General features: G+C 29.3%; 56 protein-coding genes (2 of these 56 cut by a window edge). 38 read left to right on the top strand and 18 right to left on the bottom strand.

The annotated features are described in order from the left end of the window. The 6 genes from GAN53_RS08600 to tnpA form a co-directional block, all read left to right on the top strand. Positions 1-679, top strand: the 3' portion of a protein-coding gene (locus tag GAN53_RS08600; RefSeq protein WP_151410684.1) for a valine--tRNA ligase. It extends 1,961 nt beyond the left edge of the window; 679 of the gene's 2,640 nt are visible here — the last part of the coding sequence; the start codon falls outside the window, past its left edge; it ends in the stop codon at positions 677-679. Beyond that, a complete protein-coding gene (locus tag GAN53_RS08595) occupies positions 679-1,407 on the top strand; it encodes a class I SAM-dependent DNA methyltransferase (protein ID WP_151410683.1) in 729 nt (242 codons plus the stop codon). The genes GAN53_RS08600 and GAN53_RS08595 overlap by 1 nt, the downstream gene beginning before the upstream one ends. Before the next feature lie 2 nt (positions 1,408-1,409). Beyond that, positions 1,410-1,619, top strand: a complete 210-nt coding sequence (locus tag GAN53_RS08590; RefSeq protein WP_151410682.1) for a cold-shock protein — start codon at positions 1,410-1,412, stop codon at positions 1,617-1,619. A 1-nt stretch (position 1,620) separates the two neighbouring features. Then, on the top strand, positions 1,621-2,628 hold the full coding sequence (locus GAN53_RS08585; RefSeq protein WP_151410681.1) for an alpha/beta fold hydrolase: 1,008 nt from the start codon (positions 1,621-1,623) through the stop codon (positions 2,626-2,628). A gap of 11 nt (positions 2,629-2,639) precedes the next feature. Beyond that, positions 2,640-3,281, top strand: coding sequence for a pyroglutamyl-peptidase I (gene pcp / locus GAN53_RS08580; protein ID WP_151410680.1), 642 nt, complete (start codon positions 2,640-2,642; stop codon positions 3,279-3,281). 207 nt (positions 3,282-3,488) lie between these two features. Next, complete coding sequence (tnpA, locus tag GAN53_RS08575) at positions 3,489-3,959, top strand: IS200/IS605 family transposase (RefSeq protein WP_151409439.1); 471 nt, start codon at positions 3,489-3,491, stop codon at positions 3,957-3,959. A 137-nt stretch (positions 3,960-4,096) separates the two neighbouring features. On the opposite strand, the gene GAN53_RS08570 is transcribed toward tnpA, so the two are convergent. Further along, entirely contained in the window at positions 4,097-4,354 is a 258-nt protein-coding gene (locus tag GAN53_RS08570; protein WP_151410679.1) for a hypothetical protein, read from the bottom strand. A gap of 334 nt (positions 4,355-4,688) precedes the next feature. On the opposite strand from GAN53_RS08570, the gene GAN53_RS08565 reads away from it, so the two are divergent. The 8 genes from GAN53_RS08565 (at position 4,689) to GAN53_RS08530 (ending at position 15,004) form a co-directional block, all read left to right on the top strand. Then, positions 4,689-6,437: a hypothetical protein gene (locus tag GAN53_RS08565; RefSeq protein ID WP_151410678.1), complete on the top strand. Its 1,749-nt coding sequence runs from the start codon at positions 4,689-4,691 to the stop codon at positions 6,435-6,437. Then, positions 6,427-7,752 (top strand): ATP-binding protein, encoded by a 1,326-nt coding sequence (locus GAN53_RS08560; protein WP_225791853.1) that lies wholly within the window; start codon positions 6,427-6,429, stop codon positions 7,750-7,752. Before GAN53_RS08565 ends, GAN53_RS08560 begins: the two co-directional genes overlap by 11 nt. Further along, the gene (locus GAN53_RS08555; protein ID WP_151410677.1) at positions 7,749-9,845 is read left to right on the top strand and encodes a DEAD/DEAH box helicase; all 2,097 of its coding nucleotides are present in this window, start codon (positions 7,749-7,751) and stop codon (positions 9,843-9,845) included. Before GAN53_RS08560 ends, GAN53_RS08555 begins: the two co-directional genes overlap by 4 nt. Positions 9,846-9,937: 92 nt before the next feature. Further along, a complete protein-coding gene (locus GAN53_RS08550) occupies positions 9,938-10,675 on the top strand; it encodes a hypothetical protein (protein ID WP_151410676.1) in 738 nt (245 codons plus the stop codon). A 30-nt stretch (positions 10,676-10,705) separates the two neighbouring features. Continuing rightward, the gene (locus GAN53_RS08545; protein ID WP_151410675.1) at positions 10,706-11,458 is read left to right on the top strand and encodes an ABC transporter ATP-binding protein; all 753 of its coding nucleotides are present in this window, start codon (positions 10,706-10,708) and stop codon (positions 11,456-11,458) included. Then, positions 11,455-13,353 carry an FtsX-like permease family protein gene (locus GAN53_RS08540; RefSeq protein ID WP_151410674.1) on the top strand — a complete coding sequence of 633 codons (1,899 nt, stop codon included), beginning with the start codon at positions 11,455-11,457 and terminating at the stop codon, positions 13,351-13,353. The genes GAN53_RS08545 and GAN53_RS08540 overlap by 4 nt, the downstream gene beginning before the upstream one ends. Before the next feature lie 2 nt (positions 13,354-13,355). Beyond that, the gene (locus GAN53_RS08535; protein WP_151410673.1) at positions 13,356-14,027 is read left to right on the top strand and encodes a response regulator transcription factor; all 672 of its coding nucleotides are present in this window, start codon (positions 13,356-13,358) and stop codon (positions 14,025-14,027) included. Beyond that, complete coding sequence (locus tag GAN53_RS08530) at positions 14,024-15,004, top strand: sensor histidine kinase (protein ID WP_151410672.1); 981 nt, start codon at positions 14,024-14,026, stop codon at positions 15,002-15,004. The genes GAN53_RS08535 and GAN53_RS08530 overlap by 4 nt, the downstream gene beginning before the upstream one ends. 53 nt (positions 15,005-15,057) lie before the next feature. On the opposite strand, the gene GAN53_RS08525 is transcribed toward GAN53_RS08530, so the two are convergent. Next, entirely contained in the window at positions 15,058-15,981 is a 924-nt protein-coding gene (locus GAN53_RS08525; RefSeq protein WP_151409469.1) for an IS3 family transposase, read from the bottom strand. After that, positions 15,915-16,454 carry a helix-turn-helix domain-containing protein gene (locus GAN53_RS08520; RefSeq protein ID WP_151409470.1) on the bottom strand — a complete coding sequence of 180 codons (540 nt, stop codon included), beginning with the start codon at positions 16,452-16,454 and terminating at the stop codon, positions 15,915-15,917. Before GAN53_RS08520 ends, GAN53_RS08525 begins: the two co-directional genes overlap by 67 nt. A 141-nt stretch (positions 16,455-16,595) precedes the next feature. Here GAN53_RS08520 and GAN53_RS08515 point away from each other — a divergent pair, with 141 nt between their 5' ends. From GAN53_RS08515 to thyX, 4 genes are all read left to right on the top strand, one after another. Continuing rightward, on the top strand, positions 16,596-17,609 hold the full coding sequence (locus GAN53_RS08515) for a transglutaminase domain-containing protein (protein ID WP_151410671.1): 1,014 nt from the start codon (positions 16,596-16,598) through the stop codon (positions 17,607-17,609). Positions 17,610-17,628: 19 nt separating this feature from the next. After that, positions 17,629-18,555 carry a hypothetical protein gene (locus GAN53_RS08510; protein ID WP_151410670.1) on the top strand — a complete coding sequence of 309 codons (927 nt, stop codon included), beginning with the start codon at positions 17,629-17,631 and terminating at the stop codon, positions 18,553-18,555. A 94-nt stretch (positions 18,556-18,649) separates the two neighbouring features. Then, positions 18,650-19,813 carry a YrzE family protein gene (locus GAN53_RS08505; RefSeq protein WP_225791852.1) on the top strand — a complete coding sequence of 388 codons (1,164 nt, stop codon included), beginning with the start codon at positions 18,650-18,652 and terminating at the stop codon, positions 19,811-19,813. 92 nt (positions 19,814-19,905) lie between these two features. After that, the gene (thyX, locus tag GAN53_RS08500) at positions 19,906-20,664 is read left to right on the top strand and encodes an FAD-dependent thymidylate synthase (RefSeq protein ID WP_151410669.1); all 759 of its coding nucleotides are present in this window, start codon (positions 19,906-19,908) and stop codon (positions 20,662-20,664) included. Positions 20,665-20,745: 81 nt separating this feature from the next. On the opposite strand, the gene GAN53_RS08495 is transcribed toward thyX, so the two are convergent. Both GAN53_RS08495 and GAN53_RS08490 read right to left on the bottom strand, forming a co-directional pair. Further along, positions 20,746-22,599: an acyltransferase family protein gene (locus tag GAN53_RS08495; protein ID WP_151410668.1), complete on the bottom strand. Its 1,854-nt coding sequence runs from the start codon at positions 22,597-22,599 to the stop codon at positions 20,746-20,748. A 67-nt stretch (positions 22,600-22,666) separates the two neighbouring features. Then, positions 22,667-23,356, bottom strand: a complete 690-nt coding sequence (locus tag GAN53_RS08490; RefSeq protein ID WP_151410667.1) for an aspartate/glutamate racemase family protein — start codon at positions 23,354-23,356, stop codon at positions 22,667-22,669. Between the two features lie 82 nt (positions 23,357-23,438). On the opposite strand from GAN53_RS08490, the gene GAN53_RS08485 reads away from it, so the two are divergent. Then, complete coding sequence (locus GAN53_RS08485) at positions 23,439-24,629, top strand: ATP-grasp domain-containing protein (protein ID WP_192574105.1); 1,191 nt, start codon at positions 23,439-23,441, stop codon at positions 24,627-24,629. A gap of 25 nt (positions 24,630-24,654) precedes the next feature. Here the strand turns inward: GAN53_RS08485 and GAN53_RS08480 are convergent, their stop codons facing one another. From GAN53_RS08480 to GAN53_RS08470, 3 genes are read right to left on the bottom strand one after another with little or no spacing between them, the layout of a single operon-like run. Beyond that, the gene (locus GAN53_RS08480; protein WP_151410665.1) at positions 24,655-25,515 is read right to left on the bottom strand and encodes a DUF4300 family protein; all 861 of its coding nucleotides are present in this window, start codon (positions 25,513-25,515) and stop codon (positions 24,655-24,657) included. 43 nt (positions 25,516-25,558) lie between these two features. Next, positions 25,559-27,103 (bottom strand): 5-formyltetrahydrofolate cyclo-ligase, encoded by a 1,545-nt coding sequence (locus tag GAN53_RS08475; RefSeq protein ID WP_151410664.1) that lies wholly within the window; start codon positions 27,101-27,103, stop codon positions 25,559-25,561. After that, on the bottom strand, positions 27,103-29,013 hold the full coding sequence (locus tag GAN53_RS08470) for an alpha/beta hydrolase family protein (protein WP_151410663.1): 1,911 nt from the start codon (positions 29,011-29,013) through the stop codon (positions 27,103-27,105). Before GAN53_RS08470 ends, GAN53_RS08475 begins: the two co-directional genes overlap by 1 nt. A 134-nt stretch (positions 29,014-29,147) precedes the next feature. On the opposite strand from GAN53_RS08470, the gene hpf reads away from it, so the two are divergent. The 7 genes from hpf to GAN53_RS08435 all read left to right on the top strand — a co-directional run bounded on the left by hpf (position 29,148) and on the right by GAN53_RS08435 (position 37,695). Continuing rightward, positions 29,148-29,684, top strand: coding sequence for a ribosome hibernation-promoting factor, HPF/YfiA family (hpf, locus tag GAN53_RS08465; RefSeq protein WP_151410662.1), 537 nt, complete (start codon positions 29,148-29,150; stop codon positions 29,682-29,684). 251 nt (positions 29,685-29,935) lie between these two features. Then, entirely contained in the window at positions 29,936-32,695 is a 2,760-nt protein-coding gene (gene secA / locus GAN53_RS08460) for a preprotein translocase subunit SecA (RefSeq protein WP_151410661.1), read from the top strand. 2 nt (positions 32,696-32,697) lie between these two features. Continuing rightward, positions 32,698-33,814, top strand: a protein-coding gene (prfB, locus tag GAN53_RS08455) for a peptide chain release factor 2 (protein WP_151410660.1) whose coding sequence is annotated in 2 segments (ribosomal slippage) — positions 32,698-32,772 and positions 32,774-33,814 — 1,116 coding nt in all. Because the reading frame shifts where the segments join, the coding sequence is not laid out codon by codon here. Between the two features lie 37 nt (positions 33,815-33,851). Then, positions 33,852-34,943: a tryptophan--tRNA ligase gene (gene trpS, locus GAN53_RS08450; protein WP_151410659.1), complete on the top strand. Its 1,092-nt coding sequence runs from the start codon at positions 33,852-33,854 to the stop codon at positions 34,941-34,943. Between the two features lie 150 nt (positions 34,944-35,093). Beyond that, complete coding sequence (locus GAN53_RS08445) at positions 35,094-36,401, top strand: sodium-dependent transporter (protein ID WP_151410658.1); 1,308 nt, start codon at positions 35,094-35,096, stop codon at positions 36,399-36,401. Positions 36,402-36,414: 13 nt separating this feature from the next. Further along, entirely contained in the window at positions 36,415-37,113 is a 699-nt protein-coding gene (locus tag GAN53_RS08440; protein WP_151410657.1) for a YjjG family noncanonical pyrimidine nucleotidase, read from the top strand. A 96-nt stretch (positions 37,114-37,209) separates the two neighbouring features. Next, on the top strand, positions 37,210-37,695 hold the full coding sequence (locus tag GAN53_RS08435; RefSeq protein ID WP_151410656.1) for a hypothetical protein: 486 nt from the start codon (positions 37,210-37,212) through the stop codon (positions 37,693-37,695). A 74-nt stretch (positions 37,696-37,769) separates the two neighbouring features. On the opposite strand, the gene GAN53_RS08430 is transcribed toward GAN53_RS08435, so the two are convergent. From GAN53_RS08430 to GAN53_RS08420, 3 genes are all read right to left on the bottom strand, one after another. Beyond that, positions 37,770-38,123 carry a class II SORL domain-containing protein gene (locus tag GAN53_RS08430; protein WP_151410655.1) on the bottom strand — a complete coding sequence of 118 codons (354 nt, stop codon included), beginning with the start codon at positions 38,121-38,123 and terminating at the stop codon, positions 37,770-37,772. A 110-nt stretch (positions 38,124-38,233) separates the two neighbouring features. Continuing rightward, positions 38,234-38,494 carry a hypothetical protein gene (locus tag GAN53_RS08425; RefSeq protein WP_151410654.1) on the bottom strand — a complete coding sequence of 87 codons (261 nt, stop codon included), beginning with the start codon at positions 38,492-38,494 and terminating at the stop codon, positions 38,234-38,236. A gap of 109 nt (positions 38,495-38,603) precedes the next feature. Then, entirely contained in the window at positions 38,604-39,983 is a 1,380-nt protein-coding gene (locus tag GAN53_RS08420) for a leucyl aminopeptidase (RefSeq protein ID WP_151410653.1), read from the bottom strand. A 178-nt stretch (positions 39,984-40,161) separates the two neighbouring features. Between GAN53_RS08420 and secG the strand changes: the two genes are divergently transcribed. The 6 genes from secG to GAN53_RS08390 all read left to right on the top strand — a co-directional run bounded on the left by secG (position 40,162) and on the right by GAN53_RS08390 (position 45,571). Beyond that, a complete protein-coding gene (secG, locus tag GAN53_RS08415; protein ID WP_151410652.1) occupies positions 40,162-40,389 on the top strand; it encodes a preprotein translocase subunit SecG in 228 nt (75 codons plus the stop codon). Between the two features lie 61 nt (positions 40,390-40,450). Then, positions 40,451-42,592, top strand: coding sequence for a ribonuclease R (rnr, locus tag GAN53_RS08410; RefSeq protein WP_151410651.1), 2,142 nt, complete (start codon positions 40,451-40,453; stop codon positions 42,590-42,592). Then, positions 42,555-42,998: an SsrA-binding protein SmpB gene (gene smpB / locus GAN53_RS08405; RefSeq protein WP_099320518.1), complete on the top strand. Its 444-nt coding sequence runs from the start codon at positions 42,555-42,557 to the stop codon at positions 42,996-42,998. The genes rnr and smpB overlap by 38 nt, the downstream gene beginning before the upstream one ends. A 76-nt stretch (positions 42,999-43,074) precedes the next feature. Further along, positions 43,075-44,028: a 3-hydroxyacyl-CoA dehydrogenase gene (locus GAN53_RS08400; RefSeq protein ID WP_151410650.1), complete on the top strand. Its 954-nt coding sequence runs from the start codon at positions 43,075-43,077 to the stop codon at positions 44,026-44,028. Between the two features lie 92 nt (positions 44,029-44,120). Then, positions 44,121-44,714, top strand: coding sequence for a helix-turn-helix domain-containing protein (locus GAN53_RS08395; protein ID WP_151409095.1), 594 nt, complete (start codon positions 44,121-44,123; stop codon positions 44,712-44,714). Then, positions 44,657-45,571 (top strand): IS3 family transposase, encoded by a 915-nt coding sequence (locus GAN53_RS08390; RefSeq protein ID WP_151409096.1) that lies wholly within the window; start codon positions 44,657-44,659, stop codon positions 45,569-45,571. The genes GAN53_RS08395 and GAN53_RS08390 overlap by 58 nt, the downstream gene beginning before the upstream one ends. A 125-nt stretch (positions 45,572-45,696) precedes the next feature. On the opposite strand, the gene GAN53_RS08385 is transcribed toward GAN53_RS08390, so the two are convergent. Genes GAN53_RS08385 through GAN53_RS08375 form a run of 3 tightly spaced genes read right to left on the bottom strand, consistent with a single transcriptional unit; the run spans position 45,697 to position 47,444 of the window. Next, complete coding sequence (locus GAN53_RS08385) at positions 45,697-46,035, bottom strand: VOC family protein (RefSeq protein ID WP_151410649.1); 339 nt, start codon at positions 46,033-46,035, stop codon at positions 45,697-45,699. A gap of 43 nt (positions 46,036-46,078) precedes the next feature. Then, positions 46,079-46,966: a zf-HC2 domain-containing protein gene (locus GAN53_RS08380; RefSeq protein ID WP_151410648.1), complete on the bottom strand. Its 888-nt coding sequence runs from the start codon at positions 46,964-46,966 to the stop codon at positions 46,079-46,081. After that, positions 46,944-47,444, bottom strand: coding sequence for an RNA polymerase sigma factor (locus GAN53_RS08375; RefSeq protein ID WP_151410647.1), 501 nt, complete (start codon positions 47,442-47,444; stop codon positions 46,944-46,946). The genes GAN53_RS08380 and GAN53_RS08375 overlap by 23 nt, the downstream gene beginning before the upstream one ends. 104 nt (positions 47,445-47,548) lie before the next feature. Between GAN53_RS08375 and GAN53_RS08370 the strand changes: the two genes are divergently transcribed. Next, positions 47,549-48,706: an AI-2E family transporter gene (locus GAN53_RS08370; protein WP_151410646.1), complete on the top strand. Its 1,158-nt coding sequence runs from the start codon at positions 47,549-47,551 to the stop codon at positions 48,704-48,706. Between the two features lie 84 nt (positions 48,707-48,790). On the opposite strand, the gene GAN53_RS08365 is transcribed toward GAN53_RS08370, so the two are convergent. The 4 genes from GAN53_RS08365 to GAN53_RS08350 all read right to left on the bottom strand — a co-directional run bounded on the left by GAN53_RS08365 (position 48,791) and on the right by GAN53_RS08350 (position 52,262). After that, positions 48,791-49,684: a sensor histidine kinase gene (locus GAN53_RS08365; RefSeq protein WP_151410645.1), complete on the bottom strand. Its 894-nt coding sequence runs from the start codon at positions 49,682-49,684 to the stop codon at positions 48,791-48,793. A gap of 13 nt (positions 49,685-49,697) precedes the next feature. Continuing rightward, a complete protein-coding gene (locus GAN53_RS08360) occupies positions 49,698-50,543 on the bottom strand; it encodes a hypothetical protein (RefSeq protein WP_151410644.1) in 846 nt (281 codons plus the stop codon). A 1-nt stretch (position 50,544) separates the two neighbouring features. Further along, positions 50,545-51,456 (bottom strand): ABC transporter ATP-binding protein, encoded by a 912-nt coding sequence (locus tag GAN53_RS08355; protein ID WP_151410643.1) that lies wholly within the window; start codon positions 51,454-51,456, stop codon positions 50,545-50,547. 134 nt (positions 51,457-51,590) lie between these two features. After that, complete coding sequence (locus GAN53_RS08350) at positions 51,591-52,262, bottom strand: response regulator transcription factor (RefSeq protein ID WP_151410642.1); 672 nt, start codon at positions 52,260-52,262, stop codon at positions 51,591-51,593. A 120-nt stretch (positions 52,263-52,382) separates the two neighbouring features. Here GAN53_RS08350 and hemW point away from each other — a divergent pair, with 120 nt between their 5' ends. The 5 genes from hemW to dnaJ all read left to right on the top strand — a co-directional run. Continuing rightward, the gene (hemW, locus tag GAN53_RS08345; protein ID WP_151410641.1) at positions 52,383-53,507 is read left to right on the top strand and encodes a radical SAM family heme chaperone HemW; all 1,125 of its coding nucleotides are present in this window, start codon (positions 52,383-52,385) and stop codon (positions 53,505-53,507) included. 79 nt (positions 53,508-53,586) lie between these two features. After that, positions 53,587-54,597 carry a heat-inducible transcriptional repressor HrcA gene (gene hrcA, locus GAN53_RS08340; protein WP_151410640.1) on the top strand — a complete coding sequence of 337 codons (1,011 nt, stop codon included), beginning with the start codon at positions 53,587-53,589 and terminating at the stop codon, positions 54,595-54,597. An 11-nt stretch (positions 54,598-54,608) separates the two neighbouring features. Next, positions 54,609-55,175 (top strand): nucleotide exchange factor GrpE, encoded by a 567-nt coding sequence (grpE, locus tag GAN53_RS08335; RefSeq protein ID WP_225791851.1) that lies wholly within the window; start codon positions 54,609-54,611, stop codon positions 55,173-55,175. Between the two features lie 12 nt (positions 55,176-55,187). Next, entirely contained in the window at positions 55,188-57,005 is a 1,818-nt protein-coding gene (gene dnaK, locus GAN53_RS08330; RefSeq protein WP_151410639.1) for a molecular chaperone DnaK, read from the top strand. A 99-nt stretch (positions 57,006-57,104) separates the two neighbouring features. Further along, positions 57,105-57,671, top strand: the 5' portion of a protein-coding gene (gene dnaJ, locus GAN53_RS08325; protein ID WP_151410638.1) for a molecular chaperone DnaJ. 552 nt of this gene lie beyond the right edge of the window; only the first 567 of its 1,119 coding nucleotides appear in the window; the start codon lies at positions 57,105-57,107; its stop codon lies off the right edge, out of view.

Genomic DNA, 57,671 nt, shown 5'->3' with positions numbered 1-57,671 from the left:
CGGCGATGATGAAAATGCAAAAAGTGATGTTAAAAAAGTTTTGTTATATGTTTTAAACAAAATGATAGCCCTTCTTCATCCATTTATGCCATTTATTACCGAAGAAATCTATAATTCTTTGCCAGATAAAAAAGATATGCTAATTGTTGAAGCTTGGCCAAAATTTAGGGAAGAATTTGAATTTGATAGCGAAGAAGCTACAGTTAACTCTGCCATCAAAGCCATTACAGCGATTAGAAATCAAAGAGCCACCTTAAATGTCGGTTCAAAAACCAAGCAAGATCTAATAATTTTAGCTGAAAATAATAAGTTTAAAAACTTACTAGAAAGCTTAGAAGGACAATTTGTAAATTTAGCAAATGCTAAAAATGTAAAAATATTGCTAAAAGAAGACTACAACAATGATAAAGAAGGCTTGGTAAATCTTGTATTTAACGAATTTACAATTTTGATGAGCCTTGATGAATTAATTGATTATGATAAGGAAAGACAAAGACTTGCTGATGAAATCAAAAAGTTAGAAGCTGAAATAAAAAGAGCATCTGGCAAGTTAAAAAATGACAATTTTGTTAAAAAAGCTCCAGAAAAAGTAGTAGAAGAAGAACGCAAAAAACTTAAAGATTATGAAGACTTATTAGAAAAAACCAAGAAGTCATTAGAAGATATTAGGGAAAAATAATGTATAAAGATTTTTCCTATATCTACGATAAATTAAGTTTTGACATAGAATATGAAAAGTATGCAAAAAATATTCTAAAATTAGTAGAAAAAAACAATATAAAAAAAGAAAGTATGCTAGAGCTAGCTTGTGGCTCTGGCATGCTTACTCATTACTTTTTTGATAAATTTAAAAGAATTGATGCCCTTGATATTTCAACTGATATGCTTAGCGTTTTTAAAAGCAAATACGACAAAGAGCATGTAAATCTAATTTCTTATGATATGGTGGATTTCAAAAATCATAATAAATACGATTTGATAGTGATACTTTTAGATTCTATTAACTATGTTACAAACCCCAAAGATTTAGAAAAACTTATAAAAAATTGTTATGAAAATTTAAAAGACAGAGGACTTTTAGTTTTTGATATAAATTCAGAATATAAAATGAGAGAAATTTTTGGATCTAATTGTTATGTCTACGAATATGAAGATATTTTCTACACTTGGGATAATTTTTTAGAAGATGATTTAGTTGATATGCACCTAAATTTCTTTGTTGAAAAAGAAAATGGAGATTATAAAAGAATTTACGAATTTCAACAAGAGAGAATATATGAAATAGATTTTGTAAAAAATTTATTGCTAAAGCAAGGCTTCAAAGATATTGAAATTTACGATGAGGATACTTTTGATAAAATAAATGATAAAAGCCAAAGAATTTTGTTTAAGGCTTTAAAGGAATAATAATGGAAAATGGAATTGTAAAAGTTTTTAATGACAAAAAAGGCTATGGCTTTATAAGTACAACTGCTGGAGTGGATTATTTTGTGCATTACACAAACATTATATCAAATGATGATTACAAAAAACTCCAAATGGGCGATAAAGTTAGCTTTGATATAGAAGATGGGCCAAGGGGACAACAGGCTATAAATGTAAGAAAGGTTGTTGATTAAAATGTTTTTAAAAATATTGTTAATTATAATTTTGATAATAGGAATCCCACAAGTATATTATCGGAAAAAATCCTTTGATTATAAATCATTAAATAATGGTGTAAAATTTTTTGTTAGAACTCGCGAAATCCTGGATGATCATGAGGAAATATATCTAACAAATACTGATGGACACGATATTTTTGTAAGAATTTATGAAGTAGAAAACCCCAAAGCTATAGTTCAAATTGTCCACGGTATGGCAGAGCATTCTTCAAATTATCTTCATTTCATAAAATTTTTGCTTTCTCAAGGCTATACGGTAGTCGCTCATGACCATAGAGGCCATGGTAGAAGTATTTCCGAAAAATACAAAAATGGATATATGAGTATTTCTGATGAGTTAATTGATGATACCTACGCTGTAAATAGATATATGAAATTAAATCATGAAAATTTGAAGATTTATATGGTAGGTCATTCTATGGGATCAATGATTGCAAGAATTTATTTACAAGAACATGATGAAACAATTGATAAATTGGTCTTATCAGGAACTGTTGCTTGCAGCAATATCGCTTGGTTCGGTTATGCGCTTGCTAATATCGTTTCTTTTTACCTTGGCGAATATAGAAAAAGCATGCTGACATCTTTTCTACCAGGCAAAGACGGAGATATTTCTTGGATTTCATACGATAAAAATAATGTTTATGAGAAAGAAAATGATCCGCAAAGAGTTTATAATTTCTTGGAAAGAGGAGTGGCAGTAATAATCGACCTTAATAAAAAAATGAGCGAATATAATAAATTTGAAGGTCAAAATAAAGATTTGCCAATACTATCAGTTACTGGCGTCGATGATATTGTGACAAAATCTGATGAGGGCCTAGCTGACACGTTTGAAAGACTAAAAAAAGCAGGCTATCATAACTTTGAAAATATTGTTTATGATGGAATGAAACACGAAGTCCTAAACGAAGCTTCTAATGCTGAGGTTTATAGAGATATTATGGATTTTTTTGAAAATTAAAAGGAGTTTAAATGAAGATTTTATTAACAGCCTTTGATCCTTTTGCTGACGAAAAAATAAATCCAACTTTAGAAGTCCTAAAAAAAATAGAAGATAATATCTTAAATGTACAACTAATAAAGTTAGAATTGCCAACAGTCTTTGGAAAATCTTCAAAAATTTTAGAAGAAAAAATCAAAGAAGTAAAACCAGATGTTATTTTATCACTAGGTCAAGCAGGCGGAAGATCAAAAATTACAGTCGAAAGAATTGCGATAAATGTAGACGATGTAAACATCAAAGACAATGAAGGAAATAAGCCAATCGATCAAAAAATTAGAAATGATGGAGAAAATGCATATTTTTCAACATTACCGATAAAAGCAATTGTTGAAGAGATTAAAAAAGCAGGAATTCCAGCAGAAATTTCAAATACAGCAGGAACTTTTGTATGTAATCACATTATGTATGAAGATTTATATTTTGCAGAAAAATATGGCAATATCAAAGCAGGTTTTATTCACATCCCATTTTTGCCAGAACAAGTAATAGATAAAGATATGCCTTCTATGAATATAAGTGATATAAAAAAATCCCTGGAGATAGCAATAGCTACTATAATAAAATACTCAAATAAAGACGATTTAAAAATAAGTGGGGGTTCTACTCATTAATTTTTCTAAGCAAAAGAGGATGAACATTTGTTCACCCTCTTTTTTTGTTGTTGTTTCACTTAAGTGAGTTGAGCGAACGAAAGAGAGCGAAACAAAAAACCACCTGCTATGCAGGTGGAGGGATTTAGCTTTAGCTTCAAGCACCAAGAAAACCTCCTTAAAGTATAATTGTGATATTCACATGCACAATTAAATAAGGAGGCACTCATGGATAAAAATACTTTATCACATACAAGCTGGAGATGCAAATATCATATAGTTTTTGCGCCAAAATACAGAAGACAAGTAATATATAGACAACTAAGAAAAGATATAGGAAGCATACTTCGAGAATTATGTTCAAGAAAAGGAATAAACATAATAGAAGCAGAGCTATGTCCAGATCATGTCCATATGTTGTTAGAAATACCACCAAAATATTCAATATCACAAATAATGGGATATTTAAAAGGAAAAAGTTCGCTGATAATATTCGATAGACATGCAAACTTAAAATATAAATATGGAAACAGACACTTTTGGTGTAGAGGATACTATGTGGACACAGTCGGTAGAAATGAAAAGAAAATAAAAGAATATATACAAAATCAATTAAAGGAAGATTATTATACTGACCAAATAAGTATAAAGGAATACTATGACCCGTTTACGGGAGAGTCAGTAAATAAAAACAAATAAAAAACTGCTTAAGCAGTAGTTGGGATAGTGGTGCATGCGATGGAATACTCGACAGCCCCAATAGGGGCGTGCCGGTATTCGCGCCTTATAGGCGCTTTGCAAACTACCAGCTAAGCTGGTAGTTTTGATTTTTAAAATTATTTGTTGTCGTCAGTTTTTTCTTCTGTTGATTCATCTGTGCTTTCAGCTGAATCATCTGTTTTTTCTGCGTCATCTTTCTTTTCATCAGCTGGAGCTTCTGTTGTTTCAGCTGGTGCGTCTTTTGTTTCATCAGCTGGTGCTTCAGTTGTTGTTTCTGCTGGTTTTTCAGCATCCTTGTCAGCGTCTTTGTTATTTCCGCATCCTGCAAAAGCAAATGTTGCAGCTAGTGCTAATGCTAATAATTTCTTATTCATTATTTTCTCCTTTTCTTCAAAGAAATCTTAGTCGATTTCAGTGATGAGATAATTATAATAGCATAATAACAAAAAGTCAAATATATTTATATTTTATATATATTTAAAAAACTTAGGGAAAATATTAAAATAATTAATTGCATAATAAACTATTTTATTTAATTTTTTCCAATGGTTAGTTAATTAAGCCTTTAATATTTTCTATTTATTTTCTAATATATTAATTTTTAATTTTTTGAATTTAAAATTCAAATAAATATATAAGGAAAAATAATAGTAAAAACAGTATAATGAAAGATAGTTTAGAAAGATAAATTAGGATGGAGCTGAGATTTTGGAATTCGATGATATAAAAAAAATAGTGAACGAAATATTAGAAAGTATTTCAAAAATAAATGATAAAAAAGAAATAAAAAGAAAATTAGATAAATCTTCATTTAAAGGAGTTATTGATATTTCATTAGATGATGAGATAAGAATCCCAAAAGAAAAATTCACCTTTGAAAATAAGATTAAAGATAAGAGATATTGGTTATTAAAGTTAGATTTATATTACAAAAATCCAGCAATGAGAATTGAGCAATTAAATGAATCCACGCTTAATATGTATGTTTGTTTGTGTAAGATTTTAGAAAGTTATTTAAACGAAAAATATGAAACTATTGCAAGATTGATGTTAAAGCTTAGAAGAAAAGGAATAAATTTTGATATTTACTACACTCTTTATAATATAGCTTTAAATCAAGTTTTAAATTTTTATAATCCTCTATACAATAAAAATGCCGAAAGATCTTTTGAAATTTTAGAACGATATATTTCAAGAGAAGCAAGTCTCTTAATAGAAGAAAAGGCGAAAGAACTTGAAAAAAACTTAAAAGCACCAGATAAGGAAATCAGAGAATATTTTAATCTTACAGAAAATAATAGGGTTAGTCTTTGGTGGGACGTTGATGGGAAAAAACGAGATAAATATAATTTTTCAAAAGAAGAAGTTCTTGGCATAAATCAAACGTCAAAAAGATCAAATAATTTGTGGAAAAATAAAGAAGTATTTGAGATATTGATGGATTTATTTCTTAACACAATTAGAAAAGTTTTTGATAATGACAAGAAAGTTAGAAATTTAATAATAAATATAATAAGTCCTTATCACACCTCGAAGCTAATTTTAGATGCTATATTGCAAATAAGTGAGAGGAATCTTAGAGAAAAATTCACTTTTTTTACATCCATAAAAATAGACAAAGCGCTAGATTATATAAATTCTATTGATGATGGAAATTTGCTAAATTTTATAGAGAAATGTCAAAAAGAATATTTAGAGAAGATTCCTCAAGAAAAAACAATAGATATCTATAAAAATTATTTCCAAAAACATCCTGGAAAAATTAATGATCAAGTAAATTTTGTTGAAAAATTGCCAATAGAAGAAAAAATTTCATATATGAAAGAAATTGAAAATTTTCCATCTTTTGAGAAAATTAACCAAAAACTTTTAACTAAGGAAAATGAAAATAAAATCATAGGTCTTTACTATATTTATAATTTAAAGGAAAATACCAAGGTTTATGACAAAATTTTATTTCAAGTTATAAATGAAGACAATTACCAAGATTTCATAAAACTTGTTAAAAATTCTAAGCTTGATATAAAAACCATAGAAGAGATTAAAAAATTAAAAAATCAAAAACCTAAAGTAATTAATATAAATAAGAAAAATCTTGACAAATCAAGGGAAAATCTAAAGAAAACAGTTGATCTTATTGGTGAATTTATTAGTGAAAATGATGATTCAATTTCTTGTGAAGATAATAAAAAAGAAAATATAAAAGCAGAACCTCACGATTTAGAAGCTGAGATTAAGAGCATATTAAATACATTAGTTAGAGAAGATCATATTAATTTAGATGATTTTGACTATTTGGCAAATGAAAATGGCTTTACAAGAAATAGCTATTTAAACAAAATAAACGAAATTTTATTTGCTTATACAAGTGATCAAACATTGTTAATAGACAATGGAAAAATTATTGTAGATCCATTTTATGTTGAAATAATAAAGGAGTATGTAAGTGGAAATTAAAATTAATCCCAAGCAGGCACAAAACATAATAAAATCATTGGAAGGTGGAGTAGTTCCAGAAATTGGAGTAGAGCATCTTTTAGTTGGTAGAAACAAAGAAGTTAGTGAAGTTATCAATATCTTGGATACAATTGCTGATGGTGGATCTGATATAAGATTTTGGGTAGGAGATTTTGGATCAGGCAAAAGTTTTATGTTAAGCACTATAGAAAATTTGGCACTACAAAAAGATTTTGTCGTTTCTACCTTAGATTTGAACCCTTCGAGAAGATTTTATGCTACAGATAGAAAAGCGGTGGCCTTATATAGTGAAATAATTGATAATATAAAAACAAAAGCAATAAAAAATGGCAACGTTCTTGATGCTATAATAGAAACTTGGATAAATCAACTTTGTCAAGATCTGTCTACTTCAAAAAATATAGAAATTGATCAGCTTTTAGCTGGAAAATATCAAGATGAAATCAAAAATCAAATATATGAAACTCTTGCAAAATTTAAGGCTGTCGGTCTATCTTATGAATTTGGACAAGCTTTAGTTAAATATTACGAGGGTTTTATTAACGATAACAGAATCCTAAGAACCAACGCCATAAGATGGCTAAGAGGAGATATAAGCACAAAAACTGAGTCCAAAAAAATTCTTGGAATCAATCAAATAATTACAGACGATAATTATTTTCAGGCAGTAAAAAATATGAGTGAATTATTTCTTGAAATCGGATACAAGGGTTTTGTAATTAATTTTGATGAGGCGGTAAATCTCTACAAATTGCCATATTCTGTAAGTAGAGAAAGAAATTATGAGAGAGTTTTAAATATTTATAATGAAACTAAATCAAATCAAGCAAGAGGCTTATTTGTAAATTTTGGAGCGACGAGAAAAACAGTTTTCGATACAAATAGAGGAATGGCTTCTTATGGTGCTTTAAAAGGAAGGCTTGGAGATGAGGATAGCTTAGATAATAAGCTCATTAATACCAACAAAACAGTTTTGCCTTTAAAACCTTTGACCAATGAGGAAATCTATACCTTGCTTGAAAATTTACTAAATGTTTACAACGTAAATTACAAAGAAATGATAGAAATAAGCCATGAAGAGATAATAATGTATATGCAAGGTCAACTAAATAGGCCGGGTGCTGATGAATTTTTAACTCCAAGAGCTGTTATAAAAGATTTTATAGAAATTCTTGATCTAAAAAGACAAAATCCAAACGAAGATATTAAGGATATTATAAATATGAAATTTAAAAATCTAACAAGCGTAAACAAGGATCCAGATAATTTGGATGATGATATAGAGATAATATGACAGATTCTTATAGCTTATTAAATAGAGATTTAAGATTTTATATACACGAAAAAGGCTGGCCATCTCTAACAAAAATTCAAAATGCCTCAATAAAAGCTTTTTATACAACAAATAACAACTTGATCTTATCTGCTCCAACAGCTTCTGGAAAAACTGAAGCTTGTTTTTTGCCTGCCATAAGCAAGGTTAGCTCTTGGGATAAGGGAATAAAAATTTTATATATTTCACCTCTGATCGCCCTAATAAATGATCAATTCAAAAGAATTAGTGATATGTGTTTGGATATGGATATTCCAATAACAACTTGGCATGGAGAAGCAAGTCAAAGTAAAAAAGAAAAAATAATAGCTAATCCGAGAGGAATTGTCCTAATAACACCAGAATCCATAGAAGCAATGCTTGTCAACAAATCTGAGCTTGCAAAAACATTTTTTTTGGATGTTGAATATATAATCGTTGATGAAATCCATAGCTTCTTGTGGGGAAATAGGGGATTGCAATTAAAATCTCTCCTTGAACGAATTTTAAGATATACAAACAATACTCCAAGAATGATTGGCTTATCAGCGACAATTGGCGAAGAAAATTATAATTTAGCCAAAGAATTTTTTAAAAATGGTCTAGATACAAATATTTTGGTTGACAAAAGTAGAAACGACCTTGATTTTACAATCGATTATTTTAATACAGAAAAAGTTTCGGTGGATGTTATAAGTAAACTAAGAGAATATGCTCTTACCGGTCCTATGTTAATTTTTCCAAATTCAAGAGATAAGGTTGAAACAATTGCGGTTAAACTTAATCAGTTATTTAAAGAAAAAGGCGAAGATATTAAAGTTTTTGCCCATCATTCCGCAGTCAGTAAGCAAAAAAGATCAGAAATTGAAAATTTTGCCAAAGAAGCAAAAAAAGAAAAATTTGCCATTTGTGCAACTTCTACACTGGAGCTGGGCATAGATATCGGAGCTGTAGCAAGTGTTAGCCAATATGGTTCAGCTCATAATGTATTAACTCTAGCCCAAAGACTAGGTAGAAGTGGAAGAATTTCAAAAACATCAATCCTACATCAAATTTCAACAAATCCATGGGAATTACTAGAAGCTCTCGCAACAATAAAACTTTATCAAGATTCAATTCTGGATCCAATAGAGAAAACTACAAAAGCTTATGATGTATTTGCTCACCAAATTTTATCAAGTTTACTTGAAAATTATGGAATAGATATAGATGAATATAAATATTTAAATAAAATATTGACTAGTTTTTCTGACATTACAGATGAAGAATTTGAAAAAATCAGCGAATTTTTGCAAAAAGAAAGCTACATAGAAATTATCGAAAATCAAGTAATAGCAGGAACAGCTATAGAAAAACTTATGACAAAGGGAAATTTTTATAATCAATTTGTATTAAGTGGAGTTTATAATGTTTATAATGATAAGGGCAAAATTGGAGAATTGGAAATAAGACCAGAAGTACAAGTTGATAGCAATATATATTTGGCTGGCTCAATCTGGAGAATTACTCAAATTCTATACAAAAATAAAAAAATTTTAGTAGAAAAAGCCAATGCTGGCAAGGCACCAAAATTTTCTGGGATTGGAGATATGGATGTTTCAAAACTTGTTAGAAACAAAATGAAAGAAATTTTAAAAAATCCAGATAAAGCTTTTGATGATGATAAGATTAATCAAATAATAGATAATTTGAAAGAAGAATTTTCAGATGATGATTATTTGTTTGTAGCCGGAAAAGATCAGATCTCTCTTAGAACTTTTCAAAGCTCAAAGGTAAATAGAACCCTTGCAATCATGCTAAATATAGCTTCAAATAGCAAAAAATTTATAAATGATGAAGTTGATTCATCAATAAAAGGACCTGATATTATCAGATATTTTGATGAAATAAGAATAAAAAAGATAGAAAAAAAAGATATTTTTAAATTTTTTAAAGAAAATGAGCTATTCTTACAAACATACCTCAATGCCAATAAATACATGGTTTTAGTGCCTGATGATTTAAAAATTGATTACATAATAAGAAATAGATTAGATCTAGAAGCTTGTTACCAATATTTAGCAATAGGCAATTAAAATTAAGATATTTTATGATTTCTTACAAAACTTGTAATTAAATTTAATATTATATTGTGATATTCTTAAGATACAAAGAAAGGAAGGATATTATGAAAATATTAAAAACTTTATTGGCTATAGGTGCAATAGCTCTAACAGGTGGATTTTTATTAAGCACAAATACTAATGACAAAGAAGATGAGAATGAGCAAAAAAGGGAAGAAGTAAAAGAAATCATAGAAAATGCAGATGAAACTACAAGAGAATTTATCGATGTTTTGTTAAACAAAGAGGAAAAAAGTGAAGTTTGCTATTGGAATGTAAAATCAGATGATGGATCAATCGATTATACTTTGGTAAAAGCCTACGATAAAGACGGAAAAATTGTAATAGATGGTTCTTACAAGGATAGTAGAGGTTATATATTTATTAAAAATGGAGGAGAATCATATTCTCTCAATTTAGAAAAAAATATATACATCAAAAATAATGTCGATAATTTTAATGCTGATCAAAGTGCAGGCCAAAATTCTCTATCTTATAAGGAAAAGTGCATTTATGATGCCTTAGCCATAGAAGAATGTTTTAAGGGAAAAAGAGAAGAGATTTTGGAGAAAACTGATTATGGCTTTAAAAAAACTATAAAAGATGACTTAAACTATGGCTATTACTTATATGATGAAAATGGTGATTTATTTGAAACATATTTAGAAAATAGTGAGGGAAATATAACTACAAAATTAATCGATAAGTCAAATGACATTGAAGGAATTTACAATCAATTCTATAGCTTAATGGAAAATATGCAAGAAGCAGAAGATTTTGCAGCGGTAAAAGAAGATCATTAAATTAGAAGCCAAAGTCTATAAGAGGAAAAAATGGAAATAAAAAAAATATTAGAAGTTAAATACTTAAATAAAATATACGGCTTTGGCAAAAACTCTCAGAAAGCAGTAAATGATGTAAGTTTTGATCTGTTGGATGGTGAATTTTTGGGGATAATGGGAACTAGTGGGTCTGGGAAAACTAGTATTTTAAATATGATTTCAGCAATAACTAAAGCAAGTAATGGCGAAATTATTTACAAAGAAGAAAAGCTTTCTAGTTTTTCTAAGAAAAAATTATTAACTTATAGAGGAAATGAAGTTTCTTATATTTTTCAAGATTTTAGATTGATTGAAAGCCTTACAGCCCTAGAAAATATCATTATTCCCCAAAAAATTCACGATAAGGAAATAGATTTTGAAAATATTTATAAATTGGCAAAAGAATTAGAAATATATGAGATTTTAAATAAATATCCAAACAAATTATCTGGCGGAGAAAAACAAAGAGTTTCAGCCCTTAGAGCTTTAGCAATTAATCCTCAAATAATTTTGGCTGATGAGCCAACTGGAGCTTTAGATTCTTACAATTCAAAAAAACTTTTAGAAATACTAAAGGGATTTAATCAAACATACAAAAAAAGCATAATAATGGTAACTCACGATAGCTATGCAGCAAGCTTCTGCCAAAGAATACTTTTTCTTAAAGATGGTAGAATTTATAACGAAATTAGCAAAGATGATGATGAAAATCAAAGAGAATATTTAAATAGAATAACTCTTTCAAGCAAACAAATAATAAAATGACAAATACGGAAAAAATCAGCTTTAATAAAAATATAATAAAATCTAAAGAAAATATTATAAATATCTTAATTCTTGTAGTTTCAACTATTTCTTTTTATTCATTGCTTGCTATTTCAAACAATGAATTGTTTTTAAATATTTATGATGATAGCAAAAAATCTTTGCTTATAGAGCTACTTTCCATAAATATAATATCATTTGTACTAATTTCCACACTTATTATTTATACCAATCTAACAAATTTAAAGAGTAAGCGTTACGATATCAACGTTCTATTGCTTAATGGCATTGGCTTTAAGAAATTATTTAAAATTTTACTAAAAGATCAATTTGGGAAATTTTTCGTATCGCTTAGTCTTGGTTTGGTTTTGGGAGTTTATTTATCAGAATTTATAAACCTAGCCATGGTGAAAGTTTTTGACCTGAATATATACGCTTATAATTTCAATATTTCGCAAAGAGCAATTTTTATAACAATTATTCTTATAGCAATTTTAGAAATTGTTTCTGTTTTTATTTTTACAACGAAAGTAACAGGCAAATATCCCGGGGATAAAATTTTGAAAAATAAAAGAACTTCAAGTTTTTTGATTATTTTAATAATGGTTGTCCTTGGATCTTTAGCCACATCTGTTAATTTAATATTTAGAGAAGAAATTATATTTATCATAATTACAAATTTTATCCTATTATTTTTAACATATAATATTTTTTTACTCTTGCTAAGAAAATCCAATATTTTGTTAAAGAGTCAATTTAGATTTTTTATAAAAACAAATAAAATCCTAGCCTTTTTAATTTTAATTATGCTTAGCCTATCCATTATAATGATATTTAAAGGATGTGTAAATCTTTATAATGTAGAGACAGATGGAAAGCAAAGACCAGATTTTACCGTAGTTTCAAATGAAATAAACAAAGAGGACCTTTATAAAATCGAATCAATCAATAAATACGTCAAAGATATTTATCCTATCAAACTTACTAAAGAAGTTAGGGTAAATGAAGAAGAATTTTTATATAAATATTTTACACCCAAAAATATATATGTGGAAAGTGTAAGAAATTTAAGTGTAATAAATTTTTCAACTTACAAATCTTCCTTTAAAAATAGCAATATAGATAAACTTGATAATGATCAGGCGATTTTTTTGTATGACAAATTTTGGAAAGAATCAAATATAAAATTCGACTCGATTTTAAGCACTCAAACTAGCAAAATAACAATAGGAGCAAATCAATTTGAAATAATTCATGTGGACAAGGAAGATAATTTATTTGCTAATGACATACTTGCCCGCACAGATGTTTATGTCCTTAGTGATGAGATTTATGAAAAATTTTTTAACAATGAAATTTATGGATATAACCTAATTTTAAAAGAGAATATCTTGGGAAATCTTGATAATAACAAGATTGCAGAAATACTTAGAGAAGATTTACTTAACTTACATTTAAGATTTGAAAGTAAAGTTTGGATGCTAAAAAATAATTATACAGAGATTTTGCGATATATTTATACTTTGTTTTACATGGCTACAATATTATTTTTTGTAGGATGTTCTTTTTTGATAATTAGTATCTATAATTATATTTTAAACAATAAAAATTCTTACAAAATCCTAAAAGATTTGGGAGAAACTGCTGAATCTTTATCAGAAATGTTAAAAAAATTGATTAATTTAATATTTGTTCTTATAATTATTGTAATATTAGCGGAATTTGCCCTAAATATTTTATTTAATCAAATGACTGGAATTTGGAGTATTTATAGTTACCACTTATCTAATTTTAGGGAAATTATTACTATAATTACAATAATCAGCCTTTTAATTTTGATAATTATTAGAAAGATAATTTTTAAAATATCTGTAGTTGTGGTGGAGGATCTTTGATAATGAAAAAAATTATGATAGTAGAAGACGATCAATTTCTAAGAAAAGAACTGATTAATATTTATCAAACTAATAATTTCCTTGTGGATTATGTTGAGGATTTTACAAATCCTGTAGAATTTATTTATCAAAAATCTCCAGACTTAATAATACTGGATATAAATTTGCCAAATATTTGTGGTTATGATTTGATTACACAAATAAAAGATACTTCCAAACTACCAATTCTAGTTCTAACCAGTAGAAACACCTTAGAAGATGAATTAAATAGTTTAAATCTAGGAGCAGATGAATTTATTAATAAACCTGTATCAGCCAAAAGATTATTAGCAAGGTCTCTAAAATTATTAAAAATTTACGATGATTTTAAGGATCAGATAAAAATTAAAGATTTAAGTTTAGAAATATCTACAAATAAAGTTTCCTACAAAAATTCCTACATTATTTTAGCCCAAACTGAAGCTGATTTACTTAAATCTCTAATAAAAGCTTACCCTAAAACTTTAAGCAAAGATGAACTTCTCATGGGAACATGGAATACTATTTATATAGATGAAAATATTTTGCCTGTAAATATTGCAAGATTAAGAAAAAAATTAAAGGCCTTGGGTCTTTTTAATGTCATAGAAAATGTTAGATCTGTTGGCTACAGGATAAATGCTGAGGAAATATGAAATTAAGTTTTATAAAAAATTCTAAATTACCGATATTAATATTAACAATCCAGTCTTTGATATTTATTTTGATAATGTATCTATTAAATGGCAAACTTTTTAATAAAGTTATATTTTTTATAATATTATCTTATTTTATTGGAGTTGGGATAATTGTATTTTCTGAAATAAATAAAAGCAAAAAAATAAAAAAATTAATAAGCGATTTTGAAAAAGAACCATCATATAAAACTTTGGACAAATTGTTAAAAGAAGCTGGCGTGGACTACAGAAATATTTTAGATGATATTTATATAAAAAATAAAAAAAGAGAAGAAAAATACCAAAGACAAAGAACCGAGCTCTACGATTACAAAGATTTAATTGAAAGATGGGCTCATGAAATAAAGACTCCTATTTCAATAATAGATTTATTAATAGAAAATCACAAGGAAGAAATTTCAAGATATTTTTTGGAAAGTCTTTCATATGCTAATAGTTCGCTAAAAGATAATATTAATCGCTTGTTGTATTATGGGAGATATAATGTCAAAAAAATCGACTATAAACTCAAAGACCTAAGTCTTAAAGACGCAATAAATGAAGCTATGGAGAATTATTATTCGATAATTAACGAAAGAGAGCTGGTTGTAATAGATGAAAGCTTGGATATTAGACTAATCAGTGATTATAATTCGCTTGTTTTTATAGTTTCTCAAGTCCTTAGCAATGCTTGTAAATATGCAAAAAGTAAAATTAAAATTTATAATATAAGCAAGATGGAACTTTGCATAGAAGATGATGGTGATGGAGTTTACCAAAAAGATTTAGCTTTTATTTTTGAAAAAGCTTATACTGGCAAGAAATCATCAAATACAAGCTCAACAGGCATGGGTCTATATTTGGCAAAAGTTTATGCAAATGATCTTGGCATAGATTTATCAGTAAAAAATAACGAGAAAGGTAAATTTATTATATCCTTAAATTTCCAAAAATAAGCAGACTATAAGAGTGAGCTGCACCCATAAACACGGAATAACTTAATAATATTTTAAGCGGAATGTAATCTGTAATCAACAGGGGACATTCCGTTTAATTTTGCCTTTATCCTGTCTTCATTGTACCATTTGATGTATGATTCTATTTCTTTTCTTAATTGTTCATAATTCTTAAATTCTACACCGTAGTACATTTCTTGTTTGAGTAGACCAAAGAAGTTTTCCATTGGTGAATTGTCTAGACAATTCCCTTTTCTTGACATACTTTGTCGTATGTTTAGTTTTCTTAGCTTGCTAGACCATGAGCTATGTTGGTAATGGAATCCCTGGTCTGAGTGTATTACTAAGTTGTCTTTAGTACTAATACCTTTTATTGCTTTGTCTAACATTGAGTTGGTCAGTTTAATAGTTGGGTGATGGCTTAGTGTATAGCTAATTATCTCACTGTTGTAAACATCTAGTATTGGTGATAGGTATAGTCTTTCTTCACGTCCCTTGATTCTAAATTCTGTTACATCTGTTAGCCATAGTTGATTTGGTCTGCTGGCTTTAAAATTACGATTTACAACATTAGGAGCTACTTTGCCTACCTGTCCCTTGTAGGATGAGTATTTTCTTGATCTAGTTTTAAATTTAGTGCATAGGAGTCCTTCTTGTTTCATGATTCTTAGAACTCTTTTATGGTTTACTATTAGACCCTTGTTTCTTAGGGCGGTATTTACTCTCCTGTATCCATATCTTCCTTTGCTGGCTTTAACTATTAACTTGATTTCTTCTTTGATTTCTTTGTCTTTGTCTATTGGATTTTCTAATTTGCTCTTCCGCTCATAGTATGATGATTTAGGAAGTTTTGCTACTGTTATCCATTCACTTATCTTTGTACCAGGGTGTTCTTCTAGAAGACTTAGTATTATCTTTGTTTTTTCCTTGCTTCTGCTTCTTCTTCCAGTAGCAAGGCTTGAAACTTTTTTTCGAATAGTATTTGCATTTTTAGAAGTCTATTTTCTTCTCTAAGTCTGATTAGTTCTTCTCTTTCAGTCTCTACTATTGGTTTTTGATTCTTAGATTTCTTATCTGCTTTAGACATATCTTTATTAGGCCTTCCTCTATTATCTTCTAGCCCAGATAAACCACGTTGTTGATATGCTTTCTCCCAGTTAAATATTACTGATCCATTGCTGATATCAAAATGTTCTGCGGTTTCTCTGTATGATAGATTATTGATTTGCCTATATTGTATTACAGATAGTTTAAATTCACTAGTGTATTTATTATTGTTTAGCTTTTTAGATAAGTTATCAAAGCCTCCTGAGTTATATTTGTTAATCCAATTTTCTAGAGTACTATCAGGTATGTAATATTTGTTTGCTATTGCAGGTCGCCCACCTGTTTCACCTGATAAGTATTCTAGCACTAATCTAATTTTAAATTCTTTTGTATATTTTGGCATGAAAAAACCCCTCCATCCGTATTCCGGATTTTGGGGTTCGGCTCAAGAGGTCTGTTTTTTTTATGAAAACTTTAATAAAACTTAACATATTAAAATATTATAAAGGGTACAATGTTATTAAATATTAGATAAGGGATTAATATGAAAAAGATTATTTATCTACTGGCTATTCTTATCCTAACATCTTGTAATTTAAAGACAAAAATGGCTGGCATTAAAGCTATAAATACTAATGATAGTGGCTATGAAGAAGAATCAAAAATTAATAACGAGAAGGTAATTTTAAAAAGTCCAAAGCTTAAAAATCCAAGTTTTACCGCCAGAAAATTAGATTATCAAATTATAAAGCCGGATTTCCTACTTAAATCACGATTTAAAGATATCAAAACTCAAAATAAATTTGGGAAAATGATGATGGAATATTTCGATGAGGAAAATTTAACTTTTTATGTAAGTAGGATTTTAACCGAAGCCATAAAAGATCCAAATGTAAGCTTAAAAACTGATTTTGATGGCAAAATGGAATTTATCAGCGATTTGTTTTTATTATCGCCTTTTTATTCACAAGGGATGATGGAGCCTTATATTTACTACGATTATTATTTTAATGAAAATACTTTTTATTTAGAAAATAGGGTTGAATTGGAAGATTTTACCAAAACTTATATTAGCAAAGAAGAAAAGGAAATTGTAGATAAACAAATAGAAACTCTCCTTGACTATGCAAATAAAAATTTCACAAAAGATTATGACAAAGCCTACTATTTTGCCCAATGGTTAGCAGAAAATAACCAATATCAATATAAGGGTTCTAACAACGACTATATAGAAAATAATATTTACGGAGCTTTTGTAAAAGGCAAAAGTCAATGTTCAGGTTTTGCCCAAAGTTTTACGATTCTTTGTCAAAAAGTTGGAATACCATGTTATTCAGTAACAGGAAATACTGATCATCAATATAAGGCAAAAGATTATTCTGCAGACCATCAATGGAATGTTATAAAGTTAGGAGATGATTGGTCTTATGTTGATATAACTGGAATGGTAGCTAATGGTAGCGACTTTTACTATTATTATTTTGATAGATCAAAAAATGAATTTACGGATTATTATATAAGCGAATTTTTTAATGATATTGAAGATTATATTAGATAATTTTAAAGGCAAGGTGTAGATGGAACTTACAGATAAATTTGAATATGACGATTGTAAAAATAAAAGTAAATATCAAATAAAACACGAACAAATACCTATCAAATTAAGCGATGACTTAAGAGAGGCTATCTATTATTTGCTTTGGTATGTACCAAATATTAGCTCAGAGCAATCATCTGTCAATGAACTCTTACTAAACAAACAATACGATGATTATTTATTTTTAGAGCTAATGGAAGCTATGAATTTAAAAGATGAAGACGTATTATTTACAGAACATATAGAATATGAACAAATTAAGCCTTTTTTGGAAGAAGTATGCACTGAAACTGCAAAGCTAATTTTAACTATATCTAATAACGAAACAAAGGTAATGGCATTACTTAGACATATTAGAAACGCCATAGCTCATGGAAATTTTAACGTAATTGATAAGGTTTTGCTAGGCTTTGATATCAAAAAATATGATAAAGAGATTGAATATAGGGGATTTTTCAAGATAGATCCCAAAAATTTATTAAAAGCTCTAAAAAAAGTTCAATTTGATTATAATTCTCAAGAATTAGTCAAACAAGCCTTTAGAAAGTGTGGCTATTTTATTGAAACTTACGAAAATAAATACGAAAAAAGACATGAATTTGAATTATTCGCCAGAAAAAACGACAAAAAATATGCTATAGATATTAAAAATTATGAGTACGATCAAATGATTAAAGAAACTTATATAAATGATTTGATAACCGAATATGAGGGATTAATAAAATCAATTACACCAATTCTAATAATTCATTCATCGTATTTAACCAAAGCTAGTAAAAAAGAATTACTAAAGCATGATGTTATTATATTGGATGTAAAAAACATTAAAAAGATGATAGCTGGTAGAGATATGGTAAGTGAAATTCAAAGATATCAAGAGTTTAAATTGACTAAGAAGATGGACTGATGAAATTTATGAGAATAAGAATATTTTTAAAGTTTAAGCCTTTAGGGTATATTAGTAAGGCATAGAAATTTTATTTTTATAAAAAGGAGGAATTATGACAGAAAGAAAGAATAATGATTCAACAATACAAACATCTGAAGATGAGAAAATAAGCGTTGAAAGACCTAAACGTGAAAATAGAAATCCAAGAAGAGGAGAAAGAGTAGAAAGAAATCGTAAAGAAGCAAATTCATTTTTCGAAAAATCTATAAGCGTACTTCCAGCAGGAACTAACTTATCTTGGGGTTCAATTATTGCAGGAGCAATAGTTTCAGCCGCTTGTTTTGCAACTTTAAGCTTATTGACAGCTGCTTTAGGATTTGGAATTTTTTCACCGACAAATTCAAACCCACTTGCAGGAGTTGGTGTTGGAACTGGGATATGGACTGCAATTACCTTAGTCTTATCTTTCTTAGCTGGTGGATTTATAGCAGGATTTTCTGCTAGATCAACAGGTATGTTACATGGAGCTATTACTTGGGCTCTTTCACTTTTAATATTAGTAGTTTTTGTAATTAATTCTATAGCACAAGTTTTAGGAATGGCTTCAAATGTGGCAGGTGGCCTTGCAAAAGGTGCGGCAGATGTTGCAGGATCAGCAGTTACTGCATCAACCGAAGCTTTAAGCCTTGGCCTTGATAAAACGATTGAAGCTATGGGAGAAGTTGATACAAGTAAATTACAAGAAAATGTAGATAAATATTTAGCAGATACTGAAATACCAGAACTTCAACCAGATTATCTAAACAAACAACTAGAAGAATCAAAAGATGAAATAGGAAAAGCGGCAAAAGAGCTTGCACTAAATCCAGATAATGCTGGCAAAATTGTTTCTGACTTATCAGCATCATTAAAAGATAAAGCTCAAAAAATAGCTGATTCTGCTGATAAAGATGCTATTGCAAATGCAGTTTCAAATAATACACAATTAAATCAAACAGAAGCAGAAGAAGTTACTAACAACATTTATAATGGACTAGATGAAGCAAACAAACAAGCTCAAAAAGCTCTTGACGAAGCATCTAGTACTATAAATAAATTAGCAGTTGAAGCTGACAAAAAAGTTGAAGATGCCAAAAAAGAAGCTGAGAAAGCTTCAAACAAAATTTCAGCAGGTTCAGTTATCACTTTCTTAGGACTAATAGCTGCCTTAGCCTTATCAGCATGGGCTGGAAAAATGGGTGAAGATAAAGCTCTTGAATTAGTAAGAAGAAAATAATAAGCAAAAGAAGGCTACGGCCTTCTTTTTTTTTTATAAAATTTTTCCCTATCTATGATATAATGAAAATAATAAAAATCGGGAGGAAGAAAATGAAAGTAGTTTTATTAAATTATACAAAAGATGCAGAAGAAACTATAGCTCAAGCTGGAAAGCTTTGCTATTCGAGGGTTGGTGTAGACGAAATTAGAGAAAAACTAGATGAAAATTCAATAGAAAAATACATAACAATGCTTACTAATATGGGACATTTATCTCCAATTGAGCATGTAAGCTTTACTTTTGCAGTAGAAGGAGTTTCAAGAACACTAACTCATCAATTAGTAAGACATAGACTAGCTTCTTACTCCCAACAATCCCAAAGATATGTAAGATTAGATGATTTTCAATATATAATACCACCATCAATAGAAGAAAATCCGGTGGCGAAAAAATATTTCATAGAAGCAATGGATCAAAGCCAAGAAACTTATGAAAAAATTGTCGACCAATTATTTGAGAAAAACTATGAGGAATTTTTAAAAGAGGGAATTAGCGAGAAAAAAGCTAAATCATCTGCAGAGAAAAAATCCATAGAAGATGCAAGATACGTATTTCCAAATGCTTGCGAAACAAAGATAGTTTTTACAATGAATGCTAGAAGTCTTTTACACTTTTTCTCCTTAAGATGTTGCAATAGAGCTCAATGGGAAATAAGAGAACTAGCTTTTCAGATGGTAAAAATTTGCAAAGAAATCTATCCAAATTTATTCAAAAACTCTGGCCCAAATTGCCTAACAGGTCCTTGTCCTGAAGGCAAGATGACTTGTGGGAAAATCGAAGAAGTTAGAGAGAAATATAGAAGCCTTTAGTTATAATTAATGTAAAATAAAAAATACTCTCTGAAATTTGTAATTTACAATATCAGAGAGTATTTCTATTTATAAAAATATTTATGGTTGTATTTTATTTACATTTAATATTTTTCTCATTATTAACTTTGCAAAGCCATCTGAGCCTGGGATATTAGGATGAGTTCTATCTGGAGCAAGATAATTTGCCTTATCTTTGATGAAATTTCTCCAATCCACCAAATGAGCCTTGTCGTTTTTGTCGCAATATTTTTTGATTTCTTCATTTACATAATCCATATAAGATTGAGTGTGAGAAGTATTTACAAAATAAACATCACGACCTTCAGCTATTTCCATAATCTTATCCATATCAGAAACATTGGCAGAACCATTAGATCCTAAAGAAATAACAACAATATCTCCTAATCCTACATTGTTTTTTATGGATTGCAAAACCGCAGGTCCATCAATCATGTCACGACCAACTTTACCATCTAAATAAAAATTTGGTATGAATTTTCTGATATAGGAATCAGCATTTAAAATAACCGAATCTCCAACTGAACTTATAGAAATATTTGCCAAGTATTCTTTTTCTTTGTCTGTAAATTCAAAATCATCATAGGCTTTTTCAACAAATTCTTCTTTTTTGATTTCTTCTTCTTTTTCTTTTTCTTGCTTTTCCAAGTCAGCTTTATTGGCCTTTTCTATTTCTTCTTTTTTCTTTTTCTCAGCTTCTAATTTTGCTTTTTCATTTCTTTCTTTGATTTCTTCTTCATTTTGGGTAATTTCTTTTTTTAGATTGGCGATTTCTTCTTTTTTCTTATTGCCTATGGCAAGTGAAATTACATTTAAAATAATTAAAATAATAAATGTAGAAATAAAAAGTCTTATCTTTAGTTTTTTGCCAGAAAATATTTTATAAGTTATTTCTCCAAGAATTATAATTATCAAAAATTGTACAAGTATATTTATAAACACATTTTCAAAGATATTAGCAAGAAAATATGTGAAAAATATTTGAACAACATATTGCCACAAATAAAAATAATAACTTCTATCTCCAACATATAAGAGGAATTTTGTAAAGATATTATAATTACTTTTATCTATTAAAAATTTATCTTCAAATTCATATAAAGCTGTTACAAGTAGACCTATAATTATAGTGTAAGCAATAAAAAATAGTCCATATGAGCTTATTTTTCTTCCACTTATGATAAAAAATGGAATTAGCATTGCGAATATAAGGACGCTTATTGCAACAAGAAAGCTTGATTTTTTATTAAAGTAATTTTTCTTGAAATTCTTAGATAATAAAGCCAAAAGTCCACCTAAAGCAAAGGCAGAAAATCTTGTGTCAATTCCATAATAAATTCTTGTAATATCCTTCGGAGATTTGCCAAAATGTATAATAGCAGCAAAGCTAAGAATGGTTAATACAAAATAAATTATAATCTTTATTGAATCATTTTTACTTTTTGATAAAAGTTTATTTATTAGATAATAAATTCCGATAAATTGCATATATAGGGAAATGTACCACATGTGCAAAAATATATTAAAATTACCAGATTGATTGAAATAATCATCTCCAGCAAAAATTCTTCTAATATTTTCAAAATTAAAAGCAACAGGAAGTACAGATTTTATACTATCGTCAAATATTTCCCTAGCAAAAATCAAAGCGACAATCATACTTATGGCCATTATAAAATATATTGGCGCCATAATATTTGTAAATTTTCTAAAAAATAATTTAAAACTATAGGATTTCTTTTTCTGACTTCTTTCACTTAAAAATCCAGACAAGAGCAAAAAAATAATTACTGCCAAATATCCTCCTGGCAGCATGTGTGAATATCCATGAAATAAGGATATAGCAAAAAAGGCGATTGCTCTAAGTATTGTAAGCAAATAATATTCTTTTTTTAAAGTTTTTCTTCTTAACATAATCTTAACCTCGACAACAGATATATTATAACACAAAGTGTTAAGATATTATAAAGATTAAGAAAAATTATTTAAGTTCATATCCCATAGTAATAATGGATTTTCTGGCTAATATATCCATGGCATCAACAATATAATCCAAATTTTCAATTCCTTCTACCAAAGATAATTCTGTGCAAGCGATAATTATACGATCGACATCATGATCTTTTATATCAGAAATCATTTTTATAAATTCATCTTTTTTGGTATTATTTGTTTCTTTGATACTATAAATTGTTTCCATTATAAGATCTTTCTCTTCTTCGGATAACTTTATAATATTTATATCAAATTCATCTGCATACTTTTCGTATATTCCTGAATCTATAGTTCCTCTTGTTCCTAGAACTGCTATATTTTTTGCCTTATTTTCCTTACAATATTTAATTGTTTCATAAATCATATTTATAATATTTACATCAGTCATTTTTACAAATTCATCATAAAAATAATGCATAGTGTTGCAAGGAATTGCGATGTTTTTTGCAGATAATTGTTCTAAAGTTTTCAAATCTTCCTTTGCTTTTTCTAAAAGTAGATCTTTTTCTTTGCCAGTTAAAATAACACTGGTTCTATCAGGTATTTGAGGATCAGATAAGATAATCGTAGGAATATGGTCTTGATCCTTATTTGCCTTTGTATATTTAACAATTTTTTCATAAAAATGTGCCGTGCAAAGAGGGCCCATACCGCCTAAAATTCCTAATTTTTCCATAAAATCCTCCTAGTCAAAATATTGCTTTTTACATTATACGCTTATATAATATATAAAGCGATTAAAAGAAATGGAGAAGATAATGAACGAATTTTTACCGATTATACTTGGATCAGACTTAAATACATATTCAATAGCTCGTGAAATTCATGAGGCTTATGGGATAAAATCAGCGGTTGCTACATCTATGATTTTAGCTCCTTGCTTGAATTCACAAATAATAGATTTTTATAAAAGAGATAATTTTTCCAAAGATGAAGATATTTTTTGTAAAACCTTAAATGAAATTTACGCAGATAATAAAGATAAGTACAAGGAATTTATTATATTTTCTCCAGATGATAATTTTAGAAATATAGCTATTAGAAATAGAGAAAGACTGGACTTTGAAGTTCATTTACCGTATGCAAATCTTAATAAAATTGATGAATTACTCACGAAAAATTCTTTTTATGAAAAAATAGCCGAGCTTGATCTTGCTCCAAAAACTTTATTAGTTAACAAAGAAAATTATAAGGATCAAGATTATCCAGAAGATGTCTATATCAAGGCAAATAACGATATATTTTATAAAAAAGACAGATTTGATGGTTGGCAAAAAGGCTATCATTCTAAATCAAAGGATCAAACTATAAAAATAATAGAAAAAATTTACCAAAATTCATATGACGATGAAATACTTGTCCAAGAATTCCTAAAAGGAAGCGATGGAACGGAATTTAATGTAGATGGTTATAGGTCAAAAGATACTATTAGTATTGCAAAATGCAAAAATATTCTATTAGATAAGAGAGTAGAGTGGATTGGAAATTACGTTGCAAAAATTGACACGGATGAAGAAATTCTAGTAGACTATGCCAAAAAAATTGTAGAAACTTTAGGAGTTTATGGATTATTTAATATAGATTTCAAAAAGGATATAGAAACAGGCAAATTTTACGCTTTTGAAATAAATCTTCGCCAAGGTCGCAGCCATTATTATGCTACACAAAATGGAGTGAATTTATCAAAAATAGCCATAGAAGATCAAATTTTTGATAATCAACTAGAAATTATAGGGGATAAAGCTTTTTCCTATTACAATTTAAACTTAAAAGAAACTATAGATAACTTAGCTATTAATTTTAGAGATGAATTTACCCAAGAGAAACGCATGGAAAATGCTATAAATCCGCTAATTTACGATAAGGATATGTCTTTTATGAGAAAGATAAAAATCCACAAATACCTTGATAGATTAAGCAAAGAAACTTTTGCGATAAAAGAAATATAAAAACTCCAGCATTAGCTGGAGTTTTTCAATCTTCTAATAGATTATCATTTTCAAATATCAATGGTTTTGCTGGATAAGTTTCGCTTGAAAAATCGTACATTTTCATAAGATAATCGTATAGGTCTTTTTTGTTTTCAAATACAACTGCCTGATAAGGAGATGTAAAGGCGAGTTTTTCAACAAGCAAAAATCTATTATCATCAAGAGTAAATAAAATTCCGGTATGGCCGATGAATAACTCGTTATCATTTTCATCAAGTGAAGAAAATACAAATACAGAAATTATAGAGAATTTATCTGATTTTGGGAAATTTATGCCATTTTCCTTCCAAAAATTATTTATTTTTTCTAAATGGATTTTAGAATCGCCTGTATTATCTGTTTTTATTGCTGAATAGAATTTGTTAAATTTCTCTATTTCAGATTCTTCCAAAGTTGGAACTGGTGGATTTTTAAAAGAAGAATTGTCGATTTCTATAGCTGATAAATTTGATTTTTCAAGATTTTTTATTTGTATTTTGTCTGAAACTAAGCCAAAAGTTGTAATTCTACAGTTAACTCCTGCAAATTCCGGATATTTGTTAAATAAACTATCCTGCATTTTATCTACATCATATTCTGGTATTTGATTAGCTTTTTGATAATCTTTGCTAGCTAACAAAGTCTTATCGATATTGGAATTAAAAAAATTCACTTGTTTGAAAAATCTCTCTATGTTGTTTTTTCTAAGAGAACTTTTTTCCATTAAATCTTTTACATCTTTTTTTGATTTTTCATCTGTAAGATTTGAATAAATATATTTATAGCCATCGTTTTTTGGAATTTTTTGATCTTTACAGGAAGATAAGCTAACAAGAGTAAGTAAAACAAATAATAATTTTTTCATAAAACCTCTTTAATAAAATCTAAGAGACCCTAGGGTCTCTTTCTTAAAATATTTCTTTTTCTGTAATAATAAAATCTAATTTTTGGTCAAATTCATCCACATCAATTTCTTCTACCTCAAAATCACTTGCAAATAAGCCTATTGATGTAGTTTGGTTCTCATTTAAAAATCTATCGTAATAACCTCCACCATAGCCAAGGCGATTTTTACTTCTATCAAAGCCAAGACCCGGGACAAGAGTTAGGTCGGGATTTTCTATAAATTCTTTCCTATAAGATGTTGGAATTTTAAATTCTCCCTTAACAAGATCTTTTGTATCATAAATTCTTACTGCTTTCATCTCTCTTTTGTAAGGATCACTTATAAAAGGAACATAAACATCCTTACCAAATTCAAGAGATTTTTTGATTATTTCATAGGTCTCAACCTCATCATTAACCGACACATAGATGAAAATTGTTTGGGCATCGGCAAAGAGTGAAGAATTAAGGAAGCTAGAATATATAGTGTAGTCAATCATTTTTTTTCTAATTGGATCCATATTATATCTTATATCTCTAAATTTTTTTCTTAAAAATCTTTTGTTGCTTTTTTCATTCATATTTTTGCTTTCCTTATTTGTATCTTGTAATGACTTTTCTACAATTTTTTTTAAGGAGGTGCTATCTTCTTTAAATTTTGCAATTTCTTCTTTTGATTCGATGGCATAATTTTTTCTTATAGCATCGATTAATTCAGCTCCCAAAATCAATACGTTTGAAACTATGGTTAGCCAAATAAAAAGTGCCAAAATTCCTGCCAAAGCTCCATAAACAACGGACTGTTTAGAAAAATTCGTTATAAAAAATGAATATATAAAAGTTGCTATATATATTGTAATTGTGGCAAATAAACCTCCACGAAAAGCGTCTTTATAATCAACCCTATCATCCTTATTATTTGGTGCATATCTATAAAAAAACCCAAAAGCTAAGGAAATTATTAAAATTGGTGCAAGAGTTAAAATAATTCTATACAATGGAGAAGTTAAAGTTGATATAATGTTATCAAAAAATCCTCCAAAGGCTTTATCAGAAAATCTAGTTAATATATTGTATCTGATAAAACTAAGTATATTAGGTCCATATATTTGTGAAACCAAGATAAATATCACAAAAATAATAAATACAATGGTATACAAAACTGAAATCAATTTTTTCTTGATTGCTCTTTTTTCGCCATCTAAACCGTAAGCTTTGTTAATTGCAGTAATTAGATAGTCTATTCCCTTAGTTGCCGACCAAAGAGCAAACAAAACTGTAATAATATTTACAGACGCAGATGATGAATTAATAAAAGTAGTATCTATAACCCTTATAGCAAGCTCTTTGGCATTTTCTGGTAAAAAATCTATTAAAGAATAAATTGCCTCAACATTATCCTTCAATAGTCTTGATACTATATTTACAAGCACCATCAAAAGAGGAATAGATGCTTGCAAAAGGAAAAATGAAAGAGCTGCAGAGATTGTACTTATATTGTGAGTTTTAAACCTGTATATTAAATTTTCTAATGTTTTTCTAATTTTTATTTTTGTTTCTAAATTCATTATTTCAGATGTCCATCAAACCATTTTTTAATTTCTTTTAGTCTTTTTAACCTAGCGTGAGGTTTTCCAGATCTGGATAATTCGTGATTTTCTCCATGGAAAACAAACATTTTGCTTTCAACTCCATTAAGTTTAATCTTACTATACATTTGCAAACCTTGCTCTAGTGGGCAACGGTAATCACAATCTGAATGAATAAATAGGGTAGGTGTTTTAACTTTGTCTGCATATTTTATAGGAGATTGATCCCAAATATTATCAAAACTATTCCATATATCGCCATTTGTTTGATCGCTTGCAAAATAATAGCCAATATCGCTAACTCCATTAAAGCTAGTCCAATTTGAAATTGATCTTTGAGAGCAAGCTGCCTTAAATCTATCGGTGTTACCAATTATCCAATTTGTCATAAATCCACCATAGGATCCACCATAAACTCCCATTTTATTTGCATCAATTTGTGGAAATTTTTCTATAGCAAGATCAGTAAAGCGCATCAAATCATCGTAGTCTATATCTCCGTATTTCCCGCGGATATCTGAAAATTTAACTCCATTGCCACTTGAACCGTGTGGATTAGTATAGATTATTATATAACCATCATTTGCAAAAACTTGGTGTTCGTGATGAAAAATATCAGAAAATTCTGTTTTTGGTCCACCATGGATACTTAGAATAGTAGGATATTTTTTATTTTCATCAAAATCTGTCGGCAAAAGTACAAATCCTTTTAGGATATCTCCGTTGGATTCAAATTCAAAAGTCTTAATAGAAGAAACATTGCTTTGAACTTTATTTGCTATTAATATTTTTTCTTCCTTGTTTTTCTTTAGCTCGGCCATTGTGTTTTTGTCCATGGAAAAATAATAAATATCTTCATCTTTTATAGTGAAATCTTCAACTTCATCATCTATTTCCAAAAATAAATCGCCCTTAATGTCGATGGAATAAAGCTTGGTGGATTCTTTTTCTGTACTTATAAAGTATAATTTATCATTTGCTTTAGCAAATGTTTTGCCCTCTCCGTACCTTGCATCAGTACCCAAAGAATTGCCAAAGTCCATATCAAAATCATCATCGCTTATTTTTTTGTAATTTCCATCAAAATCGCAAGAATATATAAAGGCATCTTCGTTTACACCGCCTTTTTCCATATTTGTCGCCACAAAAATTATCTTATCATCCAAAAATTCTGCCCTATAATATGAAAACTCGTTTTTTATCAAAGTTTTTTCTTCTTTTGAGTTGATATCTAACAAAATAAGATCTTCTTTAAGACCCATCACTTTATTTTCGTCGTAATTTGTTTTGCTGAAAATAGCCTTGGTAAAATCATCATTTAAGCTAAATAAGTTTATTTCCTTATCAAAATTTGAATCGATTATTTTACTTAATTGATCTTTTTTGCTGTCGTAAAAATAGTAGGCAGAAGGTCTATAATCTAAATAGCCTCCTCCGTTAACATAAAATGGCAAAGTATCAAGTTTTTTAAAATACTTATTTTTTTCATCTTTTGCTTTTTCTTTTTTGCTTTTTTTATCACTTGCTTTTACAAGAAATAAGTCGTCTTTTAACCATTTGATACTTGCTACATCTTTTTTTATAGAAAATATTTCTCTACCAATTCCATGGTCAGTAACTTTTTTAAAGCTATCTTTTTCGTCATTTGACTTTGCCTTAAAAATTAAATTACTATCTTTGTCGAAAGTATATATCGAAGAATTGCCATCATCTGTGATTGGATAAGTTTCACCTGTTTTTGTAAGGTAAATCCAAATATTGGAATCATACTTGTTTTTTTCAAAATTGCCTTTAACTCTTGTATAGGCTAATTTACTTTTATCATTAGATATATCTAAATTTGAAAAAAATTCATAGGATAAAATATCTTTAATTTTAGTTTTTTTCATTTTTCCCCCAAATCAATTAATTAATTTGCTAATTTATATAGTTAATTATACGATAAAATTTACTTTTAGAGAAATTATTGTGTTTATAATTAATCAGATAGGGGTAAATAATTAAAAAGTAAAGGAGAGTAGTTATGAAAATAGATTTAAGAGGAAAAAATTTAAACATAACTGATGACATTTCTGAAGAAGTTGAAAAAAAGTTTTCTAGACTTGATAAATACTTCAAAGAAGAACAAGAATTGGATGTTAAGTTATCTAAAGAGGGAAATGAGTTTGTTGCTGAAACCACAGCAATACTAGGAGGTGGAACAATCCTACGTGCAGAAGCAAGTGATGAAACTATTTATAATGCAATAGATAGAGTTATGGATGCGCTTGTTAAACAAGTTAATAAATATAAAACTAGATTAAGAAAAGATAGACATCAAGCCTCAATTAGGTTTGATAGCTTTGATAATAATATAGATGAAAGCTCAGAAGAGAAAGAACTAACAATCAAAAGAGATAAAACAATCTCAGTTAAGCCTATGAATACCGAAGAAGCAATTTTGCAAATGGAACTTGTAGATCATGATTTCTTTGTATATTTAGATGATATTGATGGAGACGTAAATGTCGTTTATAAGAGAAAAAAAGGAGATTATGGAAGAATAAGACCAAGAAAATAGAAAAGAGCATTTATGCTCTTTTTTTGTTGAAAAAATCCAATAATTAAGGTACTATCATCTTTAAGTGATTATTATTTGATAAGAATTTAAACGCAGAGTCTTATTGGCTAGAATATTCTGCGTTTTTTCTATGAAATACTGGAATTAAAAGTATAATTATTATATTAGTTTACAAATAATCTATTATCCTTTATTATATTAATGGAAAGCTTGATTATTTTATAAATCGAGAGAATTGGAAGGTGAAAAATTTGGCGATATTTAATCTATTTAAATCATTTAGTGAAAAAGAAATTGAAAATAACCAAAAAGCTGTAGATAAAATTCTTGCCCTAGATGAAAAAATGCAACAATTAACTGATAGCCAGTTAAGAAATAAGACAGAAGAATTCAAAGAAAGATACAAAAATGGTGAATCTTTGGATGACTTACTACCTGAAGCTTTTGCTGTAGTTCGTGAGGCAAGTGATAGAGTTTTGGGTATGAAACATTATCCAGTGCAATTACTTGGTGGCATTGTTCTACATAACGGTCAAATTGCTGAAATGAAAACAGGTGAAGGTAAAACTCTTGTTGAAACCTGTCCAGCTTACCTAAACGCACTTACAGGTAAGGGCGTTCATATAGTAACTGTAAACGACTATCTAGCTAAGCGTGACCAAGAGTGGATGGGTAAAATTTATACATTTTTGGGAATGTCTGTTGGATGTATTGTCTATGGTCTTACAAATAGTGAAAGACAACAAAACTACAACGCAGATATTACCTATGGTACAAATAACCAATTTGGTTTTGATTACCTAAGAGATAACATGGTAATTTATAAGGAAGATATGGTTCAACGTGGACTAAATTATGCTATAGTCGATGAGGTTGACTCAATACTTATAGATGAGGCTCGTACTCCTCTTATAATTTCTGGTCAAGGAGATGAATCTACAGATACTTATGTAAAAGCAAACGAGTTTATCTTAACTCTTGAAGGTAGAATATTAGATCCAAACGAAGATGCAGATATAGATCCTTTTGATAGAGAATTTAAGGTTGAGGATGTAGATTTCCTTGTTGATGAAAAGAGAAAAACTTCTAACCTTACAGAAAAAGGTACTGCAAAAGCAGAAAAATTCTTTGGTATAGAAAACTTATCTGATAGCGAAAACTTGGAATTATCTCACTATATTAACAATGCCCTAAAAGCAAATACAACTATGCATAGAGATATTGATTATGTTGTTAACAAAGGCCAAGTAGAGATAGTCGATGAGTTTACAGGTCGTATTATGCAAGGTAGAAGATTCTCCGATGGACTTCACCAAGCTATAGAAGCTAAAGAAGGCGTTGAAGTAAAAGCAGAAAGTAAAACACTTGCAACAATTACTTTCCAAAACTACTTTAGAATGTATGACAAATTATCAGGCATGACTGGTACTGCAAAAACAGAAGAAGAGGAATTTGACGAAATTTACAACCTAGACGTTGTTGAAATTCCAACAAATAGACCAATTGCAAGAAAAGATGATGTAGACCATGTTTATATAAACGAAAATGGAAAGTATAAGGCAATAATTGATGAAATCAATAGAGTTCATCCAACAGGCCAACCAATCCTAATAGGTACAATTTCTATCGAAGCAAGTGAAAGATTATCAGCAGCTCTAAAGAAAGCTGGAATCAAGCACACAGTACTAAATGCCAAAAACCACGAAAGAGAAGCTGCAATTGTAGCAGAAGCAGGAAGACTTGGAGCTGTAACAATTGCAACCAACATGGCAGGTCGTGGTACAGATATTATGCTTGGTGGTAATGTCGATGATATGGCCATGCAAAAATTAAAGAGAGATGGAATGAGCGAAGAACTTCTTGAGCAAGTTGATAGCTTTGCAGAAACAAATGACCAAGCAGTTCTTGAAGCACGTAAAAAATATAGACACGAAAAAGATTTAATCAGACCAAGAGTAAGAGAAGAAGCAGAGCTTGTTAAAAAAGCAGGTGGCCTTTATATAATTGGTTCAGAACGTCACGAATCAAGACGTATAGATAACCAGTTAAGAGGACGTTCTGGAAGACAAGGTGACCCTGGACAATCAAGATTTTTCATCTCATTAGAAGATGATCTAATTAGATTAAACGGTGGAGAACAAGTTGCAAAATTCATATCAAATGCCAATTTTGATGAAGATGAGCCAATCGTTTCAAGAATGGTAACAAGATCAATAGAAAAAGCCCAAACAAGAGTTGAGGCTAATAACTTTGCAACACGTAAAAGAGTCCTACAATACGATGATGTTATGAATAAACAAAGAACAATTATTTATAACGAACGTAAGGATGTACTTTATGGACACGATATGAAAGAAGCTATTATTTCAATGATAAAAGAAGTAATAGAAGGTTCAGTATATTCTTTCACCAATCCTGAAGTAAAACCAGAAAATTGGGAAATGGTTGCCTTATTAAATCACCTAAACAGCCTTGGAATTCCAGTTACTCAACTACATTTTGAAAATATAAATGATTACACACAACAAGAATTGATTGATTATATATATCAAGCTACTCTAGCCAAATATGAGGATAAGGAAGCTCAATTTGGTTCTGAAAATATGAGAGAAGTTGAGCGTGTAATTATGCTTCGTGTAATCGACCAAAAATGGATGGATCATATCGATGCTATGGATCAAATGAGAAAAGAAATAGGCGTTCGTGCAATGGGTAATGACGATCCAGTTCGTGCATACACCAATGAAGGTTTTGATATGTATGAAGAAATGACAAGATCAATCCAAGAAGATACTGTTAGATACATGATGAATGTTGAAATCAGACAAAATATCCAAAGAAAGCAAATTTTAAGACCAGAAAAAGAACTTCAACCAGCTGACGATGGAAGTAACGATATAAGTGTGCTATCAGCTGATGAATTAAAAGAAAATGAACAATACAACAATCTAAATAGAGCAGAACGTAGAAGACTTGAACGTGAAGCTAGAAAAAATAATGTAAAGAGATAAAAATGACCGAAATTTACGAACTTAGAGAAAAAATTGAAGAATTATCTAAGGCAATTAAATTAATAGGAGATTCTCTTTGACCCTATAAAATTGGAAGCTGATATAGCAAGACTTGAAAAAGAAACTTACAAAACAGATTTTTGGGATGATAGCCAAAAAGCTCAAAAAACTATGGCTATCTTAGCTGAAAAAAAAGATGAATTTGAAGAATATAATTTCATTAAAAAAAGTCTTGATGATGATGTTGACTTACTCGATTTAGTTGAAATGAGCGAAAATAGGGAGAGTAAAACTTTAGAGGAAATCGAAGATAATTTACTAGCCTTGTCAAAAGAAATCAAAACCATGAAGTTAAAAATCCAACTTAATGGTGAATATGACAAGAACAACGCTTATATGTCGATAAATGCTGGAGCAGGTGGGCTTGAAGCTACAGATTGGGTTAGTATGCTACTTAGGATGTACACCAGATATTTTGAAAGACACGGTTTTAAATATACCATAACAGAATTTAACAACGAAGAAGCTGGTGGAATCAAATCTGTAACCTTATATGTAAGTGGTCCTTTTGCTTATGGTTATCTTAATGGAGAAAAAGGCGTTCATAGATTAGTTCGTATTTCTCCTTTTGATAGCAACGCCAGACGTCACACATCTTTTGCTTCGGTTGATATTTATCCAGAATTAGATGATATTTCAGATATTGATATAGATCCAAACGATCTAAGGATTGATACCTATAGAGCAAGTGGAGCTGGTGGCCAGCATGTTAATAAAACTGATTCTGCAGTTAGAATTACCCATTTGCCTACAGGAGTTGTCGTAAGTAGTCAAGCAGAACGAAGCCAAGTTCAAAATAAAGAAACTGCTATGAGACAACTTTATGCAAAGCTTATACAAATTGCCAAAGAAGAGCAAAGAGAAAAAATATCCGATATTAAAGGCAAATACACTCAAATTGCCTGGGGAAGCCAGATAAGATCCTATGTTTTCCAACCCTATACACTAGTAAAAGATCATAGAACAAATTATGAAGTGGGAAATGTTGAAAGTGTCATGGATGGCGATATACAAGGCTTTATTGATGCTTATTTAGCTCTTAATACTAATGATAATTAATGGGAGGATAAGATCCTCCTTTTTTATAGGAGAAAAAATGACTGACAAAAAAATTATATTAACTGGAGATAGACCAACAGGAAGACTTCACTTAGGTCATTATGTTGGTAGCTTAAAAAATAGAGTATTGATGCAAGAAGCAGGCGATTATGATCAAATGTATATAATGATTGCAGATAGCCAAGCTTTGACAGACAATTTTGACAATCCAGGAAAAATTAGAGAAAATCTTATCGAAGTTGCCCTAGATTATTTATCTGTTGGCATAGATCCTAACAAAGTTACAATATTTGTTCAATCACAAATTGAAGAACTAACTGAACTTACATTTTATTTTCTAAATCTTGTTACACTTTCAAGACTTGAAAGAAATCCAACCGTAAAATCTGAAATCAAGTTAAGAGGCTTTGAAACTAGTCTTCCAGCAGGATTTTTGATTTATCCGGTAAGCCAAGCTGCTGATATTTTGCTATTTGATGCAAATATTATTCCTGTTGGAGTTGACCAAGAACCAATGCTTGAGCAAGCTAGGGAAATAGCCAGATCTTTTAATAGTATTTATGGTGAAATTTTCAAAGAACCAAAGGCAGTATTGCCAGAAAATGAAACTGCAAGAAGAATGCCAGGGATAGATGGCAATGCAAAAATGAGTAAGTCATTGGGCAATGCTATATATTTAGCCGATGATAAAAAAACTCTAAAGAAAAAAGTTATGAGTATGTTTACAGATCCAGAGCACATAAACATAGATGATCCAGGAAAAGTTGAGGGGAATGTCGTATTTACTTACCTTGATGTATTTTCTAACGATAGTCACTTCCAAAAATATTTGCCAGAATACAAAAACCTTGAAGAGCTTAAAGCTCACTACAGAAAAGGTGGGCTTGGGGATGTAAAAGTTAAAAAATTCCTCATTAAAGTCTTAGAAGAAGAATTAGAGCCAATTAGACAAAGAAGAGCTGACTATGAAGCAAATATTGATCAAGTAGTAGATATACTTCAAAAAGGAAGCGAAAAGGCAAGAAAAGTTGGTAGACAAAAAGTAAACCAAGTCAAAAAAGCCATGGGAATTGATTATTTTTCTGATGATAAATTCTTAAAAGAAATGAAAAATAAATATAATAAATAAATCCACAAGTCATAAGCGATCAACTTATGACTTTTTTTTATTAAAAATTTCTTGTATAATAAAAATTTTATTGTATAATTAAAAACAAAACTTCTATCTCGCTTTAAAGCGTGATATAGTTTTTTAAATTTATTTTATTAGGAGTTAATTATGGACAAAAAATTTAGTTCAAAAGTTGGTTTTGTCCTTACTGCTGTTGGTTCGGCCGTCGGGATGGCAAATATATGGGGTTTCCCGTATAAGTTACAAGATGGTGGTCTTATATTTTTAATATTTTATATATTTTTTGTAGGTCTATTTTCTTATGTAGGTTTGACAAGCGAGTTTGCAGTTGGCAGATTAAGTCAAGCTGGTACTTTGGGTGCTTATCAGTACTCATTTAACTCTACCAATAAAAACAAAACAATATCAAAATTAATTGGATTTATTCCATTAATTGGTATTTTTCTAATAGCTATTGGATACTCTGTAATAGTTGCATATGTTTTTAAGGCCTTGATCGATTCAATTACAGGTGAAATAATGACTACTGATGTAAGTTCATGGTTTGCAAGTTTTGCTAATACAGAACGCTCAGTAATACCTTTTCATATAATTATTATTATTGCTGCAATATTAACTTGTATTGGTGGAGCATCTACAATGGAAAAATCAAATAAAGTTATGATGCCGGCATTTTTTGTACTATTTTTATTATTAGGAATTAGGATTTTAATGTTACCAGGAGCCATTGATGGTTATAAATATATGCTAAGATTTGATACATCAAAGTTTAATCTAAATACCATTGCAGCTGCAATGGGACAAGCATTCTTCTCACTTTCCTTGACAGGATCAGCCATGGTAACTGTTGGATCTTATATTAAAAAAGATATAGATATAGTTGATTCATCAAAGCAAACAGGTCTATACGACACAATTGCAGCTTTGCTTGCATCTTGCGTAATGATTCCAGCTTTAAGCGTATTTAATATGCAACAAGTTGGAGGACCTAGTTTATTATTTATATCCTTGCCAACTATTTTACAAAATATAAAATTTGGTAGATTATTTTCTATATTTCTATATTTAGCAGTTATATTTGCAGGAATTTCATCATTACAAAATATGTTTGAGCCAGTTGTGGCTTCACTATTGTCTAGATACAAGAAATTAAGCAGAAACTTCATGCTAATTTTGGTAGGAATTTTGACCTTTGTATTCTCTGTAAATATGGAAACAATTGACAAAGTAGGTCATTATATGGATATAGTTTCTATTTATATTATTCCAATTGGCGCATCAATAGGTGCAGTAACTTGGTTTTATATACTAAAAAAAGACTTATTACTAGATGAAGTAAATTTATCAGCAAAGAAAAAACAAACAAATAAATGGTATAATATTGGTAGATTTGTATATGTACCAATAGCTGTAATTCTTACGCTACTCGCATTGATATTTAAAATATCATTTTAAAAAGGAGATTTAATTGATAAAATATTTACTTTGGGATATAGATGCAACTTTGTTAAACTTTAAAAAAGCCGAATATTTTGCCATGAGAGATGGCTTTGAGAAATTTCAACTTCCCATAGATGAAAGTCAGATCAAAAATTATAATTTGATCAATGATAAATATTGGAAAAGACTAGAAAGAGGAGAAATTACAAGAGAGATGGTTCTTCACGGTAGATTTCGTGAATTTTTCGATGGACTTAATATAGCATATACCGACGAACTTATCTATGATTTCAATAAATTTTATCAAGTAGAACTTGGAAATAACATATTTTTCAATGACAATGCCAAAGAAACCCTAAAGACTTTAGAAAAAACATACAAGCAGTATGCGATTACAAACGGTAGCATTGTAGCACAAAAAGGAAAACTCAAAAAATCTGGACTTGATAAGATCTTTGATGGTGTTTTCATATCAGAAGAAATTGGAATAGATAAACCAAACAAGGAGTTTTTTGATATAGTTTTTGAAAATATTGGCTCAACAGATACAAGAGAATATTTATTAGTAGGGGATTCTTTAACATCAGATATATTAGGAGCAAATAATGCTGGAATTAAAAATATTTGGTATAATCCAGAAAATGCTGACAATAAGTCAAATGTAAAAGTCGATTATACAATAAAGAATCTTAAAGAAGTCATTGGAATACTAAAAAATATAAAATAAATCACTACTGATAGTATTAATTAGTCAATTTATGTCTTTATGATTAAATATAAATGTCTCTGGGTAAAAATATAAAAAGTTCAGGAGGAGATAATTATGAGAATAAAAAAAATAATATTTTCTTTACTAACAGTTTTAGCATTTTCAAGCATATCCTATGCAGATAATAGTGCTGATGTTGATTTTAAAGATGCAAAGATTAAGACTTGGTACAATAGCTTAAGCCAAGAAGAAAAAACTTCAAAGAAAATAGTTATAGAAGAATTAACAAACTTGGATAATAAAAGAAGTGAATGGTTAGTATGGTATGATTCTTTATCTGATGAAGGAAAGCTAGCAGTTGATTTTGATGGTTATAGATCAGCAATTGATTCTATTATAAAAAATAACAAAATAGCTTATATTCATAGACTAGAAGAGGCAATAGAAAAAAACCAAGAGCAAACAAAAATAGCAAAAGATTTGCTAGAAAATTATCCGAAAACTGTAAGTAAGGTAAAAGACAAACTTGAAAAAATAATCGACCACTCTTCAAAATTAGTAAAAGAAGCTGAAGAACTTTTAATGGAACTTGAAAAATAAAGAAATTTAAAATTGGAGAAAATATTCTCTAATTCAAAACCCCAGACCTAATAAGATCTGGGGTTTATTTTATATTAAGCTTCTACTGAATTTTCCCAAAGACCGTGGATATTGCAATAGCTTAGTGCATAAACCTCTCCACTTTTTTCTGTCTTAATTTCAACTTCAACCATTGGTTTTGAGAAAATTTCTTCTTCGCCATGAGCGCTAAAATTATAAGAACCAACTTCGATTGGGAATTTAGAACCTTCTGGCTTAAAGAAAACTTTGATCCAAGCAATGTGGTGTTCTAAGGTGTTTGGATGTTCAATTTCTTCGCCAACTTGAGCTTTGATTTTTAGTAAGCCATCAGCTTTTTCTACGTGTAGAACAGGTACGTGTTTTTCAGCTTTCCAATCAGCAGTTTGAACTGTTTCAGTTAATTTCATATTTGCCTCCAATATTTTTAATTCTTAACATTATTTATATACCCAAGCTTTTTTCTTTGAAACAAGAGTAAGCAAAAGATTTACTATAAGGATTTTAATTTCCGCTTATCTTAACCTTCTTCTCCTTTTAATTTTTCTTTTTTTATTGATGTTCCTAAGGCTAAGCCAATTAGTATTCCTTCTGCTAAAGCTAAGCCTAAATCATTTGAAAAAAAGATAAAAGAAATAGCTATTCCTAAACATATTCCTTCAAATATATAGGAATTATTGATAGAAAGAATCTCCTTATTCTTTTTAACGTTGGCAAAAAATATTGCAAAAGATAAGCCTGCGATTATCCAAGGCAAAGCAGCATTTAAAAAGTCAGTCATAACTTTCTCCTTCCTTATGTTAAAAAATTACCCGAAAAATAGTTTACTTTTGTAAAGATTAGGTAAAAAAATCTTCCTAGATTGTAAAATCTAAGAAGATTAAAAATTGTTATTCTGCTTTATTTTTTGCTAATTGATATAGGGTTTTGACTTGAACACCTGTTGCACCCTCTTGATATGGGCCTTGAGCTTTTGAAAGATAGGCAGTTCCTGCTATATCAAGATGTACCCAAGGATAATCTTCAATAAATGCTCCAACAAATTGACCAGCGGTTATTGATCCAGCAAGTCTTCCACCAGAATTTTTGATATCAGCAACTTCTGAATTATTATATTTTCTTAGGAAATTATCATTTGGAAGTTGCCAAATTTTCTCGTCAGTTTCTTTAGCTGCTTTAAGAACTTCATCCATGGCTTGTTGGTTATTTGTAATTGCTCCAGTATAAGTTTCTCCAAGGGCAACTAAAACTGCACCAGTTAGGGTTGCAAGATCTATTATCATTTGTGGTTTATATTCTGTAACTCCATAATTTACAGCATCGGCAAGAGTAATTCTTCCTTCGGCATCGGTATTGTCAACTTCTATAGTCATTTTATTACGAGCTTTTATAACATCGCCAGGTTTGTAAGCTCTACCAGAAATACTATTTTCGCAAGCTGCAACAATTCCAACTACATTTACTTTTAAATTATTAGAAGCGATAGCTTTTAAAGCTCCAATTACTGTTGCAGATCCGCCCATGTCGGAATTCATCTCTTTCATGCCATCTGAAGATTTTATTGAATATCCACCTGAATCATAAGTTAGGCCCTTGCCTACAAAAACAAGGGGCTTTTGATCGTCATTAGCCTTTAAATATTCCATTACGATAAATCTTGGCTTATTATCAGAACCTTTTGCAACTTGTAAAAAAGCCGTTAGACCCATTTCACGAATTTGATCTTCTTCGTAAATTTTTACATCAACACCGTATTTAGAAAGTTCTTCTTTAGCTTTATTGGCTAGAGTTTCAGGATAAATATCATTTGATCTTAAATTTACTAAATCACGAGCAAAACTTTGTGCATCTATAACTTTTACTAGTTCTTCCATATTTTTTTCATAGGAATTAAATGAAGCTGGCAAGTTTATATTTTCTATATTGTATTTAGCTTTTTCACTTTTGTAATAGTCAAAATTATAGCCTGCAAGGATTAAGGAATTTACAATATTATAAATATAATCTTCCTTATCAAGTTCAAGTGAATTATCATCAAAAGAAACTTCTGTAATTTCTTTATTTAGGAAAAATCTTCCTAATTTATAAACTGCTTCTTTAAAAATTTCCCTATCAAAGTGTTCTTTTTCGCCAAGTCCTAAATAAATAAGATTGCTATTCAAATCTGGGAAAACTCCACCAATAGATCCGTCAAAAAATTCATTTGAAAAATCGTCTTTAAAAGTAAATTTTACGAGGTTTTTTTTAGAATCATTAAAATTAATTTTCATACAAACTCCTTTTTATTTGATAATATAACTATATGCCAAAATTAGTTAATAGTAAAATTTTAAAAATAAATAGAAAAATTTCACATTATAAAGTATGATTATAACAAAGAAATACACGAAAATTGCGTTTGTTAGCTTTTAGTGGTATACTAAAAAATATGAAATCGGAGGTGTCTTTATGGAAAACTTTTTAGCAGTTGTTTTGATGCTTGCATCACTTATTATAATAATAGCTGTAACATTGCAAGATCCAAAAACTGATGGTTTGGGAACACTAGCTGGCCAAGAAACTAACGTTTTTGGTAGAAGTGCTCACAAAACAAAAAATGAAATGCTTGATAAAGTTGTAATTGTTGGAGGAGTATTGCTTTTTTTAGCAAGTATAATCTTTTTAGCAGTTATGTAGGGGCTAGGGATAGGAAATCTATCTAGCCTCTTTTTTATTAGGAATAAGAAAAGAGTTAAAAATGAATTTAAAAGATCTAATATTAGATATAGTTTATGATAAGGATTATTCTCCACTTACCACAAATGAAATGGTGAAATTTTTAAAAGCTGATAAGTACATGAAAGATGTAATTATCGATGCTATTAAATCTTTGGAAAAAGATAACAAAATACGAATAAGCCATAAGGGAAAAATTTTAGCCTTAACTGAAGATGAAAAATCACTTTTTGGTAGGATCGAACTTGCTCAAGGCTCTTATGGATTTTTCATTTCTGACAATGAAAAAATGAAAGATGTCTTTATATCAAAAGAAAATCTAAAGCAAGCTTTCCAAGGCGATCGAGTTAAGATAGAAATAATTAAAGAAGCAGAAAATGGGAGAAATGCCGAGGGCAGAGTTGTCGATATAATTGAGCATAATAAGTCTAAAATCATAGGAACTTATGAACAATCAAAGAATTTTGGCTTTGTTATTTGCGATAATAAATCAATTGGCAATGATATTTATATAGCCAAAAAATATTCCAAAAATGCTAAAAACAAAGACAAGGTTATAGTTGAGATTATAAATATACCAAAAAAAGGCAATCCCGAAGGTAGAATAGTTGAGATAATTGGCCACAAAAACGACAAAAATGTCGACATCTATACAATTATTGCGAAACACGACATACCCTACCAATTTTCTAAAGAAACAAAAAAAGAAGTTTTGTTTATCGATGAAAAACTTAAAGAAAGTGACTATGTAGGAAGAGTTGACTTTAGAGATTTATTTACAGTAACCATTGATGGAAGAGATTCAAAAGATTTTGATGATGCTATCTCCATAGAAAAAAACGGTGAAGATTACGATCTTTATGTCCATATAGCCGATGTGGCAAATTATGTAAAAAGATCAACTGCTATTGATAATGACGCTTATGATAGAGGAAATTCAACCTATTTATATAACATAGTTGTTCCTATGCTGCCTAAAGAATTATCAAATGGAATCTGTTCGCTAAATCCAAATTCTGATAGACTAACTTTAAGCTTAAAAATGACTATTAATAATAAAGGCAAAGTAATTGCCAATGATTTTTACCAAGCAGTTATAAATTCCAATTACAGGCTAGTTTATGACGATGTAAATGATTTTTTGGATGATAAAAACGAAAGCATTTATACTGATGAAATTCTTAAAGAAAAATTATTGCTTTTTGATGAACTTTATAAAATTTTAAGAGCCAAAAGAGATGAAAGAGGAGCAATTGACTTTAATTTTACTGAAAGTCAGATAGATGTATCAGATGATGGCAAAGTCTTAAATATTGAAGTTTTGGAACGTGGAAGCGGCAACAAAATGATAGAGGAATTTATGCTTGCTGCAAACGAAACTGTTGCAACTTTATTTGCCTATATGGATTTTCCGTTTATCTATAGAATACATGAAAAACCGAAGGCAGAAAAGATAGAAAAATTTAAAAAATTTCTCAACACCATGGGCTATAATATCAGAGGAAATGATCTTTATCCAAAAGATTTTCAAAAAATCCTAAAAGAAGTTGAAGGTGAAGATAAGGAAAAAATTGTAAATCTTCTAATGCTTAGAACCATGCAAAAAGCAAGATATTCCAAAGATTGTAAAGAGCATTTTGGATTATCGACAAAGTTTTACACACATTTTACAAGCCCAATTCGTAGATATCCAGATTTGATAGTTCATAGACTTTTAAAAGCTTACATTGAGAATAAACTAGGTAAATTTAACAGGGTAAGCTTAGAAAATTCTTTAGAAAAATCTAGCGAGCATTTATCAATTACAGAACGACGCAGCGAGGATTGTGAGCGTGAAGTAGAAGATTTGATGAAATGTAAATACATGAGAAGATTTATAGGCTGTGAGTTTTACGGAGAAATCAGTTCTGTTACTGATTTTGGAATTTATATAGAGCTAGAAAACACAGTTGAAGGCTTATTTATGTATAAATTTTCAAAAAATCACTATGAATTTATTGAAGAAAAACTACAAGCCTATGATACGACAAACAAAAAATATTATAATTTGGGCGATAGAGTTAAAGTCAGAGTAAAAAAAATAGATATAATGAAAAAGAATATAGATTTTGAATTATTGGAGGAAGATGAAACAGTTAGCCAACAACAAGAAAGCCTTTCATGAATATTTTATAGAAAAAAAATACGAGGCAGGAATTGAACTAATAGGTCAAGAAGTCAAAAGTATAAAGCAAGGTAAGGTTAGCATCAAAGAATCTTATATAGGCGATAGAAATGGGCAAATGTATATTTACGGAATGCATGTAAGTCCATTTAAAGAAGCTTATGATAAAAATGTCGATCCTTTAAGAACAAGGAAATTATTACTTCACAAAAAAGAAATTAATAGCTTGATAGGCAAAAAAACTCAAGATGGATACACAATAGTCCCTCTTAGTGTTTACGAAAATAAGGGTTTGATAAAAATTGAAATAGCCCTAGCCAAGGGTAAAAAATTATACGACAAACGTGAAGCCATTAAGAGAAAAGATGCTAAGAGAAGGATAGATAGGGCTCTAAAAAATTATTAAAAATTTATCTTATATGATAATATCTATATAAAATGGGTAAATAAAAAATAGATATTGAATATAAGGAGATGATTATATGAAAATAAAAAACGTAACTATAGCAGGTGGCGGAGTATTAGGAGCTCAAATAGCTTATGCAACAGCTTTTCATGGATATAATGTCACAATTTGGGGTAGAAGCGAGGGTTCTATTGAAAGAGTTAGACCTCGTATAGATCAATTGCACGGTATTTATACTAAAGAATTAGATATTGCTCCATCATATATAGGAGCATCAAATCCAAATTATCCAAGATCATTTTTTGCTGATAAAAGTGAAATTACAGAAGAAAAAATTGCTGAACTAAAAAAACTTAACGAAGAAGTTTATACAGGCTTAAAATACACAACAGATTTAAAAGAAGCATTTGCAGATGCTGATTTAATCATAGAAGCAATTGCAGAAAGAGTTGATGAGAAAAAAGCCTTTTATGAAAAAATCGCTCCTTTCCTAAAAGAAGAAGCAATAATTGTAACAAACTCATCAACACTACTTCCATCAACATTCAAAGAATTTACAGGAAGAGAAGAGAAATTCTTAAGTTTACACTTTGCTAATAATATTCATAGACAAAACTTAGCAGAAGTAATGAAACATGATACAACTAGCGAAGAAGCTTTGAATTTAGTAGTTGATTTTGCTAAATCTATCGGAATGTATCCAGCAGTTATCAAAAAAGAGCAACCAGGATATATTCTAAACTCACTTTTAGTTCCACTTTTAGATGCAGCTTTAAGACTTTATGGAAATGATGTTGCAGAACCAAAAGATATAGATATGGATTGGAAAATTGGAACAGGCTCTCCACGTGGACCATTTGAAATTATAGATATAGTTGGAATTACAACTGTAATTAATATAACAAGTTTAAATCCTGAAGTACAAGATAAAAATTCCGCTTTGGCAAAAGCTGTTGAAAAATTAAAAATAAGAGCAGAAAAAGGCTTAAAGGGAATTGAAAGTGGAGAAGGTTTCTATAAATACAATTAAAAATTAAAGACAAAGTAAAAAAGCTTTCCAGAAAAATGAACTGACCCCCAAAAGTTAGACCTAAAAACTAACTAACGGAGGTCAGTTTTTTAATGGCAAAATATAGCACAGAATTCAAAATGAAAGTAGTAAAAGAATATTTAGAATCAAACATCTCATATAAATCTTTATCAGACAAATATTGCATACCATCAGAAAGCGTAGTGAAAAGCTGGGTAAATGCATACAAATCACAAGGCTATGAAGGACTAAAAGTAAAAAGAAAAAATACACAATATACTTTGGAATTCAAGTTAAATGTAGTAAACTTGTACTTAACAGGAGAAATGTCCTATCAAAGCCTAGCAAACAATCTTAAAATCAATAATCCATCAATAATCACCCGATGGGTCAATGAATATAGAGAAAAAGGAATTGAAGGACTTAGATCTAAAAAGAGAGGAAGACCTTCAAAAATGCCAAAATCCCCAAAGAGATCAAAAGACACTAAAATAGAATCATCAGCAAACATAACTAATTTAGAAAATGAATCATTAACACAAGCACAACTAAAAGAAAAGATAAAGAAATTAGAAGAAGAAAACTATTGGCTTCAATTAGAAAATGATGCAATAAAAAAAAAGATAGAATTGTCTCAAATGACAGATACAGAAATAAGACAATTGCTGAAACAATCAAAGTCTTAAGAGATAAATACAAACTAAAAGACTTGTTAAAATACTTTAACATTGCCAAATCAACATACATGTATTGGCAAAAACGCTTAAATAAACCAAATAAAGATCTAGAATTAGAAAAGAAAATACTTAAAATAAGAAAAGACAATCCAAACTACGGCTACAGAAGAATAACAGCAATGTTAAAAAGATCAGGACTGATAATAAACAAAAAGAAAGTACAACGATTAGTTCAAAAGTTAAAACTTCAAGTAAAAAGCTATTCAAGAAAAACAAGAAAATACTCATCCTACAAAGGACAGGTAGGAAAAATATCAGACAACAAAATAAAAAGAAACTTTAAAGTGGAAACACCATACACACAAATAACAACAGACACAACAGAATTTAAGTATTTAGAAAAAGATAAAACAGGAACATATCAAATAAAGAAACTCTATCTAAACCCATACCTAGATATGTACAACAGTGAAATACTTAGCTATGAAATATCAAAACACCCAACAATAGAACCAATCTTAAAAGCCTTAGACAAAGCAATAGAGGTAACTAATAAAAATAAAGAAAAAAGAATATTCCACTCTGATCAAGGCTGGGCATACCAAGTAAAGCAATACACATCAAAACTAGAAGAAAATGACATCACTCAATCCATGTCAAGAAAAGGAAATTGCTTAGACAACTCACCAATGGAAAATTTCTTTGGGATATTAAAACAAGAAATATATTACGGAAATAAATTCTATTCATACGAGCACTTAAAACAAACAATTGAAGATTTCATAAAATATTACAACGAAGAAAGAATAAAAGAAAAATTAGGATACTTATCACCAATAGAATACAGAAAGAAGAATGCAGCATAAAAATTTCCTACCCCTAGGGGTAGGATAGGACAAAGAAATACCAGGGCTAGTTTAGTTCTAACTCTGGTATTAGGTCCAACTTTGTGGGGTCACCTTAAAATTCTGGGAAGCTTTTTTTAAAAAATTTATTTATGATATACTGCTTCGATGTTGTTTCCATCAAAATCATGGAAGAAGCAAGCGTAATAATTTGGTGCATAATGTTCGCGGATTCCTGGAGCTCCATTATCTGTTGCGCCTAATTCAAGAGCTTTTTTGTAAAAATTATTTACTTCCTCTTCGCTATTTACTGTAAAAGCAAGGTGGAATTTGTTAGGATTTCCCTCAACCATCCACACTTGACCAAAGCAAATGGCATTTTCATGCTCAACTACAATTTTGATTCCAATTTCATTTAGGACCTTTTCGTAAAACTCTTTAGCTTTTTTTAAATCTGAAACTTGCATTGTAATGTGATCAATCATAATATTTCCTTTCTTTATTTCATCTTTTATAATAATACCCAAATTAATTTGCCAATTTATATTTATCTTTATTTTCTAAATATAAGCTAATGGTAAATACCAAAAGATAGATAGAAAAAGTTGTAAGTACAATAAAAATAAAATCTCTAACTGGATGCATACTTGCAAAATTAAGACCTTTTATTAAAAATGTAGATAGGATATAGGCCAAAGGCAAAGTTATAATTCTTATTTTTTTGTACTTAATAGATTTTCTAAATAAAGTAAAGTTTAAGGCTAAAAGGATTAAAAAAATCACAAAAGCAATTTTTATATAAATAGCAAAAATTAATCTTGGCAATAACAAAGATCCAGAATTAATTGTTAAGGAATAAGGGTCATAGAGAACTTTTGCCGACCCATCTCCATTTTTATTGTAAAAAATAATGTCATAATCTTTTTTATTTACCTTTAATGTTTGCTTTTTTCCTCCCAATATCCTATCCAAATAAGTATAACTTGCGTCTATATAAAGACTTTTACAATCCTTACTATTATTAGCAAAATCGCCTTCATTAGAGATATCTGTATATACTCTTGTTACGTCATCTCTAAATTCATAAATTATTTCATCGCCATTAGTTGAACTTTTTATAAGATCTTTTTCATAATCAATTGGCCTTGGACTTGTTAAAAATGAAAATATTATTAAAAAGATACTTAAAACTAAAGAACCAATCATTAGTCCATAATATTTTTTGTTTTTATTAACCGCCTTATCCAAAAAATCCAAAGGCTCAGTTGAATCAATGTTGTTTTCATCTAAGCTATCATAATAAGCCTTACAGTCTTTACAAGTTAAAAGATGTTCCTCTACGATTTTTTTGCTAGCAAGACTTGCTAAATCTTCCTTACATAGGGGAATTAAATCACGTATTACTTGACAATCCATAATTTTCCTCCAAAATTTTTCTTAGTTTTTCCTTTGCTCGGTAAAAGCAAACACAAGCCCAATTATCTGTTTTGCCATAAATTTTGCCTATATTTTTGAAAGATAAGTTTTCAATTCGAAGTTTTATTATACTTTTGTAGGGTTCTTCTAACTTTTCTATAGAATCCTTTAGAAGTTTTTCTTCTTCTCCTGAAATAAGATCTTCTTCAAAAGAAGGGGATGATAGGTCGAACTTATTTATATCATCAGTATTTATCAACATCTTATTTTTCTTATAATAATCAATATAGGTATTTTTGCCTATGGTAAATAGATATGACTTTATAGATTTTTCTTTTTTTATCGCATCTAAATTTGCCATGGCCTTTAAAAAACATTCGCTTGTGATATCTTGGGCTATTTCTTTATTTTTTGTCAAAGAGAGCAAAAATTTATAAAGATCGTCAAAGTATATTCTATATATTTTTTCAATATCCATTTTGCCCTCCTATATATTAGACTGATAGCTTAGATAAATCTTACATTATCTGTAAAAAAATTTCTATAAGGATATAATAATAATATCAAATTTAAGGAAATGATATGGAAAATAAAAATTTATATGAAAGAATTGCCCTTAGAACAGGGATTATAATACTAAGTATTTTGTTTGTGGTTTTTGTTGGCATTAGACTTTTTGATGCTTTAATGCCAATAATTTTAGCCTGTATTTTTGTAGCTATTCTAAAACCATTAATAAAAAAAATAAATAATAGCTTATCAATAAAACACAATGTTATATCCTACATAGTTGGAACCATTTTGCTTATAATCATTTTCTTTTTAACCTTGTGGTTATTTCAAGCTCTCATAAGTCAAGTGACAGGACTTGTTGGTAATATTATAAACAATTGGTCACAAATAGTTCATTCGGTAAATGGATTTATTGCAAAAATTAACTCCAAAATTAGTTTGATGCCGGATTTTGCATCAAATGCCATAAAATCAAGCCTTAGCTCTTTGTATAATTTCTTGGGAGATTTGCAAAAAAATGCAGTTAATATTACTTTGGGTTTTACAACAGCTTTTATCAACACATCAAATGATGTAATATTTTTTGCTATAACTTTTGTTGTTGCTTTTTATATTATTTTAGGAGACATGGTAAATATAGAAAATTTCTACGATAAGAATTTTCCAGAACATTCTAAAGAAAATTTGCAACTTATCAATAAAGTTTTTAAAAGCTCAACTTGGAATTATGTTAAAGCACAACTAAAGATGGGACTGATGTGTTCAATTCTTATGGCAATCGTGTTAAAATTCTTAGGCCAAGAATATTTTATACCAATTGCATTAATCTTAGGCTTTGTTGATTTATTACCAATGATTGGACCTATAATTGTGCTTTTACCTTGGTCAGTAATAGAATTTTTAATTTTTAACAATACTTTTAAAGCCTTGGCTTTGCTAATATTGTTAACAGCATGGACAGGAATAAGACAAGTAATTTCACCAAAAATAATAGGCGCATCAGCCGACATCCATCCACTTTTATCCGTCATAAGCTTATACGCGGGTCTAAGATTATTTGGTGTAAAAGGAGCTATATTTTTCCCAATAATTTTAATATTTATTGTTGGACTTTATAAATCAGGAATTTTGAACAATTGGATTTACGATTATAAGTTGTTTTTTAAAAGAGTTGGAGAAATTTTGGATATTGGGAAGAAAAAGATCAATATACCAGATTCTAAATAGTGAAAAATTTCTATAAAAGTAAGAACTTCTAAGATTTCATTAATTTGAAAATTTTATAAGAAAATCTTAGAAGTTATATTAAATTTATATTTTATTAAATGAAATTTCAATGGCAAAATAATTATCCGATATATCGGCTGTTATTTTGCCATTTAATTTTTCAACCAAAGCTTTGGTAATGGCAAGACCGAGACCAGTTGATGATCCATTTCTAGAGTTGGAAGCCTTGTAAAATTCCTTAAATAAGTCGTCTTTGTTTATTGTAAGACCATCTTTGGTTTTATTTTTGCTTACAAAGATAAGCTTCTTCTCATCTTCTGAAATACTCAAACTAATTGGATTTTGTCCGTGTTCTAGTATGTTTTTGTAAATGTTTTGAAAAATTCTTTCTAGGGCGTCAGTGTTTGCATTTATAAAAATTTTCTTATTGGGAAAATTTATTATAGGTTCAATATTTCTAAATTTGAAATCTTCGTAATAGTTAAACAAAGTTTGTAAGGCCAAAGAAGTAAAGTCTATTTTTTCCATCTCAAGCTTGTACTCGTTTTCTTGAAGTTTCACAAAAGTAAATAACTGATCGAGAATATTATTTAGACTACTGATACGATTTCTCATAATCGAAAAATACTTGTCATTGTTAATATTTTCCTTATTATTTGCAATTAGCTGCAAGTATCCATCAAGAGAAGTGAGAGGGGTCCTAATATCATGAGAAAGTCCCCTTATGGTATTTTGTAAGTACTTTTCCTTATTGATGTAAGCTTTCTCTTTATTATGATAACTATCTAAAAAGTTATTGATAATCTCAGCAAATTCCATAAATGTTTTTATAGAAAAACTTGTATTTATTCTCATTTGTGAATTATTATTTATTAAAAATCTAACTTGCTCGCAAATGCTATTAATTTCTTTTATCATAAGGATATTTATTAATAGTGAGATTATCAATAGCAAAATAAGAATCCAGATAGCGTACATAATATTTTCCCTTCTATATGTCTTTTTTATTTATTATAACAGAAGATAAGATCAAAGCTATAGTTCCTATTAATATCGCCACGACTAGAGACCTTGTAATGTTAGCATTGGTGGAAGAAAAATTAGTTGAGATTATATTTCCAATATTTACATAATTTGCTATTGAAAAATCATCTGGCAAATTTATAAATAAGGAAAGAAATTGATCTCCAATTCCTCTTAAAAAGTTAAAAAATATAGTTGGGTACAAAAAGGTAAACATCAAGGTTTTTGACGTAGATCTAGTCATTGTAGCAACCAATAATATTACGGCAAGGTAGGAGATATGGGAAATTAGTTCTACAAATAAGACTTTGAATAATCTAGAGTAATCAGTAAATTTGAGCATACCATTGTTTATATATGCTCCTGCAATAGTTAGAATTGCAGCTCCAATAGCAAAGCTAACAATTACAAACAAGGAAGCTACAATAAATGTAGCCATTATATAAGAACTCTTACTTTTGCACATGCCAAGAAAGTTTTTTACAAATCCATTGGCATAAGGATTAGTAAAGAAGAGCGCAGCAAATATTATTAAAAATATTAAATAAGTAGTTTGGGAAAATGAAGAAATAACAAAATCTTCCCCGGAATCTGTCAATGATTCTAATCCACTTTTGTCAACATCCACCTTGACACCGTTACTATTGTCACCAGTTGTATCTACAACACTTTCTTCGAAGTTGTCGATATTTTTGCTAGTATAATCAACCAATCCTACCGTGATAAAAAATGTAAGTAGGCTTGCAAAAAATATGAAGTAGACATATTTACTTTTAAAAACTCTTGTGATTTCCATTTTAATAAGATTTAACATATTAAACTCCTTTATTTTCCAATAATTTGATGTAATATTCTTCTAGTGAAGTATTGTGAACATTAAAATAATTGATTTTGATTCCAGCCTCATAAAGGCAAGAAATTATATCATTGGTATATTTGCTATCTACATATATATGAATCATGTTATCATCTACTAGGCGATATGATCCAATTTGTCCTTGATCTAGGACTAGGATTGCCTTTTTCGGGTCATCAGTAAGAACTTCTATCCTATCTTTGGTAGACTCTTCCAAATCTTTCTTTGAAAAGTTTGCCACAAGATATCCATTATCTATTATGGCAAAGTTTGTAGCAAGTTTTGCAAGCTCATCAAGGATATGGGAAGATATAAGAAAAGTAATATTTCTTTCCCTATTTAATTCTGCTATTATATTTCTAATGTCGATAATTCCTTGTGGGTCTAGGCCATTTATTGGTTCATCTAGGATCATAATATCAGGATTTCCTACAAGAGCTAGAGCTATACCTAATCTTTGTTTCATACCAAGGGAAAAATCCTTGATTTTTTTCTTGCCCACTTTCCCTAATCCCAAGAGATTAAGTGTTTCATATATGTAGCTATCCCTGGATAACCCTAGAGATTTTCCTTTTAATAACATATTGTCGTAGGCAGTCATAGTTGGATATGATCCGACATTTTCAATTAAGGCTGAAACTCTTGTTTGCTTAATCTTCATATCTTTTTCAGAAGACGGAAAAATTTGGTAAGTTCCAGAACTAGGTTTAGATAAATTAGAAATCATCTTCATAAAAGTTGTTTTTCCAGCACCATTTCTACCTATAAGACCATAAATATCTCCTTGGTTAATTTTCAAAGATATGTTATTTACTGCCTTATGGTCGGCAAAGCATTTTGTTAAATTTTTTGTTTCAATTATTGGATTCATATGATCTCCTTTCAAGTATCTATCTTTGTCTATAACAATAATATATGAAAAGTTTTAATAATTTAGAAATAAAGTTTAAAGATTTCATAAAGATTAAAAAATCCCATCAAAAAAAGATGGGAAAAATAATTATTTTATTTATGAAGCTTAAAACCGATTCCCCGCACTGTTTCTATATATTCTTCATCTGTATATTTTTTGATTTTCTTTCTTATATTAGAAACATGTACATTTATGGAATTATCGGTTGATAAATAATAGTCTCCAAAAGCATATTCATAAATATTTTCTTTTGTAAAAACTTGTTTAGGCTTTGTCATCAAAAGTTGTAAAATTTTAAATTCAGATTTTGTAAGTAAAAGTTCATTATCATTTATAAAACAAGAAAAATCATTGATATCTAGTCTTAAAGACTTATATTCTAAACAACTACTTATTTTATTATCTGAATTTCTTCTTATAAGTATATTAACTCTTGCCAGGAATTCATCTAAATTAAAGGGCTTTGTCATATAATCATCTGCACCACCGTTTAATAATAATAATTTAGAATCCATGGAATCTTTGGATGATAATACTAATACAGGTGCCTGAGATACTTTTCTAATTTTTTTAATAACATCTTCACCAGTAAGACCTGGTAGCATTAAGTCTAGAACAAACAAATCAAAATTTTCTTTTAAATATATAAGAGCTTCAGTTCCAGAATATGTTTTTTTACAAACAAAACCATTTTTTGTTAGAGTTTCTGAAATTAAGTCATTGATATCATTATCATCTTCAACAATAAGTATTTTTTTATCCATTGCGCTCTCCTAGTATCTATAAGTTAAGGATATCATAAAAGCTATTATTTTGTAAAAAAATCTTAGCTAATATTAAAATAATCAGTATATTTTTATTGTAATATAAAAAGGAGTAGTTGTATGGAAAAAGTAGGATGTTATATTCACATACCATTTTGCCAAAAAAAGTGTTATTATTGCGATTTTACTGCCTTTATGAATGTTGAAAATAGAATTGATACTTATATAAAAAATTTGATAAAGGAAATAAAGCTTTATCAAGAAAGAGTGGGTCTTGAAATCGATAGTATTTATATCGGTGGTGGGACTCCATCTTATATTAATCCCAAATATATAGTGGAAATAATAAAGCAAATAAATAAATTTCATCAAGTCAATTTAAAGGAGTTTACCATAGAATGTAATCCTAATAGTATTGATGAGGAGAAATTAAGTATATATAAAGACATTGGAATTAATAGAATTTCTTTGGGAGTCCAGTCTTTTGACGATGAAGTTTTAAGAGAAATTGGCAGAAATCATACAAGCTATATAGCAAAAAAAGATATAGAGCTAATTAGAAAAATGGGCTTTACTAATCTTAGTTTTGATATGATGCTAAATTTGCCCAAACAAACTTACAAATCCATAAAAAATGACATATCAATAGTAAAAGACATTTCTCCAGAGCATCTTTCTTGGTATAGCCTTATTTTAGAAGAAGGCTCAAGATTTGCCGCTTTAGAAAAAAGAGGAAAATTAAAATTAATGGATGAAGATTTAGAAGTAGAAATTTTTGATGAGATTATAGATGATCTTGAAAAAATTGGACTAAAACGCTATGAGATTTCAAATTTTGCCAAAGAAGGCTTTGAGTCTTTCCATAACAAAAAATATTGGGAAGGCAACGGATATCTTGGATTGGGTATGAGTGGCGCTGGTTATCTGTCTAATATTAGATATACCAATAGCAAAAATTTCTTTCATTATGACAAGATGCTAAAAGAAAATAAACTTCCAATAGTTGATTATTCCTTTATTGATAAAGATGAAAGAGAAAAGGAATATATAATTTTTAAACTTAGAGAAAGCTCTGGTATAAATTTAGCCCATTTTAAAGAGAAATTTGAATCTGATTTTCTAGAAAAATATAAAAAACAAATCGAAAAATTTCAAAAAGAAGATTACTTTATTATTAATGACGATATTAAATTTTCTAAAAGAGGAATGAATTTATCTAATGAATTTTTTAGGTTAATTATTTAATTTAAATTCCTTGACATAAATAATTAAGCTAGTATACTATCCTTAGCAGTCGAAGCTAATGAGTGCTAAAGGAGATATTATGAACGATAGAAAACTAGAAATATTATTCTCTATCATCAACTCATATATCCTAGATGGTGAACCCATTGGTTCAAAATCATTGGCTAGCGAATATAATATGAATATTTCTCCAGCAACTATTAGAAATGAGATGAGTGCCCTTGAGAAAATGGGACTTTTAGAAAAAGCTCACACATCAAGCGGACGTCTTCCATCTGATAAGGGCTATAGAATGTTTGTAGATTATATTTTGGAATACAAGCTAAATGCCTTTAATTCCAATGTTAGTGATGAGATGATAAGTTTACTAGATAAAAGATACCACAATGCAAAAGACATTGTTGAGACTGCAACTAAGTTATTGGCGGATATGACAAAGCTAACAGCTGTATCTGTGACTTTAACAAACGAAATAAAACGAATTAATAATATTAAACTTATTAGAGTATCAGATTTTCAAGTATTACTCGTTTGTGTATTTGATAACGGTTTAGTTATAAATGAAAAGATTTATTTGGATCATGAGATTACTTCTGATGAGCTGATTTTTATTAATAACGTTATTGAAGAAACTTTAGTGGGATCTGATATCAATAAGATAGACGATAATCTTAAATTACTGCAATTAAGCTTATTAAGAGATTATTATGATCTAGTGGATATTATGGAAAAAAGATTAGAGAGTAAATCTTTAGATGAAGTTGATAGAGAGGTTCAAATAGAAGGCCTGGGTAATATATTTAATTTCAAAGAATACGATGATTTATCCAAGGCTAGGGAATTTATTAAGTTATTTGATAGCAAAGATAGGGTAAATAAAATTATCGGAGATATGATTAATAACGATCTAAATATAAGCATCGGTTATGAAAATCAAATTGATGAGCTAAAAAATAACACTGTAATTAGCTCCCATTTCAAAGTCAATAATGACATAGTAGGAAATATTGCAGTAGTTGGACTTACTCGTTTAAATTACCTAGAAGTAATATCAAATATTATGATGATATCGAATTTGCTTAATAAATAAAGGAGTTTAGGGTGGATAATAAAAAAATTAACGATGAAAAGCTGAAAAATGAAGAAAATCAAAACATAGATGAGGCAGAAAATCTTGATGAAAAAGAAGAATTTATCGATGCTGAAATAGTTGATGAAGATAATGAAGAAATAGATGAAGCACAAATAGAAGATGATTTTAATGAATTTAAAGATAAATACCAAAGACTTCTAGCTGATTTTACTAATTATAAACAAAGAGAAGAAGCTAACAAGGCTGACTTTAAAAAATACGCTTGTAGCAACTTAATTGAAAAGCTCTTGCCAGTTTTGGACAATTTTGATAGAGCTATAGCTAGTGCAAGTGATGATGACCCACTTATAAAGGGAGTTATTATGACACGCGATGAGATGCTAAAAGTTCTTGGAAACGAAGGCTTGGAAGTTATTGCTTCTGACGGTGAAGCTTTTGATTACAATGTTCATCAAGCAGTTTTGGCAGAAGAATCTGACAGCGTAGAAAGCGATCATATAATAGAAACTTTCCAAAAAGGATATAAGTTAAATAATAAAGTAATTAGACCAGCTATGGTTAAGGTAGCAAAATAGGAGGAAAAACATATGGCAAAAATTATAGGAATTGATTTAGGAACAACAAACTCAGCAGTAGCAGTTATGGAGGGTGGAAGCCCTGTTATTATACCAAATAGCGAAGGAAACAGAACTACTCCTTCAGTAGTAGCTTTTTCTAAAGATGGAGAAAGATTAGTTGGTGAAACTGCAAAAAGACAAGCAATAACAAATCCAGATAGAACAATTTCTTCTATAAAAAGAGAAATGGGTTCAGATTACAAAACAAAAGATATAGATGGCAAAAAATATTCACCTGAAGAAATTTCAGCAATGATCTTACAAAAACTAAAGGCTGATGCAGAAAAATATCTAAATGATACAGTTACAAATGCTGTAATTACAGTACCAGCTTACTTTACAGATGCTCAAAGACAAGCAACCAAAGATGCAGGAAAAATTGCAGGTCTAACTGTAGATAGAATCATAAATGAGCCAACAGCAGCATCTCTAGCCTATGGCTTAGACAAAGAACATGATCAAGCTAAAATTATGGTTTACGACTTAGGTGGTGGTACATTTGATGTATCAATACTTGAAGTTGGAGATGGAGTTTTTGAAGTATTAGCAACTCGTGGTAACAACAAACTTGGTGGAGATGATTTTGATAACAAACTAGTAGATCATCTTGCAAGTGAATTTAAAAAAGAAACTGGCGTAGACCTAACAAAAGATCTTACAGCTATGCAAAGACTTAAAGATGCAGCAGAAAAGGCTAAAAAAGAATTGTCTTCAACAATGACTACAAATGTTAACTTGCCATTTATCACAGCAGTTGATGGACAACCAGTTCACTTGGATATTTCTATCACTCGTGCTAAATTTGATGAATTAACAAAAGATTTAGTAGAAAAAACAAGAAAACCAGTTGAAGATGCCCTAAAAGATGCTGGCTTATCTGCATCAGAAATTGACAAGGTACTTTTAGTTGGTGGATCTACAAGAGTTCCAGCAGTTCAAGATTTAGTAAAAAATATAATCGGCAAAGAACCACAAAGAGATATAAACCCTGACGAATCAGTTGCTTTGGGAGCTGCTATCCAAGGTGGAGTTTTAACAGGAGAAGTAAAAGATTTATTACTACTTGATGTTACACCATTATCACTTGGAATTGAAACCCTAGGTGGAGTTGCTACAAAATTAATCGAAAGAAATACAACAATTCCAACAAAGAAATCTCAAGTTTTCACAACTGCAGCAGATGGACAAACAGAAGTAGATATTCACGTTGTACAAGGTGAACGTGAAATGGCAGCAGATAATACAACTTTAGGTCGTTTCCAACTTACAGGAATACCTGCAGCAAGACGTGGAGTTCCACAAATTGAAGTAACATTTGATATAGATGCAAATGGTATTGTAAATGTTACAGCAAAAGATCAAGGTTCAGGAAAAGAACAAAAAATAACAATTACATCATCATCAAACTTATCAGAAGATGAAATCGACAAGAAGATAAAAGAAGCTGAACAATTTGCAGAAGAAGATAAAAAGAAAAAAGAAAATATAGATGCAAAAAATAATGCAGAAAGCTTAGTATATCAAGCTAGAAAGACTCTTGAAGATGCAAAAGTTGAAGGTAGCGAAAAAGATGAAATTGAAGCAGAAATCAAAAAACTTGAAGATGCAATTAAATCTGATGATATTTCTGAAATAAAAGCTCAAACTGAAAACTTACAAAACAAAATTTATGCAATGAGTGAAAAAATGTATAAGGCAAATGAAGCTAATTCTTCAAATGATAACGAGTCAAAAGCTGATGACGATGTGGTAGATGCTGACTACGAAGTTATAGATGATGAAGAATAATTAGCATAGATTATTTTCTAGAGTATAATATGTTAAATAAAATAAAAAAGCTATTTCACAATGAAATAGCTTTTTTTAAGTCTAAAGTGTGGGGGTATAATGCAAAATCCATATGAAGTTTTAGGCGTTAGTAAAGATGCCACAGATGATGAGATTAAAAGAAAATACAGGCAATTAGCCAAAAAATATCATCCAGACTTAAATCCTGGAGATAGCGAAGCTGAACAAAAATTTAAAGAAATCACTTTAAGTTATGAAATATTATCCGATAAAGAAAAAAGAAATAAGTACGATATGTATGGAGAAGCTGCCTTTGATCCAAATGCTGGAGCTGGATTTGCTGGTGGATTTTCTGGTTTTGGAGATATATTTGGAGATCTTTTTGGAGATATATTCCAAAGTGGATATAGCAGTTCGCAGGCTAATAGACCAAGCAAGGGAACTGATATACAACAAGTAATAAAATTAACTTTTTTTGAAGCTTGTTTTGGAGTAGAAAAAGAAATACAAATAAGACGTGAGGAAATTTGTAGCACTTGTAAGGGAACTGGTGCAGAGGATGAAGATTCAATTCATACCTGCGATAAGTGCCATGGAACAGGGGTAATAAATGAAGTAAATCAAACTCCTTTTGGAAGAATTTCTAGAACTGTAAATTGCGATAAA

The sequence above is a fragment of the Anaerococcus sp. Marseille-P9784 genome (assembly GCF_902500265.1).
Classification (GTDB): domain Bacteria; phylum Bacillota; class Clostridia; order Tissierellales; family Peptoniphilaceae; genus Anaerococcus.
The sequence above is the reverse complement of the archived record's forward strand: the minus strand, read 5'-3'. Positions and strand labels throughout refer to the sequence as shown.

Bases quoted from the DNA above. Each gene is read 5' to 3' on its own strand.
- GAN53_RS08595 (WP_151410683.1), top strand. From the start codon at position 679: ATGTATAAAGATTTTTCCTATATCTACGATAAATTAAGTTTTGACATA.
- GAN53_RS08590 (WP_151410682.1), top strand. From the start codon at position 1,410: ATGGAAAATGGAATTGTAAAAGTTTTTAATGACAAAAAAGGCTATGGC.
- GAN53_RS08585 (WP_151410681.1), top strand. From the start codon at position 1,621: ATGTTTTTAAAAATATTGTTAATTATAATTTTGATAATAGGAATCCCA.
- pcp (WP_151410680.1), top strand. From the start codon at position 2,640: ATGAAGATTTTATTAACAGCCTTTGATCCTTTTGCTGACGAAAAAATA.
- tnpA (WP_151409439.1), top strand. From the start codon at position 3,489: ATGGATAAAAATACTTTATCACATACAAGCTGGAGATGCAAATATCAT.
- GAN53_RS08570 (WP_151410679.1), bottom strand. From the start codon at position 4,354: ATGAATAAGAAATTATTAGCATTAGCACTAGCTGCAACATTTGCTTTT.
- GAN53_RS08555 (WP_151410677.1), top strand. From the start codon at position 7,749: ATGACAGATTCTTATAGCTTATTAAATAGAGATTTAAGATTTTATATA.
- GAN53_RS08550 (WP_151410676.1), top strand. From the start codon at position 9,938: ATGAAAATATTAAAAACTTTATTGGCTATAGGTGCAATAGCTCTAACA.
- GAN53_RS08545 (WP_151410675.1), top strand. From the start codon at position 10,706: ATGGAAATAAAAAAAATATTAGAAGTTAAATACTTAAATAAAATATAC.
- GAN53_RS08540 (WP_151410674.1), top strand. From the start codon at position 11,455: ATGACAAATACGGAAAAAATCAGCTTTAATAAAAATATAATAAAATCT.
- GAN53_RS08535 (WP_151410673.1), top strand. From the start codon at position 13,356: ATGAAAAAAATTATGATAGTAGAAGACGATCAATTTCTAAGAAAAGAA.
- GAN53_RS08530 (WP_151410672.1), top strand. From the start codon at position 14,024: ATGAAATTAAGTTTTATAAAAAATTCTAAATTACCGATATTAATATTA.
- GAN53_RS08520 (WP_151409470.1), bottom strand. From the start codon at position 16,454: ATGCCAAAATATACAAAAGAATTTAAAATTAGATTAGTGCTAGAATAC.
- GAN53_RS08515 (WP_151410671.1), top strand. From the start codon at position 16,596: ATGAAAAAGATTATTTATCTACTGGCTATTCTTATCCTAACATCTTGT.
- GAN53_RS08510 (WP_151410670.1), top strand. From the start codon at position 17,629: ATGGAACTTACAGATAAATTTGAATATGACGATTGTAAAAATAAAAGT.
- GAN53_RS08505 (WP_225791852.1), top strand. From the start codon at position 18,650: ATGACAGAAAGAAAGAATAATGATTCAACAATACAAACATCTGAAGAT.
- thyX (WP_151410669.1), top strand. From the start codon at position 19,906: ATGAAAGTAGTTTTATTAAATTATACAAAAGATGCAGAAGAAACTATA.
- GAN53_RS08495 (WP_151410668.1), bottom strand. From the start codon at position 22,599: ATGTTAAGAAGAAAAACTTTAAAAAAAGAATATTATTTGCTTACAATA.
- GAN53_RS08490 (WP_151410667.1), bottom strand. From the start codon at position 23,356: ATGGAAAAATTAGGAATTTTAGGCGGTATGGGCCCTCTTTGCACGGCA.
- GAN53_RS08485 (WP_192574105.1), top strand. From the start codon at position 23,439: ATGAACGAATTTTTACCGATTATACTTGGATCAGACTTAAATACATAT.
- GAN53_RS08480 (WP_151410665.1), bottom strand. From the start codon at position 25,515: ATGAAAAAATTATTATTTGTTTTACTTACTCTTGTTAGCTTATCTTCC.
- GAN53_RS08475 (WP_151410664.1), bottom strand. From the start codon at position 27,103: ATGAATTTAGAAACAAAAATAAAAATTAGAAAAACATTAGAAAATTTA.
- GAN53_RS08470 (WP_151410663.1), bottom strand. From the start codon at position 29,013: ATGAAAAAAACTAAAATTAAAGATATTTTATCCTATGAATTTTTTTCA.
- hpf (WP_151410662.1), top strand. From the start codon at position 29,148: ATGAAAATAGATTTAAGAGGAAAAAATTTAAACATAACTGATGACATT.
- trpS (WP_151410659.1), top strand. From the start codon at position 33,852: ATGACTGACAAAAAAATTATATTAACTGGAGATAGACCAACAGGAAGA.
- GAN53_RS08445 (WP_151410658.1), top strand. From the start codon at position 35,094: ATGGACAAAAAATTTAGTTCAAAAGTTGGTTTTGTCCTTACTGCTGTT.
- GAN53_RS08435 (WP_151410656.1), top strand. From the start codon at position 37,210: ATGAGAATAAAAAAAATAATATTTTCTTTACTAACAGTTTTAGCATTT.
- GAN53_RS08430 (WP_151410655.1), bottom strand. From the start codon at position 38,123: ATGAAATTAACTGAAACAGTTCAAACTGCTGATTGGAAAGCTGAAAAA.
- GAN53_RS08425 (WP_151410654.1), bottom strand. From the start codon at position 38,494: ATGACTGACTTTTTAAATGCTGCTTTGCCTTGGATAATCGCAGGCTTA.
- GAN53_RS08420 (WP_151410653.1), bottom strand. From the start codon at position 39,983: ATGAAAATTAATTTTAATGATTCTAAAAAAAACCTCGTAAAATTTACT.
- secG (WP_151410652.1), top strand. From the start codon at position 40,162: ATGGAAAACTTTTTAGCAGTTGTTTTGATGCTTGCATCACTTATTATA.
- rnr (WP_151410651.1), top strand. From the start codon at position 40,451: ATGAATTTAAAAGATCTAATATTAGATATAGTTTATGATAAGGATTAT.
- smpB (WP_099320518.1), top strand. From the start codon at position 42,555: ATGAAACAGTTAGCCAACAACAAGAAAGCCTTTCATGAATATTTTATA.
- GAN53_RS08400 (WP_151410650.1), top strand. From the start codon at position 43,075: ATGAAAATAAAAAACGTAACTATAGCAGGTGGCGGAGTATTAGGAGCT.
- GAN53_RS08395 (WP_151409095.1), top strand. From the start codon at position 44,121: ATGGCAAAATATAGCACAGAATTCAAAATGAAAGTAGTAAAAGAATAT.
- GAN53_RS08385 (WP_151410649.1), bottom strand. From the start codon at position 46,035: ATGATTGATCACATTACAATGCAAGTTTCAGATTTAAAAAAAGCTAAA.
- GAN53_RS08380 (WP_151410648.1), bottom strand. From the start codon at position 46,966: ATGGATTGTCAAGTAATACGTGATTTAATTCCCCTATGTAAGGAAGAT.
- GAN53_RS08375 (WP_151410647.1), bottom strand. From the start codon at position 47,444: ATGGATATTGAAAAAATATATAGAATATACTTTGACGATCTTTATAAA.
- GAN53_RS08370 (WP_151410646.1), top strand. From the start codon at position 47,549: ATGGAAAATAAAAATTTATATGAAAGAATTGCCCTTAGAACAGGGATT.
- GAN53_RS08365 (WP_151410645.1), bottom strand. From the start codon at position 49,684: ATGTACGCTATCTGGATTCTTATTTTGCTATTGATAATCTCACTATTA.
- GAN53_RS08360 (WP_151410644.1), bottom strand. From the start codon at position 50,543: ATGTTAAATCTTATTAAAATGGAAATCACAAGAGTTTTTAAAAGTAAA.
- GAN53_RS08355 (WP_151410643.1), bottom strand. From the start codon at position 51,456: ATGAATCCAATAATTGAAACAAAAAATTTAACAAAATGCTTTGCCGAC.
- GAN53_RS08350 (WP_151410642.1), bottom strand. From the start codon at position 52,262: ATGGATAAAAAAATACTTATTGTTGAAGATGATAATGATATCAATGAC.
- hemW (WP_151410641.1), top strand. From the start codon at position 52,383: ATGGAAAAAGTAGGATGTTATATTCACATACCATTTTGCCAAAAAAAG.
- hrcA (WP_151410640.1), top strand. From the start codon at position 53,587: ATGAACGATAGAAAACTAGAAATATTATTCTCTATCATCAACTCATAT.
- dnaK (WP_151410639.1), top strand. From the start codon at position 55,188: ATGGCAAAAATTATAGGAATTGATTTAGGAACAACAAACTCAGCAGTA.